The 57671-nt window shown below is 47.0% G+C and carries 54 protein-coding genes and 1 tRNA gene (2 of these 55 only partly in view); 14 read left to right on the forward strand and 41 right to left on the reverse strand.

All coding sequences use genetic code 11. The features are described from left to right. Positions 1–347, forward strand: the 3' portion of a protein-coding gene (locus MKY28_RS16245; protein WP_340936395.1) for a helix-turn-helix domain-containing protein. Its footprint begins 55 nt before the window's first position; only the last 347 of its 402 coding nucleotides appear in the window; its start codon lies beyond the left edge, outside the window; it ends in the stop codon at positions 345–347. Between the two features lie 214 nt (positions 348–561). Here MKY28_RS16245 and MKY28_RS31730 read toward each other — a convergent pair whose 3' ends face one another. Beyond that, positions 562–660, reverse strand: a complete 99-nt coding sequence (locus tag MKY28_RS31730; RefSeq protein ID WP_353883448.1) for a putative holin-like toxin — start codon at positions 658–660, stop codon at positions 562–564. Between the two features lie 497 nt (positions 661–1157). On the opposite strand from MKY28_RS31730, the gene MKY28_RS16250 reads away from it, so the two are divergent. Next, entirely contained in the window at positions 1158–1574 is a 417-nt protein-coding gene (locus MKY28_RS16250) for a hypothetical protein (protein ID WP_340936396.1), read from the forward strand. A gap of 91 nt (positions 1575–1665) precedes the next feature. Here MKY28_RS16250 and MKY28_RS16255 read toward each other — a convergent pair whose 3' ends face one another. The 4 genes from MKY28_RS16255 to nrdR form a co-directional block, all read right to left on the reverse strand. Then, on the reverse strand, positions 1666–2244 hold the full coding sequence (locus tag MKY28_RS16255; protein WP_340936397.1) for a tyrosine-type recombinase/integrase: 579 nt from the start codon (positions 2242–2244) through the stop codon (positions 1666–1668). Continuing rightward, positions 2241–2702 (reverse strand): phage integrase SAM-like domain-containing protein, encoded by a 462-nt coding sequence (locus MKY28_RS16260; RefSeq protein ID WP_340936398.1) that lies wholly within the window; start codon positions 2700–2702, stop codon positions 2241–2243. The genes MKY28_RS16255 and MKY28_RS16260 overlap by 4 nt, the downstream gene beginning before the upstream one ends. Positions 2703–2862: 160 nt before the next feature. Further along, positions 2863–2935, reverse strand: a tRNA-Ala gene (locus tag MKY28_RS16265). 184 nt (positions 2936–3119) lie between these two features. Then, entirely contained in the window at positions 3120–3587 is a 468-nt protein-coding gene (gene nrdR / locus MKY28_RS16270; protein ID WP_036609807.1) for a transcriptional regulator NrdR, read from the reverse strand. A 116-nt stretch (positions 3588–3703) separates the two neighbouring features. Between nrdR and MKY28_RS16275 the strand changes: the two genes are divergently transcribed. Beyond that, a complete protein-coding gene (locus MKY28_RS16275; protein ID WP_017689472.1) occupies positions 3704–3925 on the forward strand; it encodes an alpha/beta-type small acid-soluble spore protein in 222 nt (73 codons plus the stop codon). Positions 3926–4007: 82 nt separating this feature from the next. Here MKY28_RS16275 and MKY28_RS16280 read toward each other — a convergent pair whose 3' ends face one another. The 12 genes from MKY28_RS16280 to MKY28_RS16335 all read right to left on the reverse strand — a co-directional run bounded on the left by MKY28_RS16280 (position 4008) and on the right by MKY28_RS16335 (position 17186). After that, positions 4008–4571, reverse strand: coding sequence for a lytic transglycosylase domain-containing protein (locus MKY28_RS16280; protein ID WP_036609809.1), 564 nt, complete (start codon positions 4569–4571; stop codon positions 4008–4010). After that, a complete protein-coding gene (coaE, locus tag MKY28_RS16285; RefSeq protein WP_340936399.1) occupies positions 4568–5164 on the reverse strand; it encodes a dephospho-CoA kinase in 597 nt (198 codons plus the stop codon). Before coaE ends, MKY28_RS16280 begins: the two co-directional genes overlap by 4 nt. Before the next feature lie 9 nt (positions 5165–5173). Next, positions 5174–5947: a manganese efflux pump gene (locus MKY28_RS16290; protein WP_047842325.1), complete on the reverse strand. Its 774-nt coding sequence runs from the start codon at positions 5945–5947 to the stop codon at positions 5174–5176. A gap of 142 nt (positions 5948–6089) precedes the next feature. Further along, entirely contained in the window at positions 6090–6917 is an 828-nt protein-coding gene (gene mutM / locus MKY28_RS16295) for a DNA-formamidopyrimidine glycosylase (RefSeq protein ID WP_036669994.1), read from the reverse strand. A 118-nt stretch (positions 6918–7035) separates the two neighbouring features. Next, positions 7036–9690: a DNA polymerase I gene (gene polA / locus MKY28_RS16300; RefSeq protein ID WP_340936400.1), complete on the reverse strand. Its 2655-nt coding sequence runs from the start codon at positions 9688–9690 to the stop codon at positions 7036–7038. 234 nt (positions 9691–9924) lie between these two features. Further along, the gene (gene phoU, locus MKY28_RS16305) at positions 9925–10584 is read right to left on the reverse strand and encodes a phosphate signaling complex protein PhoU (protein ID WP_036609819.1); all 660 of its coding nucleotides are present in this window, start codon (positions 10582–10584) and stop codon (positions 9925–9927) included. Between the two features lie 63 nt (positions 10585–10647). Next, on the reverse strand, positions 10648–11403 hold the full coding sequence (gene pstB, locus MKY28_RS16310; RefSeq protein WP_036609821.1) for a phosphate ABC transporter ATP-binding protein PstB: 756 nt from the start codon (positions 11401–11403) through the stop codon (positions 10648–10650). 227 nt (positions 11404–11630) lie between these two features. Further along, complete coding sequence (locus MKY28_RS16315; RefSeq protein ID WP_340936401.1) at positions 11631–12812, reverse strand: methyl-accepting chemotaxis protein; 1182 nt, start codon at positions 12810–12812, stop codon at positions 11631–11633. Between the two features lie 152 nt (positions 12813–12964). Beyond that, complete coding sequence (locus tag MKY28_RS16320; protein WP_036609823.1) at positions 12965–13693, reverse strand: response regulator transcription factor; 729 nt, start codon at positions 13691–13693, stop codon at positions 12965–12967. 116 nt (positions 13694–13809) lie between these two features. Next, positions 13810–15630 (reverse strand): two-component system histidine kinase PnpS, encoded by a 1821-nt coding sequence (gene pnpS / locus MKY28_RS16325; protein WP_036669981.1) that lies wholly within the window; start codon positions 15628–15630, stop codon positions 13810–13812. Positions 15631–15673: 43 nt separating this feature from the next. Beyond that, the gene (locus MKY28_RS16330; protein ID WP_340936402.1) at positions 15674–16021 is read right to left on the reverse strand and encodes a cupin domain-containing protein; all 348 of its coding nucleotides are present in this window, start codon (positions 16019–16021) and stop codon (positions 15674–15676) included. Positions 16022–16313: 292 nt separating this feature from the next. After that, positions 16314–17186: an SDR family oxidoreductase gene (locus tag MKY28_RS16335; RefSeq protein WP_340936403.1), complete on the reverse strand. Its 873-nt coding sequence runs from the start codon at positions 17184–17186 to the stop codon at positions 16314–16316. A 390-nt stretch (positions 17187–17576) separates the two neighbouring features. Between MKY28_RS16335 and MKY28_RS16340 the strand changes: the two genes are divergently transcribed. Next, complete coding sequence (locus MKY28_RS16340; protein WP_340936404.1) at positions 17577–19136, forward strand: histidine kinase N-terminal 7TM domain-containing diguanylate cyclase; 1560 nt, start codon at positions 17577–17579, stop codon at positions 19134–19136. A 266-nt stretch (positions 19137–19402) separates the two neighbouring features. On the opposite strand, the gene MKY28_RS16345 is transcribed toward MKY28_RS16340, so the two are convergent. The 4 genes from MKY28_RS16345 to citZ form a co-directional block, all read right to left on the reverse strand. Then, positions 19403–19828 carry a hypothetical protein gene (locus MKY28_RS16345; RefSeq protein ID WP_017689485.1) on the reverse strand — a complete coding sequence of 142 codons (426 nt, stop codon included), beginning with the start codon at positions 19826–19828 and terminating at the stop codon, positions 19403–19405. A 135-nt stretch (positions 19829–19963) separates the two neighbouring features. Next, positions 19964–20905 (reverse strand): malate dehydrogenase, encoded by a 942-nt coding sequence (gene mdh, locus MKY28_RS16350; protein ID WP_036609827.1) that lies wholly within the window; start codon positions 20903–20905, stop codon positions 19964–19966. A 15-nt stretch (positions 20906–20920) separates the two neighbouring features. After that, positions 20921–22213, reverse strand: a complete 1293-nt coding sequence (gene icd / locus MKY28_RS16355; RefSeq protein WP_036609828.1) for an NADP-dependent isocitrate dehydrogenase — start codon at positions 22211–22213, stop codon at positions 20921–20923. 147 nt (positions 22214–22360) lie between these two features. After that, a complete protein-coding gene (gene citZ, locus MKY28_RS16360; protein WP_017689488.1) occupies positions 22361–23473 on the reverse strand; it encodes a citrate synthase in 1113 nt (370 codons plus the stop codon). A gap of 530 nt (positions 23474–24003) precedes the next feature. On the opposite strand from citZ, the gene ytvI reads away from it, so the two are divergent. After that, complete coding sequence (gene ytvI, locus MKY28_RS16365) at positions 24004–25122, forward strand: sporulation integral membrane protein YtvI (protein ID WP_036609832.1); 1119 nt, start codon at positions 24004–24006, stop codon at positions 25120–25122. 101 nt (positions 25123–25223) lie between these two features. Here the strand turns inward: ytvI and MKY28_RS16370 are convergent, their stop codons facing one another. From MKY28_RS16370 to MKY28_RS16410, 9 genes are all read right to left on the reverse strand, one after another. Next, positions 25224–25622: an FxsA family protein gene (locus tag MKY28_RS16370; protein WP_036609835.1), complete on the reverse strand. Its 399-nt coding sequence runs from the start codon at positions 25620–25622 to the stop codon at positions 25224–25226. Between the two features lie 7 nt (positions 25623–25629). Beyond that, positions 25630–26136 (reverse strand): acyl-CoA thioesterase, encoded by a 507-nt coding sequence (locus MKY28_RS16375; protein WP_340936405.1) that lies wholly within the window; start codon positions 26134–26136, stop codon positions 25630–25632. Positions 26137–26267: 131 nt separating this feature from the next. Then, a complete protein-coding gene (gene pyk, locus MKY28_RS16380; protein ID WP_017689492.1) occupies positions 26268–27695 on the reverse strand; it encodes a pyruvate kinase in 1428 nt (475 codons plus the stop codon). A gap of 105 nt (positions 27696–27800) precedes the next feature. Further along, complete coding sequence (locus MKY28_RS16385) at positions 27801–28832, reverse strand: acetyl-CoA carboxylase carboxyltransferase subunit alpha (RefSeq protein ID WP_340936406.1); 1032 nt, start codon at positions 28830–28832, stop codon at positions 27801–27803. Next, on the reverse strand, positions 28833–29726 hold the full coding sequence (accD, locus tag MKY28_RS16390; protein WP_036609844.1) for an acetyl-CoA carboxylase, carboxyltransferase subunit beta: 894 nt from the start codon (positions 29724–29726) through the stop codon (positions 28833–28835). A 63-nt stretch (positions 29727–29789) separates the two neighbouring features. Continuing rightward, entirely contained in the window at positions 29790–30044 is a 255-nt protein-coding gene (locus MKY28_RS16395; protein ID WP_036609848.1) for a hypothetical protein, read from the reverse strand. A gap of 87 nt (positions 30045–30131) precedes the next feature. Further along, complete coding sequence (locus MKY28_RS16400; protein ID WP_017689496.1) at positions 30132–30320, reverse strand: hypothetical protein; 189 nt, start codon at positions 30318–30320, stop codon at positions 30132–30134. Positions 30321–30604: 284 nt separating this feature from the next. Next, the gene (locus MKY28_RS16405) at positions 30605–31096 is read right to left on the reverse strand and encodes a phosphatidylglycerophosphatase A family protein (RefSeq protein WP_036609851.1); all 492 of its coding nucleotides are present in this window, start codon (positions 31094–31096) and stop codon (positions 30605–30607) included. A 308-nt stretch (positions 31097–31404) separates the two neighbouring features. After that, positions 31405–35550 (reverse strand): DNA polymerase III subunit alpha, encoded by a 4146-nt coding sequence (locus MKY28_RS16410; RefSeq protein WP_340936407.1) that lies wholly within the window; start codon positions 35548–35550, stop codon positions 31405–31407. 268 nt (positions 35551–35818) lie between these two features. Between MKY28_RS16410 and MKY28_RS16415 the strand changes: the two genes are divergently transcribed. The 3 genes from MKY28_RS16415 to MKY28_RS16425 all read left to right on the forward strand — a co-directional run bounded on the left by MKY28_RS16415 (position 35819) and on the right by MKY28_RS16425 (position 37082). Beyond that, the gene (locus tag MKY28_RS16415; RefSeq protein ID WP_026081169.1) at positions 35819–36148 is read left to right on the forward strand and encodes a YtrH family sporulation protein; all 330 of its coding nucleotides are present in this window, start codon (positions 35819–35821) and stop codon (positions 36146–36148) included. A gap of 21 nt (positions 36149–36169) precedes the next feature. Beyond that, entirely contained in the window at positions 36170–36658 is a 489-nt protein-coding gene (locus MKY28_RS16420; RefSeq protein WP_036609856.1) for a hypothetical protein, read from the forward strand. 82 nt (positions 36659–36740) lie between these two features. Further along, positions 36741–37082 carry a YtpI family protein gene (locus MKY28_RS16425; RefSeq protein WP_100529456.1) on the forward strand — a complete coding sequence of 114 codons (342 nt, stop codon included), beginning with the start codon at positions 36741–36743 and terminating at the stop codon, positions 37080–37082. Between the two features lie 145 nt (positions 37083–37227). Here MKY28_RS16425 and MKY28_RS16430 read toward each other — a convergent pair whose 3' ends face one another. The 3 genes from MKY28_RS16430 to MKY28_RS16440 all read right to left on the reverse strand — a co-directional run bounded on the left by MKY28_RS16430 (position 37228) and on the right by MKY28_RS16440 (position 39602). Further along, the gene (locus MKY28_RS16430; protein WP_036609860.1) at positions 37228–38562 is read right to left on the reverse strand and encodes a DRTGG domain-containing protein; all 1335 of its coding nucleotides are present in this window, start codon (positions 38560–38562) and stop codon (positions 37228–37230) included. A gap of 212 nt (positions 38563–38774) precedes the next feature. Then, positions 38775–39059, reverse strand: coding sequence for a hypothetical protein (locus tag MKY28_RS16435; RefSeq protein ID WP_085981456.1), 285 nt, complete (start codon positions 39057–39059; stop codon positions 38775–38777). Between the two features lie 195 nt (positions 39060–39254). Continuing rightward, the gene (locus MKY28_RS16440; RefSeq protein WP_036609862.1) at positions 39255–39602 is read right to left on the reverse strand and encodes a YlbF family regulator; all 348 of its coding nucleotides are present in this window, start codon (positions 39600–39602) and stop codon (positions 39255–39257) included. A gap of 237 nt (positions 39603–39839) precedes the next feature. Between MKY28_RS16440 and MKY28_RS16445 the strand changes: the two genes are divergently transcribed. From MKY28_RS16445 to MKY28_RS16465, 5 genes are read left to right on the forward strand one after another with little or no spacing between them, the layout of a single operon-like run. Further along, complete coding sequence (locus tag MKY28_RS16445) at positions 39840–41207, forward strand: YheC/YheD family endospore coat-associated protein (RefSeq protein WP_036609865.1); 1368 nt, start codon at positions 39840–39842, stop codon at positions 41205–41207. Between the two features lie 50 nt (positions 41208–41257). Continuing rightward, the gene (locus MKY28_RS16450; RefSeq protein ID WP_340936408.1) at positions 41258–42448 is read left to right on the forward strand and encodes a YheC/YheD family endospore coat-associated protein; all 1191 of its coding nucleotides are present in this window, start codon (positions 41258–41260) and stop codon (positions 42446–42448) included. 60 nt (positions 42449–42508) lie between these two features. After that, positions 42509–43882 (forward strand): YheC/YheD family endospore coat-associated protein, encoded by a 1374-nt coding sequence (locus tag MKY28_RS16455; RefSeq protein WP_036609869.1) that lies wholly within the window; start codon positions 42509–42511, stop codon positions 43880–43882. Beyond that, positions 43882–44988 (forward strand): YheC/YheD family endospore coat-associated protein, encoded by a 1107-nt coding sequence (locus tag MKY28_RS16460; RefSeq protein ID WP_036609870.1) that lies wholly within the window; start codon positions 43882–43884, stop codon positions 44986–44988. The genes MKY28_RS16455 and MKY28_RS16460 overlap by 1 nt, the downstream gene beginning before the upstream one ends. 35 nt (positions 44989–45023) lie before the next feature. Continuing rightward, entirely contained in the window at positions 45024–46202 is a 1179-nt protein-coding gene (locus tag MKY28_RS16465; RefSeq protein WP_143781026.1) for a YheC/YheD family endospore coat-associated protein, read from the forward strand. Between the two features lie 62 nt (positions 46203–46264). Here MKY28_RS16465 and MKY28_RS16470 read toward each other — a convergent pair whose 3' ends face one another. From MKY28_RS16470 to MKY28_RS16505, 8 genes are all read right to left on the reverse strand, one after another. Continuing rightward, positions 46265–48187, reverse strand: coding sequence for an alginate lyase family protein (locus MKY28_RS16470; protein WP_340936409.1), 1923 nt, complete (start codon positions 48185–48187; stop codon positions 46265–46267). Continuing rightward, positions 48184–48519 (reverse strand): cupin domain-containing protein, encoded by a 336-nt coding sequence (locus MKY28_RS16475; protein ID WP_036669940.1) that lies wholly within the window; start codon positions 48517–48519, stop codon positions 48184–48186. Before MKY28_RS16475 ends, MKY28_RS16470 begins: the two co-directional genes overlap by 4 nt. Before the next feature lie 67 nt (positions 48520–48586). After that, positions 48587–49984: an ABC transporter substrate-binding protein gene (locus tag MKY28_RS16480; protein ID WP_340936410.1), complete on the reverse strand. Its 1398-nt coding sequence runs from the start codon at positions 49982–49984 to the stop codon at positions 48587–48589. A 135-nt stretch (positions 49985–50119) separates the two neighbouring features. Beyond that, positions 50120–51724, reverse strand: coding sequence for a helix-turn-helix domain-containing protein (locus tag MKY28_RS16485; protein ID WP_340019892.1), 1605 nt, complete (start codon positions 51722–51724; stop codon positions 50120–50122). 11 nt (positions 51725–51735) lie between these two features. Next, positions 51736–53487 carry a sensor histidine kinase gene (locus MKY28_RS16490; RefSeq protein WP_340936411.1) on the reverse strand — a complete coding sequence of 584 codons (1752 nt, stop codon included), beginning with the start codon at positions 53485–53487 and terminating at the stop codon, positions 51736–51738. Between the two features lie 104 nt (positions 53488–53591). Then, positions 53592–54461, reverse strand: a complete 870-nt coding sequence (locus MKY28_RS16495) for a carbohydrate ABC transporter permease (protein ID WP_076327005.1) — start codon at positions 54459–54461, stop codon at positions 53592–53594. A gap of 202 nt (positions 54462–54663) precedes the next feature. Then, positions 54664–55554: a carbohydrate ABC transporter permease gene (locus MKY28_RS16500; protein ID WP_340936412.1), complete on the reverse strand. Its 891-nt coding sequence runs from the start codon at positions 55552–55554 to the stop codon at positions 54664–54666. Between the two features lie 205 nt (positions 55555–55759). Next, entirely contained in the window at positions 55760–56446 is a 687-nt protein-coding gene (locus MKY28_RS16505; RefSeq protein ID WP_036610980.1) for an HAD family hydrolase, read from the reverse strand. 294 nt (positions 56447–56740) lie between these two features. Between MKY28_RS16505 and MKY28_RS16510 the strand changes: the two genes are divergently transcribed. After that, positions 56741–57671, forward strand: the 5' portion of a protein-coding gene (locus MKY28_RS16510; protein ID WP_100529464.1) for a methyl-accepting chemotaxis protein. The gene runs 788 nt beyond the window's last position; the window shows 931 of its 1719 coding nt (coding positions 1–931); the start codon lies at positions 56741–56743; the stop codon falls past the right edge of the window.

Consider the following 57671-nt stretch of genomic DNA (forward strand, 5'->3'; position numbering starts at 1 on the left):
TAAGAAGAGTAACGCTGGTATTTACTCTCATGTTTTACCTGTCGTCCATCAACAGACCGCTTCTCATTATGAGAATATCAACATGTCAATATGTTGTGCATAATTATTTTGGAGGAATTTTAATGAACATCCGTTGTCGGCTTGGTGAGATCATGACTGAGCGTAAGTTAATGAATAAAGACTTAGTAGCACTAACAGGCGTAAGTCGCAATACAATAATGTCTCTTGCCGCGAATGCAACGAAACGAATTGACTACGATACTCTCGGCGCGCTTTGTAAAGGGCTTGGCGTATTGCCTAGCGACTTAATCGAATACATACCGAATACCGAGGAAAGTACCGAATGACGCAAAAACCGCTAACCCATACCTAGGGATAACGGTATTTTTATTATTATGAAATTCCCATCAAAAGCTAATAAAATAACTATATTCGTTATTTAATATTGTAATGCGGTACATTTGCGGGTAAAATTGAATTACCACTGTAAATCATAATTTACAGTGGACAAGAGCGGTACATCTTCGGAGAAATAACCGCCCTCTCTACCAAAGACTGCGGTTATTTCTGCTTAGTACGTATAATTAATACTATTAATGTAGCGAACGAAATCATAAGGATAAGTGTCTCATAGGTGGACATGCTACCACCTCCCCTCATATGAAGGTAGGTAAAGCCCGCTCTTGTCCACTTTCCAGTATACACGCGGATTCAAAATTATGGAATAATAAATATTGAGACACACCGGGCCGTTAAGCATACGGCTCTTTTTTGCGTAGAATTACCGTGGAATCAGCGTGTTAGGGCTTTGGTGAGGGAAACGTAACAGGACGGGCCAGGAGCGCTATATGTACGGGGATTTGACGGAGAGAACGCGTAAGAACCGCTAACCCTGCGTACGGGTTGCGGCCACTACAGATGAACAATTTAATACAATCTGGACCGTGTAACAGAAAATCTATTACACGAAGACTCTTTCGTATCGAGGTTTTAGCAACATTTAACTCCTCAATTCTCAAGGCATATAATACATAGATAATTCTACTTCTGACACACTTAAACAAAATTCTCCTTCCCTTAAAGATGCAAAAGGTATTGAAAAATATCTTAATGAAACTTATGGAGTAAAATCACCCCTTAAAACATCACTTACTGAATTGAAATTTAGTTTTAGCGTTACTGAAAATAAATCTAAGTTTGAAGCTTATGACCTCCTAATTAACTTTCATTATGATGTAAGAAGTATAGACCAACTTATTTTTGATAACCAAAATTCAATCGATCCCAATTCCGTTCTCAAGGCAAACAAGACAGAAAGCCAGATTCACCAATTCATCGAGGATTTTGCAAAGGATATCGCCTCCATATTACCGACTAAAAAGATAAAAGGAATAACTGATGGTAGCTATTATAAATACCCAACCCTGGAAGTTGATCCTATTGACTATGTTCAAAATGTGTGGGTTACTTATGAATTTAAAGATCCTAACTCTTACTTTGCTGATTACAACAGTCCATTGGCGGAGTACGGTGATACTGAGGTTTCCGCGTTCAAATGGGCTCCTATCAAATAAACGCAGAAAAGGCACAGCCCTCAACGGAATTTCTCCCGCGAGAACTGCGCCTGATTTCTATCCTTAAATAGCTTCTGATGGAAGACAGAAATTATCTTTTAATCTTTCGCGGCTTTTCCAATTTTCCGATAACCGCGTTCAGAGGTGAATACTCGTCGTGGTTCTTCTTCACTTTCTTGTCAGATAGGTGGGTATAGTGAGCAGTCATACGCCCATTAGCATGTCCAAGGATAACCTGTAGGTAACGCTGTGAACCACCCTCCTCTAAGAATAACGTGGCTCCCGAATGTCTCAGTAGATGCGGATACACGCGCTTCTCAATCCCCGCCCTATCCGCATATTTCTTTAATTGGTGACAGAAGTGATTCGGAACCAACCGTTCCCCGTAATTATTGAGGAATATATATTCACTTCCAAACTCCGTTGATTCACGGATTAACTCTTGCATCAGCTTAGTAGTTCGTTTTGTGATCGGTACAATTCGAGGCTTACGTGTCTTGGTTATTTCCCATCGTAAAGTTGCACAGCATGCAGTGAAGTCTACGTCAGTCTTACGTAATGTTAACGCCTCGTCTACGCGTAACATCCCGTCAATTAGGAGAATTATTACAACGAAATCTCGAAAGTCGCTGTACTTGCGTTGGTTTGGCGCTTTGAGGAGGTCGCTCATCTCCTGCGCGGTAAGTACCTCAATATCTTCCCAATATCCAGTACGTTCTTTAAATACGTAAACGGGTCTGCTTCAATTACTTCCTCTTCTTTAAGGAACTTGAACATCGTCTTCATGTTCTTAATCCGCGTGTTAATTGACTTCGGTAGCAGTCCAACGGTACGTACGGAATCCGGAACGTTACAGTTATCACTAAATCTCCGCATTTCATCGCGTAACCAAATTATGTAATCACGCCTAACCTCAACGTTGATATTCCGGATGTCACGAATGATCTTACGCTCGTCCAGAAATTCGCAGAAGTAATTGTAATTCTGTACGTATGTCTTTAGCGTATTCTCTGCACGGCCCTCCGACTTCTTCGCCTGATAGTAGTAATCAAACAAGTAGTCTAACGAATGTTGTAAGCCCGTTGATGTGCGCTCACTCTTAATTGTTCTTCCTTTACGTTTATCCATTTTATACTGTCTCCTTCGATAATAAGTACGGTAAGAAATCGAGGGATTAGGCGCGTATATCTGCGATGCGTGGAGCGCATATCTGCGAGGTGTCCACGTTAACAGTCAACGTCTAGACAAACGAAAAAACCCGCTATATTAGCGGATTTTCTACGAGTTATGGAGCCTAGGGGGATCGAACCCCTGACCTCATCGCTGCCAGCGATGCGCTCTCCCAGCTGAGCTAAGGCCCCAGGATATGAAATAGATAACTTGTCCAGCGCTGCTACGTTCCACAGGCGACTCCTATATCATATAAAATCCAGCTTTCGCTGTCAATCACTTTTTAAGATCCAAAGTGATTGGAGAAGAACAACCGATTTCTCTGGTACACACGGACTGGAACTCCAGACTGCTCTTCTCCCTTTACCAACTTCACTAATCCTCCAGATCGTCTTTGGACAACAGGGATTTCAGTTCTTTCATGAACATATTGATATCTTTGAACTGGCGATATACCGACGCAAAGCGTACATAAGCCACTTCATCTACGGGAAACAGCTGCTCCATCAATAACTCACCAATCTGGCGACTCTCGACCTCAGCATCGGCTGTATTACGCAGAGATTTCTCTACTTCAGATACCATCATCTCCAGGGTCTCTACGGAGACTGGACGTTTCTCACAGGCACGAATAAGCCCGCGGAGAATCTTGTCCCGGCTGAACTCTTCACGACTGCCATCTTTCTTAATAACAATCAGTGGAGTCTCCTCAATCATCTCAAACGTTGTAAATCTTCGGGCACACTGCTCACACTCACGGCGACGACGAATGGATTTTGCTTCGTTGGCCGGACGCGAATCAAGCACTTTGGTACCCATATAACCGCAATAAGGACACTTCAAAACAGATCACTTCCCACGTTTTACTTTTTACCACATATTCCCTGTACTTATTTTGTAATGAAAAACGCATTGCCGACACATAATACTTTTACCAACCCGCGAGGAGGTGAACAGCAATGGCACAAAGCAATGGTAACTCCAACAACTTGGTGGTAACTAAAGCTTCCGCAGCACTCGAGCAAATGAAATATGAAGTTGCTCAAGAACTCGGAATCAGCATCCCACAAGACGGATACCAAGGTAACATGACTTCTTACGAGAACGGTTCGATCGGTGGATACATCACGAAGCGTCTGGTAACAATTGCAGAACAGCAATTGGCAGGTCAATACCAATAATATCTGCATCGTAATACGCTACACAGAGGAGCATGGAGCGGCCGGTGAATAACCGGCCTGCTCTGTGCTTCTACTTATATACTTAGAACGTATTATAGATCTTTACATACTGATTATAATAGTAAATGACTCTTTGTACATAGTGACGCGTCTCACCAAACGGAATATCTTTCACTGTATCGAACGAGCCATCCCATACACCATCTCTAAGCCAACTGTTCACTTTGCCTGGTCCCGCATTATAGGCAGCGATCATAACTGCTTCATTGCCATCGAATTGATCAGACAGATTCCGCAGATACCATGTGCCTAATTGAATATTTCGTTCAGGCTCGTGCTTCAATTCCTCCAGCGAAGTGTCGGGAATTTTGGCTTGTTCCAGTATCCAATTCGCCGTGTCCGGCATCAGTTGCATGAGCCCAATGGCACCTCGTTTGGATTCCTTGCTTGTCTTAAAATTAGTCTCCACCTTGATAATGGAAGCAATCAGAAACGGATCAACCTCATAGCTCTGAGATTGGGCACGGATCTCTTCCTTATAATGTATGGGATAGAACCATGCCATCCAGTTTGTATTCAGAAATAACACCAGTACAAAGGACACAAACATCAACAGCAGTACACGTTTCTTACGCAATATTCTCATAACAAACCCTTACGCTGTAGATATGAGTCAATTTGCTGCTCCGTCGCAGACCATAAGCCGCTGTTATCGATGACAATGTCTGCCATCTGCTTTTTGCGCTCAATATCCATCTGTACATCCATCCGGGCCTCAGCCTGTGCTGCAGTCATTCCATCCCGACCCATCAAGCGATCTCGTTGCACCGATCTCGGGACATATACGACCATAACTTCCTCGAAACCGTCCTCCAGACCTGATTCGTAGAGCAAAGGAATATCAGACACCACAAGTTTATCCGGATGTTGCGATTCGTATGCAGCAGCCCGTTCGCGCATCTCTCTTCGGATTGCCGGGTGTGTGATGGCCTCCAATGCCTTCCGTTCCTCTGGTTGTTGAAAAACAATGCTTCCGAGCTTTTTCCGATCCAGTGTTCCATCTTCGTTCAGTATGGCTTGTCCAAACCGCTTAACAGCGGCGGCCAACACGGGATGCCCGGGCATCATAACTTCCCGGGCAATAACGTCTGCATCGATGAGCAACGCTCCCTTACTGGCGAGATAGGCGGAAACACTGCTTTTGCCTGTCGCGATCCCGCCGGTTAAGCCTATATTCATCGTTTCACCTCATAACAACTTCATTATTCCCATAATCATTAACATTAGCGCTGGCAATACAGACAGTCTTCGCATCCAGCGCAGAGCTGAGAATCGTAGGCCAACCTTCATGCCGAGTGACAGAAACGCCCCACTAAACAGTGCAATAATGAGTGCTGTCCATAGTGTAGGGAATCCCAGAAGTGCCGCTCCCAAACCTGCTCCAAACGCATCCAGAGACAGAGCAATACCCAGCCACATCGCTTCTTGAGCAGATATACTCCCCGAGTTATCCATATCCGCCTTGGAGGGACTCCGAAGAATTTGAATGACAACGCCCAGCTTGCGCAGCTCCAGTGTAAATACCATTCGTTCCAGTGATCCACTTGAAGCCGACTGTTCCAGATCCAGTGCAAGCACCTGATTTCTGCCCTTTGAAGCCGACAGTCTCTCTTGTGCTTCTCCCACTCCAGTTACCTTTGCTTCTGTTCCCTCACCCATTCCAGTGTCTGTTTCCAGCTGTTCTTTGCCTTGCTTCCGAATTAGTTGCAACAGTGACCATGCACCAATACCTATCAATATAACAGCTCCCACGATCGAAGCGATATCCGGTGACACCACATGAGACAACAACACACCTACTTGCATCGACAAGGCAATAACCAATCCTGAACAGATCGAAATAACAGCAATAGATAACAGGGGAATCTTAGTCCTCCGTAACCCATATGTAATCCCGACTCCAAAACCATCTAAACTAAGCGCCAAAGCAAGCGCCAGCAATGAAATAAAATGATGCAGCACCCCGGACTCCTCCTCTGTGCGGTACTCGTGCCAACTGAAGATGCCAGTATGGGTATACGCCCGCTTATTTCTGCCATATCAGTATATGGAGGGAGGAATCCAAGGGTGCTATGATTTCATCATTTCGTTCATTCAGTTCATTTTACAGCAGCTGACAGTTCGGACAAAAATGCGTTCCACGGCCACCAACCACCGTTTTTTCAATTAACGTACCACAAGTTGTACAAGGTTCTGATTTGCGTCCATAGATTTTCAATTGATGCTGGAACATCCCCATCTCACCCTGTCCATTCACATAGGACTTGATGGAAGATCCACCTGCATTCACTGCATCTTGCAACGTAGCCACAATCGCTTCATGAAGCACCGTTAACTGAGCTTCGGTCAGTGTCTTGGCGATGGTCTCGGGATGGATACCTGCGCGAAATAGAGCCTCGTCCACATAAATATTCCCGATACCAACCACATATGCCTGATTTAAAAGTACAGCCTTGATTTTGGTTGTACGCTTGCCAACCGCCTCGCGGAATGCAGTTACCGTAAAGGCTGGATCAAGCGGCTCCAGTCCCAGCTTCAGCAAAGGTTTGGACACCAGTTCCTCACCTGCATTGAACAGATGCATCGTACCAAATTGACGCACATCCTTATAACGCAATTCCGTACCATCATTAAAATGGAAGATCACATGTGTATGTTTCTCCACATCTTCATGTTGCTCGTACACACCGTATCTTCCTTCCATCCGCAGATGGGAGACAAGCACCAGCCCGTCCAGCAAAATTCGCAAAAACTTGCCTCGACGCTCCACCCCAATGACGGTATGTCCCGCGAGTTCCATTGCAAATGCATCTATGTCGTCCGGCCGCTGAATAATCCGCGGCAAGCTAACGGTAACATGATCAATCGTTTTGCCCACAATAAGTTGATTCAATGTTCTTCTGACTGTTTCGACTTCCGGTAATTCCGGCATGATGTTCTCACCTCCCCTATATTATAACGGAAGATGGCGCTCAGCGGGACCCTTTTCTTATATCTCAAACATGGAAGGGTCTATTGTAAAATACCGGAAAAACCGCGCAACACTTGATTTATTTCGCTTCGTACCAGTTATCACCAAAGCTGACTTCTGCTTTCAGCGGAACCGACAGTTCCAATGCTTTTTCCATGACAGAAGGCACTAATTCCTTCATCAATTCCAATTCATCGGCAGGCACTTCGAATACAAGCTCATCGTGCACCTGAAGCAACATACGGCTCTTCAACTTGCGTTCCCGCAGCGCTTCATCCATCTGTACCATGGCCAGCTTGATGATATCTGCCGCTGTTCCCTGAATCGGTGTATTCATCGCCGTACGCTCTGCGAAGGAACGCAGATTGAAGTTACTAGCATTAATCTCTGGCAGGTAACGACGTCGTTCCAACAACGTTTTGACGTAACCATCCTGGCGAGCTTCCTTCACAATGTCATCCATATATCGGCGGACACCCTGGAATACTTCAAAATACTGATCAATAAACTGCGCAGCCTCTTTACGTGTAATATGCAGGTTCTGTGATAAACCATAATCACTTATTCCATACACGATACCAAAGTTAACTGCCTTGGCGGAACGACGCATATCCCCATCCACATCCTCAGGCTTCACGCCGAATACATCCGAAGCGGTCTTTGTATGAATATCCATATCGTTGACAAACGCTTCCTTCAAGCGCTCATCGTCCGAAATGTGTGCCAGTACTCGCAGTTCAATCTGGGAATAGTCTGCTGCCAAAATGGACCATCCTGGCTCGGAAGGAACAAATACCTTCCGGATTTTGCGACCTTCCTCCATCCGAATCGGAATGTTCTGCAAGTTCGGGAATTGACTGCTAAGTCGTCCCGTTGCAGCAATGGTCTGACGATAATACGTATGCACCTTGCCATCCCGATCCGAAATCTCTTTGAGTAATCCTTCCACATAAGTGGATTGCAGCTTGGCAAGCTGACGATATTGCAGAATATGCTTGACCACATCATTATAAGGAGCCAATTTCTCCAATACTTCAGCATCTGTGGAATAACCCGTTTTTGTTTTCTTCACCACTGGCAAGCCCAATCTATCAAATAAAATCTCACCCAGTTGCTTCGGTGAATTCAGATTAAATTCCGTTCCTGACAACTTGTAGATCTCAGCCATCAACCTGCTGATCTGTTCTTCAAACTCACTGCCCAAAGCCTGAAGATCGGCTGTATTGGCCTTGATGCCCTGTTTCTCCATGTCTGCCAATATGCGTGACAACGGCATCTCCAGTTCATGGAACAGCGAATTCATCTCATCCGTTTCCAGCACCTGCTCCTGAAGTGGGATAATGGCTGCGACAGCAGCAGCTTTGCGGCATAGGAAATCCCCCAGTATCTCCACTTCCGGTACCTTGTACTTAGCCCCTTTGCCCATAACCGTGTCATCCTCCACAAGTGACGGCAGACCATACTTGGTCGTGAGTCCACTAATCGTCTGGTTGGATTCGGTTGGATCAAGCAAATACGCTGCCAGTTGTACATCAAATGACGCACCAGCAAATTCAATGCCATGCGCATGCAGGGCCAGGTCTACACGATGAAGATCATAACCCCGCTTTGGCTGGTCTGAATTACCAAGCCATGCCCGCACTGGAGCCGCAGCCTCGGAATGAAGCAATTCAGGAGATATGAACGTATACGTTCCAGCGGAACCTACAGCAAGTCCAATCAATTTCGCTTGGTGCGGGTTATCCCCATGTGTCTCCACGTGGAGTACATCAATGGAATCGAGGGAACTGAACAGCTCACTGATGTTGTCCTCTGTTGCAATGGAGGATTCAACTTCGGCAGCAGGGACCGCTTCCTGTTCAGAACCGATGCTACCACTGAACGACAGGCGTTCGAGCAAAGATTTGAATTCCAGCTTAGCTAGTGCAGGGCCAGCATGTTCTTCTTTTAATCCCGCGAATTGCATATCCTCCCACGTCTGCTCCAGCGGAACTTCCCGGTGAATCGTCGCGAGTTGTTTGCTCATCCGGGCATCTTCGGCATGGGCCTCGATCTTTTCTTTCATCTTGCCTTTCAGCTCACTAGTGCCGTTCAGCACATCTTCTACCGATCCGAACTGGTGCAGCAGCTTCAACGCTGTTTTCTCTCCAACCCCGGGAATCCCTGGAATGTTATCGGACGCATCGCCCATCAGACCCTTGAGATCAATAATTTGCAGCGGCGTCAGACCATAACGCTCCTTAATCTGAGCAGGATCATACAGCTCAATATCGGTTACCCCTTTACGCGTCAGCCCGATATGTACATGTTCGGAAGCAAGCTGCAGCATATCTTTGTCACCCGATACAACGAGCACCTGTCTACCCGCTTCATCTGCGCGTTTGGTTAACGTTCCGATGATGTCATCCGCTTCAAATCCAGCTAGCTCAAACTGAGCAATGCCAAGTCCTTTCAGCAGTTCTTTGAGCAAAGGGAATTGCTCTGACAACTCTGGTGGTGTTTTCTCCCGTCCACCCTTGTATTCCTGATACCCTTCGTGGCGGAACGTGATTTTGCCTGCATCAAATGCAACCATGACATGTGTAGGCTTATGCTCTTCAAGCAATCTCAGCAGCATCGTAGTGAAGCCATATACCGCATTGGTATGCAGACCTTTCGAGTTGGTCAGAGGCGGCATTGCAAAAAACGCCCTGTAAATAATGCTATTTCCATCTATGAGAATAAACTTGTCCATTCCAGCACCTCGCGTATTATATGGTCAACCTCTTCAAATTACATCTACTCTCATGATACCATACCCACCTGTCACATCAAAAAGAATAGCCTCTTTCACTTCACATTTAATCACAAAAAAGAACCTTCTCCACAGACAGCTGTACACAGCCTACCTGAGAGAAAGTCCTTTTCCATTCATATGATTGCATTACTTAATCAGTACTGATTCCCCAATTCCAAAGTAATGCTCTTCCTATTGATTCAGATCCGGGCGTTTACCTGTCACCAGGTATACCGTGCTCTCACCAATGTTGGTTGCATGATCGCCAATCCGTTCAATGTAACGTCCAACCATCATCAGCAGCATAGCCTGTGAAGCCTGATTAGGATGCTCTGACATTAACGTGTAGAGATCACTGATCATGTGGCTGTACAGTTGATCGACCTGATCGTCTGTCTGAGCCATTTTGTAGGCCAGGTCTGTGTTTTCTTTCAGGAAAGATTCGATGGATTCATCAATCATGGATTTCACGATTTCTGCCATTTGCGGGATATCCACCAAAGGTTTAATTAGCTTCTGTCCATCCATACGGAGTGTCACCTTCGCCACGTCGAGCGCAAGATCTCCCATACGCTCCAGATCACTGGAGATTTTGAATGCCACGATAATACGTCTGAGATCCTTTGCCACCGGCTGTTGTGTGATGATCAGTTTGGAGCCAAGTTCCATAATTTTGTCTTCAAGGGCATTCAGATTCGCATCATTCTTGATGATGACCTGAGCTTTCTCCGCGTTCATCGTTTGTAAACTCTCAATAGCACCATCCAATGCTGCTCCTACATGTTCACCCATTTGTTTGAGCAAGGTACGCAGCTCTTCAAGCTCCTGATCAAATTCTTTTCTGCGAATCATAGATTTCATGTCCTCCTTATCCATCATCTCCGGGTATGCCGGGATCATTCCAATTCAGCTCGCTTAACCGAACCTTCCAGATATATAATCCTCGGTCCGGGAATCTTGCGGTGTGGAGAATAACGTCTCCGTATCAGCTGCCTCCACCACTTCACCATTCAGGAAAAATACCGTGCGTCCAGATACCCGTGCCGCCTGGTGCATATTGTGGGTAACCATAACGATCGTGTACTTGTGATGCAATTCTTTCACCAGTTCCTCAATCTTCAATGTGGAGATCGGGTCGAGTGCAGACGTTGCTTCATCCATCAGCAGAACGTCAGGCTGTACAGCCAGCGCCCGTGCAATACAGAGACGCTGTTGTTGTCCGCCAGACAAACTAAGTGCCGACTTTTTCAATACATCCTTCACTTCATCCCACAATGCAGCATGGACAAGACTTTGTTCCACCAACTGATCCAGTTCAGCCTTTTGGGTTACCCCGTGCAGGCGCGGTCCATAAGCCACGTTATCGTATATGGATTTTGGAAAAGGATTCGGTTGTTGGAACACCATGCCAACTCGTTTGCGCAGTGTCTCCACTTCAATCTCATTACTGTAAATGTCAGAGCCATTCAGCATAACCTGTCCTTCCACACGAACACCCGGAATCATGTCATTCATCCGGTTTAACGTGCGAAGCAATGTCGATTTACCACAACCTGACGGCCCGATGAACGCAGTAACGGTTTTTTCCGGCAGATCCATCGATATATTTTTAAGCGCGTGATGCGTATCATAATATAAATTAAGATTTTCAATGTGAATGAGGTCCTTCATGGATGTTCACTTCTCCTTCGCTGCAGGGACACGGAGGCTCCCTTTACGTTGAGACCGATACTGGTAATCTTTCATCGCTGCTCGGCCATCTTTAATATCCTACCCTTTCATTGTAAAAACAGTATCACTTTCATGTTAACGGAATGTAAAAAAGACATCCTTAACCTTCATGATCTGCTTGATGGATCAATCTGATTGCTGATGCCTGCCTTATTGACTACTTTATATTACTCACTATTCGTAACCATCTCATCCAGCTTCGTACGAATGTGCTCTGCGACTTCTCCAGCTTTCCCGCCTTCCATGGCGATCTCCTCTGCTATACGAGACAAATCTCTCACCGCACTATTCAGTTGTCGGAACGTTGCTCCCCCTGCGGTGACATGCACCGAACTGTCGTCAATCTCCGCTCCGCTTGCCTTAACCAGTTCAACAGTCTGAAGGGTCAATCCACCAATATTCTCTAACAATGAAGACATGTTCCCCGCAACCTCACGGGTCTGTTTTGCGAGCGCTCGAATCTCGCCTGCAACAATCTGAAAACCTCGTCCATATTCACCGGCATGAGCTGCTTCGATGGAAGCATTCAGGGCGAGGAGACCACTCTGATCTGCCAGGGAGCGAATGGAATGTGCCATGCCTGAGCCTGTTTTGATCGAATTCAGCATGTGATCCGCATGTTGTCCTTGACTTTCCATATGCTGATGTACCCGGTTATAGGAAGCATCAACGTGCTTCAAACTCTCTTCGCCCTGTTTGGACAATGTCATGATCTCACGGGCCTCATGAACGGTCTGATTCGCTGCATTCACCAGCTTGGTGACCGCATTATTGATTCTGGATATCTCCTGCCTGCTCTCGGTTACTGTACGTATGCGCTCTTCCGTAACAGCCTGTTGCAATCTGCGAGATAGCGACATTACGTCACGCATCGTCAGCACACCAAGCAGTCTGCCTTGTTCCGTAACCAGCAGACAATCGTAGAAATGCTGTTCATCCCGTCCAAGTGCGATATCAATAATCGTTGCGGCTTCCATATGAATATCTGCTATAACCGGAGATGTATTCACTACTTGTATGACCGGCTTACGGTAGAATAGATCTGCGGCAAAACGGCCATTTAACATCCGATATAACGTCTCTCGCATTAACAATCCAGTGGGTTTCATCTGCTCATCACACAATACAATACATGGGTGCTCCTGATCTTGATTCATCATCGCAGCAGCTTCTCCACAGGTCGTATGGCCCCCCGCGACAGGTACCTGACGATAATAGTCATGTAAATGGATTACAGGTTCTTCAGCAACCACTGTTACTTCATGATGTTGCTGTTCGGGTGTCACTATTTCTTCATTATGTAAAACAACATGAGGCTGGTCAGGTTTCACTTCGAGCAACATGGGCATAAATGCGCAATCTCCTTTACGTAATACCTCCGTCTTGAGGTGGGTTGTGTAGGTACAAAGTATCACTCAGATAAGTCCATGCTACTCCCTCTACGTAAAGAAAAATCTTCCTTTATGTTAAATGAACGTAAAATAAAACTCCCCGATCATTGCTAACTTGAATGATGGGGAGTTTTTCTTTTGACAACCAATTTATAACCTACACCACGAATGGAATCAATGTGAACCGATTCCGGGTCCAGCTCCAGCTTTTTACGTAATGAACTGACGTGAACATCCACGGTTCGTTGACCTCCGATATAATCAAAGCCCCACACAGCGTTCATCAGATCATCCCTTGTCAGTACCACACCCGGCTTTTTGGCCAAATATAGCAGTACTTCGAACTCTTTTGGTCGCAGACTGATGGATTGTCCACCCAGTGTCACTTCATATTTCAGAGGATAAATCTCCAGCTCTCCCAGAATAATTCGTGAACCATCCTTGTCCTCAAGCTGTGGTAAATCTTCACCATTGGAATAACGTCTTAATACCGCATCCACTCGGGCTAATAACTCAGATACACCAAACGGTTTGGTAATATAATCATCGGCACCTGATTTCAGTCCCTGTACAACCTCGGCTTCACCGTTCTTGGCCGTCAGAATGATAACCGGTGTACTAACACCCTGTATTCTTAACTTACTCAGAATGTCCAGACCATTCATGCCCGGAAGCATCAAATCCAGCAAAATGAGATCAAATTCCTGGGACAAGGCCCGATCATATCCTGCAGATCCGTGATCCTCTGCCGTAACGTCATAACCTTCCTGTGTCAGGTTATACGTGAGTAATCTTGATAATGTAGGTTCATCTTCAATAACTAGTAAACGCTGTGCCATGATACCCCTTCTCTCTTCATAGGTTGTCTGTTGCCACAACACTTTTTCTATCATAGCACTAATTTGTTAACGCGGTGTAAAACAATACACACTTTTTACATTTTGATACTAGACGCCTACATCTCTTCGTCTTGAATGAATGGAAGGATCACACGGAACGTTGTCCCCATGCCCAGTTCACTCTCTACAGACAATTTGCCATGATGCAGTTCCACCAGATGTTTAACGATGGAAAGTCCAAGGCCTGTGCCCCCTGAATTACGGGATCTGCCTTTATCAACACGATAGAACCGTTCGAAGATTCGCGGCAAATCTTTTTTCGGTATGCCAATTCCTGTATCTGACACCGCAAAGACAACTTCATCATCATTATCCATCGTCACCTGTAACTTCACTCGTCCACCATCGGGGGTATAGTTGATGCCGTTGGATAACAGATTGATGAAAATCTGCTTCATCTTGTCCTCATCCGCTTCAATGTACAGTTCCTCCGGAACATGCATTTCCAGACGAATTTGCTTTTTCTCCGCCACCTTGGACAAGGTGCCCAGCACCATTTCGAAGAAAGAGTGTACATGCACAGGTGAGCATTGCAGCGGTGCGCGTTTCGATTCAATTTTGGATAACTCCAGAATATCCCCTATTAATCGGTTAAGTCGATCTCCTTCATCATAGATGATTTTCAGGAATGATCGCTCTGTCTCCTTATCCTGTACCCCGCCGCTGAGCAACGTTTCGGCAAACCCTTTGACCGCAGCGACTGGTGTCTTGAGCTCATGAGAGACATTTGCAACAAACTCACTGCGCATTGACTCCAATCGGCGGATTGCCGTCACGTCCTGCAACAGGAACAACATGCCTCGATATCCACCATCATCTTCGGACATCGGTACTCCATCAATACGGATCAGTTTTTCCTCCGGATTGAACACACTCACTTCTTCATGCATCCGTTCTTTTAGTGCAACACTCTCTTCGATGGTACGTGTTAATTCGTAGTGTCTTTTCAATTCAGTATAAGGTTTACCCGTAACCTTTCCTGCCTGAATACCAAGCATACGCTCCGCTTCCCGATTGACCAGTGCAATGGATTGCCCTGCGTCGATCATGACAATACCTCCGGTCATGTTCGCGAGGACACTCTGTAACAACGCTTCATTGTCACGGATCGTTTTCAGCTGGGACTGCAAGCTGTCTGCCATTCCGTTTATCGCAAGCCCCAGCTGTCCGATCTCATCTCTTCGCGTTACATCAACTCTGGCATCGTATTCCAGCTTGGTGATCCGATGGGCCACTTTTGTAATATGCTCAATCGGGGAGGTTAATCCGCGTGCAACCCGATAACTGACAAACGCGACAATTAAGAACAATAATCCAAGTGCAGCAAACATAATCATCCAACCACGCTGAAGTCCTTGATCCACAGCCTGTAGACTCATGGATAGACGAATGTAACCATCAAATTTGCCGCTAGGTATTTCAATCATGTCACTTTGATCCGAATTCACAGGTAGTGCTACATACAGCATGTCTTGTCCCAGTGTCTCACTGTAACGTATGGATTGCCCGTATCCATCTCCGACGGCACCCTTAATCTCCTCACGGTTCAAGTGATTATCCATGGATGCCGGATCACTCTCGGAATCTCCAATGACCATGCCGTCTTTATTGATGAAGGTTACCCGGGAATCCGTCAGACGGTCCAGTTCCAGCGCCCGATCTGAATAATACTTTCGTGTGGCTTCCGAGGTTGGATCACTTGCATCATGGAATGGAAAAGTTGCTTTGAGCAAATTAATCTCGCGCACCATGGTTTGCTCCAATGCGGCTATATGCGTAGTCTTAAACACTCTGCCCATCGTATATCCAGCCACAATGACGGATACGCCGATCAGCACCATCATAATGATGGCAAGGCGAATTCGGAACGGTCTCATCTATCTCTTCCTTTATGATCAGATTAATATCTAATGAATTGCTCTACATTGAATCCAGTTCAATTCGATCCCCACGGGTACCCGGATTGGAAATCACAAGAAACTCCACTTCTTCGTCGCTCCGATTCTTCATCTGATGCGGCATTCCGGGTGCAATCTCTATTCCTTCATGGGTTTCCAGCACAAACGTCTCTCCATTAAGTTCCATACATGCTTCACCGCTGAGGATGAAAAAAAACTGATGGCTTACCGAATGATAATGTCGTATTTCAGCCGTTCCTGCGGGCATTCGTTCATGAATAATGCTCAGTGTTTCATTTTGAACGAGATGCCAACCGTCGCACTGTGCACCCCATATATAATGTGCTGCATTCTGTTTGCTCATTTTCATATGACTTGTCCCTTCGAGTATAATTGCTCGATCTATCATATCACAGATTAGGGGACTCCCAATCTTTTCAGTCAGTACTTTGCAATACGCTATCAACTGCAGTGAGACAAGGCTAATAATAAAATATCATAGTTGTATCAACAGAGATGCCGACTTTTGTAAACAGGTGCTAACCGCATCTTTGACATACATATTCACCTGATATAAAAAAGACGCACCGCTCAGCCATGCTGAAAGCGATACGCCTCTCTATATAATCAATCTTATCCTGAATCTAAACGTCCTTAACGTATTATCCGTTCACCACTTCGCCGCCATTTACATGCATCACCTGTCCGCTCACATACGAAGAGTCATCCGAAGCAAGGTATACGTAAGCGGGAGCCAGTTCATCCGGTTGTCCTGGCCGCTTCATTGGCTGCGTTGCGCCGAACTCACTTACTTTTTTCTCATCAAATGTGGATGGAATGAGTGGTGTCCAGATCGGCCCTGGTGCAACGGCATTAACACGAATTCCCTTCTCAATCACATTCATCGATAGCGAACGAGTGAACGAAGTGATTGCTCCTTTGGTAGATGAATAGTCAAGCAGGGTTGGGCTTCCGCGATAGGCTGTGATAGAGGTTGTATTAATAATCGTACTGCCCTTCTTCAGATGTGGCAGGGCTGCCTGCGTCACATAGAACATGCCAAAGATATTGGTACGGAATGTACGCTCCAGCTGTTCTGGCGTAATATCCTCCAGATTTTGCTGTGGATGCTGTTCTGCTGCGTTATTCACGACAATGTCCAGTTTGCCCAGTTCATCTACTGTCTGCTTAACCGATTTCTTCGCAAAGGCATCATCACCAATGTCCCCTGCAATCAAGATACACTTGCGTCCTTCTTGTTCGACCTGACGTTTCGTTTCCTTGGCATCTTCATGCTCGCTCAGGTATACAATGGCGACATTCGCGCCTTCCTTGGCATACGTAACAGCAACAGCACGTCCAATTCCGCTGTCACCCCCTGTAATAAGGGCCACCTTACCCGTCAGTTTACCTGCTGCCTTGTATTCAGGCTTCTCAAATTCCGGTCTGGGATGCATCTCCGATTCAATACCGGGGCGTTGATCCTGATGCTGTGCTGGCATTGTTTTTTGATTTTGTTGTGTGTTGGTTGACATCTAACATTCTCCTCTCAAAATGTGAACATGTTTGGATTACAGAAGACATGGACCCTTAACTGTATACTTCCTTGTCTTTCGTTCTCTGAAAAAGTCTCATTCTGTAGGATGGCATGAACAGTTCAGATTATTCTTCTGCGATGAACAGCAACTTAAGCCTCAGCGTGCTGTCTCTAATCGTTATTTACCACTCTCTTTAGATATCAAACACCCGATTTGCTTTAATGCCTGTTTGGCCAAAATTCGAAATTTATTCGAAATTAGACTATTTCATGATACAAAGTGTATTCCTATGCTGCTTGGGCTGATGTACAATGTACAGTATACTGATGTGCTTTAACTCTCATCTTTATTGGTTTAATCATTCTAACCTAACATGGAGACCTGACAATGGAATCGCATATTAATTCATATATAACACTCGTCGCTACTTCAGCCGTGCTGAATGTCTTTTTGTGTTTATATACCTATTTCAGAAGATCCGAGATTCCCAGTTCCAAAATATTCATTCTCTACACAGCAGCACTCTCCATATATACTTTTGGTTATGCGATTGAGCTAGCCAGCAACACGCTGGAGCAGATGATGTTTTGGACCACCGTGGAGTATATAGGCATGCCCTTCTCCGCATCTCTTGGCCTCATGTTGATGATAAAGTACACAGGAAAAACCTTATCCAAAAAGGTAACTGCCGCGCTGTTTGTAATCCCTTCCATTACACTAGGTATGGTTGCAACCAATGACTTTCATCATCTATTTTATAAAAAAGTATGGCTAAGAGAAGATAGTCCCGTTCCTCTGATGGATATCGCAGTGGGTCAATGGTATGTTGTACATGGTGCATTCACCTTCTCCTGTCTGTTATGTGCCTGCCTTATTCTGATTGGACAATGGAGACACACCAAGAAGATGTATCGTCGTCAATTACTTACTCTCATTACTTCACAGATTATTCCTATGATCGCAGCTTTTCTGTATTTGCTTGGTTTGACCCCCGGTGGGATGGACCCCGTCCCCGTGCTCATGTGTATCACATCTGCCATGTATATCTGGGCGATTCTATCCTCACGTCTACTGACCATCGTACCCATCGCCAAAGACAGTATTTTCGAGAGTATGCGTGAAGGTGTTATTGTACTTGATAGTTTCAATCGACTGGTCGATTACAACAGATCTCTGCGTGACATGTTGCCAGAGCTTAATACAACCATGATTGGCCAACCCTTGGATGAAATCTGGCATAATCTTGCTGGAAAGACGTTTCCCGTTGAATACGGAAGAGAAGGATTGCAAACCGATCTGTACTGGCAGTTAAATGGAGAGACCGTCTGTTATCAGGTCAGGACATCTTACGTGTATAACAAGGATGCACAGACTGTGGGCAGTCTAATTATGTTAATTGATATAACGGAACAACGCTTCTTGCAAGAACAGCTGAAACAACTGGCTTATTTCGATGGTCTGACCAAAATCTATAATCGCACTCAATTTTTGCATAGAGGACGGGAGATTTTGAGTGAAGCTCAGCTTAACCCGCAACCTGTTTCATTTATTTTATTTGATATTGATTACTTTAAACGTATCAACGATACGTACGGGCATGATGTTGGCGATCAGGCCATCATTCATGTGGTCTCTGTTTGTAATCGATATTTAAGCCCTGAGATGTTGTTTGCCCGATATGGAGGCGAAGAGTTTGTCATCGCTCTTCCGAATACCTCGCTTCAAGAAGCCGAGAAACTTGCCGAACAACTGAGAGTTGCCTTATTGAATGACCCCCTGGATGTTAAGGGAGTGCCTATTACGCTCACCTCAAGCTTTGGTATTGCCCAGTACAATGGAGGGTCAGATTCGCTGGAGTCCTTGTTACGCGATGCTGATACTGCCTTGTACGAATCCAAGCGTAATGGTCGAAATGCAGTGCGGGCGTATACTGTGAGTACAACCTAACCAATGTAGATCGCGTCTGATGGAATATGCATGCTGTTATGTATGGTAGTGATTCCCTCTAGTTCCAGTTCAAAATAAACCGAGGACTACTGATTTTATCTTGATAATAACAAAAAATAGACAGCCAATGAGGCTGTCTATTTTTTGTTTGTTCCAACGAAACACCGTCTTACATCTCATCCGGCTTGTCCTAAGTACGTCTGCAAACGCTTAACCAACGACTAACAATACATCTTCATAAGGTGGATTAACCGTCCGCAACGCATTTAGATCACCTGATTATTCACCATCAGGTACACCATGATTAGCAAGAATACAGCCAGAAGTGTACTGAACATACGGATCTTGCTTTGCTCAGGACCCACATCACGTTTGTTTTTCACACCTTCTGCAGCGAGTCGCAACGGTTTACCCATGATTCCTCCAATAGCCGCAATAGCCAAGAGCAGAACAACAACGACAGCCATCCAGACATGAGAGTACTCACCTTTGGTCATCAGGTAACCACCAGTAAGAAGTTGGATTACAAGTCCATACTGCGCGACTTTGTTCAAAGAACGAAGTGATGCAAAGGCTCCCTCTTGTGCTGCAGCATTCAGGGTACGGATTTTACCGACCACAAATGGCAGAATCAAATAGAATCCCATCGCCAGTGCTCCAACAATATGGAGCAAATACATAATCATTGTCAAAATTTTCATCCTCCTCAACATTTTCGGTGTGCTATACATCACATCCCATTATACTGGGGAACTTATCCAAAGAAAAGAAAACCTCCGGGTTTACCGGAGGTTTTCTTTTAGCTTCTGTTCAAAAAGTTTTCAAACTTACAGGTTTACTACCGAAATGACGTTGCGAACCGAATCAGCAGATTTATCCAATCCTGCTTTTTCTTCCGCTGTCAGGTCAAGTTCGAATATTTTCTCAATGCCATTACCACCCAAAATGGTTGGTACACCGAGGAACAGATCATTATAGCCATATTCACCTTCAAGATAAGCGATCACTGGAATGATACGTTTCTTGTCCTTCAAAATGGCTTCGGTCATCTGAACAAGTGAAGCCGCCGGTGCGTAATATGCACTGCCGTTACCGAGCAGATTCACAATCTCACCACCGCCAACACGTGTACGCTGAACGATGGATTCGATCCGGTCAGCCGGAATCAGCGTATCGATCGGAATGCCTCCCACGCTCGAATAACGAACGAGGGGCACCATATCGTCTCCGTGACCACCAAGAACGAATCCACGAACATCTTCAACAGATACGTTCAACTCTTGCGCAATGAAGGTACAATAACGTGCTGTATCCAGAACACCTGACTGACCGATAACACGGTTTTTAGGAAAACCAAGGGTCTGATAAGCTGCATAAGTCATCGCATCCACCGGGTTGCTTAGAATAATGACGATGGAATCAGGGCAATATTTTTTCACATTTTCACAAACGGACTTCACGATACCCGCATTCGTATTGACCAGATCGTCGCGGCTCATACCCGGTTTACGGGCGATACCAGCGGTGATGATTACAATCTCAGAACCTGCAGTATCTTCGTAGTTGGAAGTACCGACGATATGACTGTCAAATCCTTGAACAGGACTTGCTTCCATCATATCGAGTGCTTTCCCCTTCGTCGGGTTCTCCAGTTGAGGAATATCAACCAGTACAACATCCCCGAGTTCTTTTTGGGCAAGCATTAATGCGGTCGTAGCACCGGTAAAACCGGCGCCGACTACTGTGATTTTTTTGCGCTGAATAGTCAAGATTCACATCTCCCCTTACAGGTTTTTAATGATTTGATCCGCGAATTCAGAACATTTCACTTCAGTAGCGCCGTCCATCAGACGTGCAAAGTCATACGTTACTGTTTTATTGTTAATGGATGTTTCCATACCTTTGTAGATCAGGTTAGCTGCTTCTTGCCATCCCAAGTGCTCAAGCAACATTACTCCGGACAGAATAACGGAACCAGGGTTCACGACATCTTTGTCCGCGTATTTAGGTGCAGTACCGTGAGTTGCTTCGAAGATAGCATGTCCTGTTACGTAGTTGATGTTCGCTCCAGGAGCGATACCAATTCCGCCAACTTGCGCTGCAAGTGCATCGGACAGATAGTCACCGTTCAGGTTCAATGTTGCGATAACATCAAATTCGCCTGGACGAGTCAATACTTGTTGCAGAGCGATATCGGCAATCGCATCTTTTACGATGATTTTACCAGCATCTTCAGCAGCTTTTTGTGCTGCATTCGCTGCATCTGTACCTTCGTTTTCTTTGATGATGTCGTATTGTGCCCATGTGAATACTTTGTCAGCGAACTCTTCTTCAGCCACTTCATATCCCCAGTTTTTGAAGGCACCTTCTGTGAATTTCATGATATTACCTTTGTGTACCAATGTAACCGTCTTACGGTTATGGTCAATTGCATACTGCACTGCTGCACGTACCAGACGTTTCGAACCTTCGGAAGAAACTGGTTTGATACCAATACCGGAAGTCTCAGGGAAACGGATTTTGTTAGCACCCATCTCCTGTTGAAGGAACTGGATCACTTTTTTCACTTCTTCAGAACCTTCAGCATACTCGATTCCTGCATAGATATCTTCCGTATTCTCACGGAAAATGACCATGTCTACCAACTCAGGACGTTTAACCGGAGAAGGTACACCGTCGAAATAACGAACAGGACGCAGGCATGTGTACAGGTCAAGCTCTTGACGCAGGGCTACGTTCAGGGAACGAATACCACCACCGATTGGCGTAGTCAATGGTCCTTTGATCGCTACGATATACTCACGAATGGCTTCCAGTGTATCATTCGGCAACCACTCACCGTATGTATCGAATGCTTTTTGTCCAGCAAACACTTCATACCATGCGATTTTTTTGTTGCCATCATAAGCTTTTTCAACAGCTGCATCCAATACACGTTTGGAAGCTTTCCAGATATCACGGCCTGTACCGTCACCTTCGATAAATGGAATGATTGGATTACTAGGTACTTGAAGTGTACCGTTATCAATTTGGATTTTTTCGCCTTCAGTTGGGTGAGCAAATTTTTCTAATTTCATAGTTAAAATTCCTCCTAAGTTTCGTATATGCAGTATTCATCATACCACTAGTCTTGTTGAGAGAAGGGTCCTGAGAGCTTAAGCCAGTAAAGCCTCTGCTTTCCAACCCTTCACCTCGTCCATATTATTATACTGTTTTTGCGGCTATTAGCGAAGTTCAATAGAAACGTATTTCTGTTCTGTAGGGCCAGTGTACTCCGCACGTGGACGAATGATGCGATTGTCCGCAAGCTGTTCCAGAATATGCGCTGTCCATCCAGACACCCGGCTGATGGCAAAGATCGGAGTGAACAATTCCTGTTCGATCTCCAGTTGGGTATATACAGAAGCAGAATAGAAGTCTACGTTAGGCTTCAGTCCTTTTTGTCCTGTTACCAGTTCCTCGATCTTCACAGACATATCATACAAACGCGTATCATTGTTCATCTCGCCAAGTTCCTTGGACATCTTCTGTAGATGTTTGGCGCGTGGATCACCGTTTTTGTACACACGATGTCCAAAACCCATGATCTTTTCACGATTATTCAGTTTTTCCTGAATTGCCGCTTCAAGACGATCAGGCGTACCGATCTCATTCAACATTTTCATAACGGCTTCATTAGCACCGCCATGCAGTGGTCCCTTCAGTGCGCCAATGGCGGAAGTTACACCGGAATAGATATCTGACAGCGTCGCAACCGTTACACGGGCTGCAAATGTCGAAGCGTTTAACTCGTGATCCGCATGCAGGACAAGGGCTTGATCCAATGCTTTCACTGCGGTCTCGGATGGTTCTTCACCAGTCATCATATATAAAAAGTTCTCTGCGATGGAAGCGCCTTCTTTTGGTGCCACAGGTTCTTTGCCCTGACGGATACGGGCGATGGCTGCCACAATCGTTGGCAACTGTGCTTGCAACTTAACCGCTTTGTTCTCATTCGCTTCCGTTGTCATCTCATCCGCTTGCTCGTCGTACAGTGCAAGTGCAGAGACAGCGGAACGAAGTGCTGCCATGGTACTGACGTTTTTCGGATACAATTGGATTTGTGCAATCAACTCGCTCGGAATCGGCGCGTAATCGCTCAGGCTTTTACGAAGGGATTTCAGTTCATCCGTTGTTGGCAATTTACCAAACCACAACAAATAGGCAACTTCTTCAAAGCTGGCATGTTCAGCCAAATCGTCGATATCGTAACCACGGTATGTGAGCACACCGTCTACAATAGAACTGATCGAAGAGGTTGTCGCAACGATGCCTTCCAGACCTTTGGTAGCTGTCATATTACATCTCTCCTTTAATAAGCGAAATCAGGAACCATTCCAGAGTGTCATATAAGTGCCAAAATGCACCTATTCTCTTTTTGTAAACATTTTCATTTTAAAATTAACAAATATTTCAAACTAAGGTTTTCCTATCTGTCAATCGGTATTTACTTATAACATCATACTGGATTTTGTCGTTTATGTGAACATGATGAGAGTTCATTCGCACATCAAACTTCTTTATCGGTCCGATAAAGCATTTTTGAAAGCCTTTACAAAAACAAGGTTGACATTTAATGTTTTTTAACCAATCCTGTCGTATGAGAACTTTCTATTGCTATATTCTGTAATACTAAGGCATACTCTAGGCAAAAGAAAGAATCCCCATACATCTTGTTCAAAAGTCCACTCTTGAACAAGATCTGGTAACATCCCGGCGTTTCAAAACCTTGTAAATGCTCTATATTAATTAAGATAGCCATCTATTTTTAATACTGCTTCATGGATCATACATAGGTCGGCTTAATTGAAATAAGGAGAGTTGATGCTTGGATAGAATAATAATGAAACGCCTGCTCCGTGGCTTATGGGTTATCATTGCGGCCGTTCTGATCGCCGTTGCCATATACTTGCTGTTCCCGCTTTTGTACCCTTTTGCGATTGCCTGGATTATCGCCTATGCCATGAATCCATTAGTGAAACTGCTTCAGCATCGAGCACGATTCCCGCGCTGGCTGGCTGTGACTCTTTCATTGATCCTTTATTTTGGAGCCATTGCGGTAGTGCTGTCTGCGGCGATTACCCGCATGGTAAAAGAAGTCATTTCACTTACGACAAGTTTTGATCTTCATGTTGATGAGATCAAGGACACGTTTGTGCGCTGGACCCAGAATGACACCATTCAAAGTTTGACTGCGCAGATCAATGAATTTTACAAGGAAAATCCCAACTACCAGGAAACCATCAACAGCAATATTAGTAAAACAACTGAAACGGTGGGTACAGCCGTCACAGATCTGGTCACCGGATTTTTCAACATGATTCTGAGTCTGCTGACTTCCCTGCCGAACATGGGCGCGGTATTAATCGTTGTTCTGTTGTCTACATTCTTCATTAGCAAAAGCTGGACCAGGCACAACATCACCGTATCCGGATGGGTACCCTCTTCCATTCGCAAGCCGATATCCGACATATGGACCGACCTTAAGAAGGCACTGTTCGGATACGCAAGAGCACAATTGATCATGATCTCGATTACAGCACTATTCGTCATGATTGGACTGCTTATACTGCAAGTCAATTCAGCCTTCACCATCGCTCTGATGATTGGTTTGGTCGATCTGCTTCCTTATCTGGGTGTTGGCCTTATCATGGTGCCTTGGGCAGCGTACCTCTTTATGAATGGGGATCTGTATCTGGGCATTGGGATTAGTATTATCTATTTGATCTTATTGATCGCCCGTCAGATTATTGAACCGAAGGTACTTGCAAGCAGTGTAGGGCTCGACCCACTCGCCACGCTGGTTGGCATGTTTGTGGGTTTGAAGTTGTTCGGTGTTCTGGGCTTGATTATTGGCCCTGTCAGTCTCGTGATTCTGGATGCGTTCAATCGGGCTAACGTATTACGCGACCTCAGAACGTATATCATCAACGGCCGTGTCCGATGAGGCATCATCTTATGAGCACCCAGGAAAATAGAAAAAGGCTTCGTTCAACAGAAATCATCTGCTGAGCGGAGCCTTTTCCATTATGCAAAACAACTGGTGTTTCATTTCGGACGACGATAAAACGTAATTTTGCCACTTTTCATTTTTTTCTCCAGCCACCCCAGGAAGAACAGACGGTACACCGGACGTGTTAATGGAAATACCAGTGTAAACCCGATCAGATCCGTTACAAAGCCTGGAATCAAAAGCAAGAAACCACCGACAAAAATAAAAAGACCATCGACCATTTTTCTTCCAGGTACCTTGCCACGCTCCATCTCGGATTTGGCGTCCACAAGTACTTTTCGCCCTTCAAACTGCAACATTGCTATACCAATCAAGGACGTGAGAATCATGAGAAGCAATGTCTTTCCGGCTCCGATCCAGTCACTCATCAGAATAAAACCAAATAATTCAATCACCGGAATGATTAAGAGTAAAGCCCACATCCATTTTCGCATTGACGTATTACCCCTTTCCCGAAAGCCACACCTTTTCAAGCGCGCTGTATAACTCAGAGGCTGCCTTATCCAGCCGAACTGGCTTCCAGTCCCCATTCACCCATACATGCTGGGTAGAACCTGTAACTAGCCGTTCACCGGGGAGTGATTCATCAGTTGACCATACCCGTTCTCCAATCGCCATATGCTCATCAGGTTCTTCAGACATGCGTCTTACGTCATAATCATAATTCAGTCGCAGACCACTAAATGCAGCAATACGGGTGAATATGATAATCTCATCATCATATCGGGCAGGCTTGTGATACTTCACATCCAGTCCGGTTACGGGAAGCAGTAACCCCTGTTCCTCCATTTTACGATATGTATACCCCATTTGGCGAATCATCTCAGTTCGACCGATTTCAAACCAATTCAAATAGTTCGCGTGGTAGACCACGCCCATCTGGTCACTTTCTTGATAGCGTACACGAAGACGTGCCGCATACCAGTTACCATTGCTCTGTTCTCGCACGTTATCGGCCTCCTTCACTCTATCATTCATACGTGGCACATCGCTGTAAAGTGTCAATAAGATGGAAAAAAAGCAACGGGACAATAAAGCCCCATTGCTTCTTTCCTGTTGCTTCTCCATCCAAGACGCTATTAAGCGTTGTTTGGAATTTGGCTTACTTTAATCAGGTTGGTAGAACCGGAACGACCCAAAGGCACACCTGCTGTGATCACAACCAGGTCTCCTTCTTTAACAAGTCCGGATTTTACGCCGCCTTCAATTGCATTTTCGAACAAAGCATCCGTGGAATCAACCAGTCTTCCTTTGACAGGAGTTACACCCCAAGCCAGAGCCAAACGACGGGAAGTTCTGTCTTCCGTTGTCACAGCGATGATTGGAGATTCTGGACGATACTTGGAAATCATGCGTGCAGTATGTCCTGATTCAGTCGAAGTAATGATCGCTTTTGCGTTCAAATCTTGAGCTTGGAGAGCAACCGATTGGCTGATTGCTTCCGTAACTGTTGTTTGTTGAGCAACACGTTGTTTCAGGTACAACTCTTGGTAAGGCAGAGCAGATTCTGCTTTTTCAGCAATACGGGACATGGTCAGAACAGATTCAACTGGGTATTTACCCGCAGCTGTCTCACCGGACAACATGATTGCGTCCGTACCGTCGAAGATCGCATTCGCCACGTCACTTGCTTCCGCACGTGTTGGACGCGGGTTACGCTGCATGGAATCCAGCATTTGTGTAGCTGTGATAACCGGTTTACCTGCAACGTTACATTTTTGGATCATGCGTTTTTGTACCAATGGTACTTCTTCCGCAGGAATCTCAACACCCAGGTCTCCACGAGCAACCATCAGGCCGTCAGACACTTCAAGGATTTCATCGAGGTTATCGACACCTTGTTGGTTTTCGATTTTGGAGATGATTTGTATATGTCCAGCATTGTGTTTTTCAAGCAATTCACGAATCTCAAGTACATCACTTGCTTTACGTACAAAAGAAGCCGCGATGAAATCGACACCTTGTTCGATACCAAATACGATATCGTTAGCGTCTTTTTCGGTGATACCCGGTAGAGAAATGGCAACGCCCGGAACGTTAACACCTTTTTTGCTTTTGATCGATCCGCCGTTAACGATACGGCATTTGATCTCGGTGCCTTGCACTTCCACCACAGTCAGTCCGATCAGACCGTCGTCGATCAGAATTGTAGATCCCGGTTCAACATCATTCGGAAGATCTGTATACGTAATGGAAAGACGTTCTTTGGTGCCCAGAATTTCTTCTGTTGTCAAAGTGATGTACTCGTCTTGAACCAATTCGATCGGTTCAACTTCGAGTTTACCTGTCCGAATTTCCGGTCCTTTGGTGTCCAGCAGGATCGCTACTGTTTTGTTCAACTCTTCGCATGCTTGGCGAATCGCAATGATCCGTCCGCCGTGCTCATCGAAATCACCGTGGGAGAAGTTCAGACGGGCCACATTCATACCGGCCATAATCAATTTTTTGGTGTTCTCCAGAGATTCACTGGATGGACCAATGGTACATACAATTTTCGTTTTACGCATTTTGGGTTTCCTCCGATTTTAAAGGTATTACTCTTTATCTATTTTTCTTTTTCCAACTATTAAATTTACTATACTTTTGCTCATTTGTATAGGAAATTCGTCACATTATTCAGCATTTCCCGACAAATTACTCGCAACATCGACTTTTACAAGCTCTTGAGGGGCTTCAATGGATGCTTGAGGTTCAAACGTGACCGATCCAATTTTACGGAATTTCTCATAACGATCCTGTTTCAGTTGATCCTCGCTCCAATCCTTCATATCGTCGAGATGACGGACCAAAGCTTCACTGATGAAAGCAGCAGACGCTTCATAATCCCGATGAGCACCGCCGCGTGGCTCAGGGACAATCTCTTCAATGACTTCCATCTCCAGCAGGTCTTTGGCTGTTATTTTCATTGCTTCAGCCGCCTGATCTGCCTTGGATGCATCCTTCCAGAGAATCGAAGCAGCGCCGTTCGGAGAGATTGCAGAATAGATCGCATGTTCCAGCATCAACACACGATTACCCACAGCCATAGCGAGGGCACCGCCGCTTCCACCTTCGCCGATGACCACAACAATAACAGGAACCGATAGCTTCGCCATTTCCATCAGGTTGCGAGCAATCGCTTCCGATTGACCTCTCTCTTCTGCAGTATTACCCGGATACGCCCCTTTAGTATCAATAAACGTAATAATAGGACGGCCAAATTTGTTCGCTTGTTTCATCAGACGAAGTCCTTTTCGGAAACCTTCTGGATGAGCGCTGCCGAAAAAGCGGGCGATATTATCCTTCGTGTCTTTCCCCCGCTGTTGTCCGATTACCGTTACTGTCTTTCCATTCAACTTGGCAAGTCCGCCAACAACCGCAAGATCGTCTCCGAACATGCGATCACCGTGCAGCTCAATGAAGTCCGTAAATATCAGTTGGATCAGGTCCAGCGCCGTTGGGCGTTGCTGATGACGGGCCAGATGCATCTTCTGAGCTGCTGTTATGCCAGTGTAGATCTCTTCTTCAAGTCTATGGTAACGTTCTTCCAGGCGGGCAATCTCGTCCGTGAAGTCGATCCCTTTTTCCTGTCCAAACTGTACGAGTTCATCAATCTTTTTGCGCATCTCAACCAGAGGCGCTTCATATGGCAACTCACCCGCCATTTAGACCCCTCCTTTTTCACTATGCATATCCAAAAGCTTGCCAAGAGTGGCCCGAAGCTCTTTCCGGTGCACAACCATGTCCAACTGACCATGTTGCATATTAAATTCAGCCGTCTGGAAATCATCAGGTAACTTCTGACGGATCGTCTGTTCGATAACGATTCTGCCGGCAAAACCAAATACAGCGCCAGGTTCGGCAATGTTAATATCGCCCAAGCTCGCAAAACTTGCCGAGACTCCACCTGTCGTTGGGTCCGTAATGACCGAAATGTACAGCCCGCCCTGTTCATCTAAACGGGATAAAGCTGCGCTTGTTTTGGCCATTTGCATGAGGCTGAGAATACTCTCTTGCATCCGGGCACCACCTGATGTTGAGAAAATAATCAATGGTAACCGTTTCTCTGTGGCATGCTCAATGGCACGGGTAATTTTCTCCCCTACAACAGAACCCATGCTGCCTGTGAAGAAATCAAAGCTCATGACAGCAACAACTACAGGCAGGCCATCAATGGTTCCTTCCCCTGTAATTACCGCTTCCTTCAGGCCCGATTTCAGACGCTGTTGTTCCAATTTGTTGCTATATCCGGGAAAGCCAAGTGGATCAACCGATATCATATCAGCATCAAACTCAACAAATCCTTGATCATCAAGTACCATAGCAATGCGCTCCATAGCGTTAAGACGCATATGATAACCGCAGGCAGGACATACTTTCAGATTTTTCTCCAATTCCTTGCTATATTGAATGGTGCCGCATTTGCTGCACTTGTTCATAAGCCCTTCAGGTATTTCACGTTTTGGGCGTTCTAGGACTTCCTGGCCTTCGCCGGGAAGTGCACGCTCGGAAGGTATGGTAGCGTACTTCCGTTTCTTCTGGAATATATCTTTGAACACAACTACACCTCTCCAGCCGTTGATTTGATGGCCGCAACCTGCAGAGCGCTGCTTGTGGCAGCTTCATCCGCGTGTTACGGTAAACCGCTTACGACCCACACGCTGCCATGGGCCTTGTCCAGCATTCACAACAAAAAAATCCGCCGGTACAGGGCAAGGATCACCGGCTTCTGTCAGCACGATTGATGTTACCTGCAAAAACCGAAAGATTGTTGCGCCGATGTTTGAATCTATCTTGGTAGGGTCTCCGGGAGCAACCAGGTCGGTCCTTGTCCTAACAAAAAAAGAAGGAAGGACAGCAGCATACAATACATGCAAGTCGATTCCTCTCTCCGCTTACGCGATTAGTCCCTTATGTACCGATGGTACTTCTTCATCTGCCAAGGCACGTTGATGTCGAACAAATCAGGAATGCAGAATGGAATTCAGCACTTCCTGGACCTCTTCCAATTCCCCAGAAGGGACGCGAATCTCAAATTGCTGCTTGGATAAACTGATGGGACGGGTCTGTACCAGAAAACCTTCTTCCGAAAGCTTGGTCTTGATCTTGTCCGCAACCTTTGCTGTCGGTGCAATGTAAATCACCGTCCACATGCCTTGTCCGCCCCCTAAGCTAATGTTCAGAGCCCGTATATTGGACTAATGATAACATACCTCACTTTTTTTCTGCAAGAAAGGGTTCGGGACCTTTGGGGAGAATTTGGGATCATGAGGGACATTAGTCCCCCACGAATAACTCATATGGTTGACGAAATCTTCTTGTTCATACCTCTTCCATAAGCAGCCGCAAGCTTATCAGGGCAGCGTCAGCCGCCCTTGAAGACCTTCATATGAGCCATTAGATTGACCATAACAGACAAGCATGGAAATACAGGGGGTTAAAGGTCTGAGGGGTATTTTTTGGCTTTAATATTTTTGTGTGCAATCCGGGCAGAAGCCGCAGCGGCCACCCCTGCGACCAGATCATCCAAAAAGACATGAATGGCTGTTGTGTGTTCGTTCAAATCATGAATTACACCTATTTTTTCTTTATCCAGGTAACCAAAGCTGGTTAAACCGATCATACCATACACATGAGTAATGCCGAGGGCCAGAGTCTCGTCCACTCCATACAGGGATTCATCCGCTTCCATAATAGCCTGTAACGGTTGGGGCAAGAGTTTTTTCTCCGCAAGTTCGTCGAGAGCAATACCCGTATAGAGCGTATATTGCACCTCTCGTTTCTGCAGAACGGATTTCACGCTGGTTACACAGTCGTCCAAGGTCAGTTCGGGGTGGTACCCTTTTTGCAGACGGTATACAATTGCTGCGATTGCATCAATCCGTACACCCCGCCGGGCCAGCATGGCTTCTACGATTTCATATGACATATCTCGACCTCCCGCATCAATCCCCCGAGGACCGCGAGGTCCTTCGGTGTTCTCAAGTGTATGCAGCAACCTGTTAAAATGTTCATAAAATGTGCGGATGGTTAAGACCAGTCGCACCCTGGACCTGTTGCAGGATTGTACATTCCGCTCTGGTCTGTAGCTGGCCTATTACAAGTCTGCAATTTGTTTGTTTAAACCCTGTCGTCAGGAAACCGCGCTCGCACTAAAATAATCAAAAAAACCTGTTCAGCATTGAGCCAAACAGGTTTCATACTATGGATAAGTGCTATCACTTACGGGACAGCCTCTTATTTAATTTTGACTGTGCCTTCACCCAGCATTTTCTCCATCTCGGAGAACAAGGTTGGTGATGGCTTAATCCGGTAGGCATCACTCAGCGCAAGCAGCTTCTGCTGCTGCTCATAGAAGAGCACCGTCGCCACAGGTCCGGGATGCTCCTGAAGCAGCTGCTTCAGACGTGCCAGAAGCTCAGGCTTCTCCGCATGAGGGGCAATCTTCACGAACACCCGCTGCTCCACGGCCCGCGGTTCGCGGCTCTGCGCCGGGCTGCTTGCCGCCTCAGCGGCACCGCCAGGCCGGGAAGCCGCCGCCGTGGCTGCGCCCATACCCGCCGCATCGCTGCGCGTCGCTGCTGAGCCTTGGCTCCCGCTGCTGCGCACAGCGGAAGCATCCCCGCCTGCGCTGCTGTGCTGCGCTTCGGCTCCTGCGCCCGCTGGCCGCCGCGGCGAAGCCGCCTGCGCCGGGCGCGAAGAGCTGCCGCTGCCGGGCTTGACGCGCCGGTCACGGCTGCGCAGCTGCTGCTCCAGTGCCGCCGGTGACAACGGCACCACTTCCTCAGCCAGCAGCTTAAACCCTTCGTCCTGCTGCTGCACTTTGGCACGCACGACGAGCAGTTCACCTTTCCCGACATGTTGCTGGCTACGCCGCCATACCTCGGGAAAGAGAACCACTTCACAGCGTTCAATCTGGTCTTCCAGCTCCATGAACGCCATAGCCTTGCCCTGTTTCGTCGTAATCGACTTCACAGACACAACCATACCCGCGGCGACGCTCATCGTGTCGTCGGCTGCCTCGGTCAGCTCCATGATCCGGTCAGCCCCACTCGATTCCAGCACATCTTCATAGTCATCCAGCGGATGACCGGAGAGATACAAACCTAACAACTCACGCTCTAGCTCCAGTTGTTGCCCTGAGGAATAAGGAGGAATTTCCGGATATTCAATCTCCCAGTTTGGCGTTTCAACAAAGTCGAACAATTGAATCTGCAGATCCTCACGTTCCTTGCGCCATTTCAACGCTGCTTCAACAGTCTCATCCAGCATCGCCAGCAATTGGGCCCGGTGCCCAGGTAATGTATCAAAAGCTCCGGCCTGGATCAGCGATTCAATCACACGTTTGTTGCATACACGCAGATCCACACGACGACAAAAATCGAGCAAACTGTCGAACGGTCTCTCCTGCCTTACGATCATAATACTTTCCATTGCCTGGGTACCGACATTTTTCACAGCGGCCAGACCAAATCGTATTGCACCCGTTAATTTTTCCTTATCTTCATCCGCATTTGCATTAGACACTGCATCGTTTTTCTTCACAGAGGACAGTTCCCCTTGCTCCGCGCGCGAAGAAGACGCCTCTTGTCCCTCGTCATTACCATTTTCCATTGAAGCAGCCGTCACCAATCCCGTTTCCTTCCGGTTGTCGGATGCCTCAGGCATGGTTGTCGCTGCCTGCCACTCATATCCACCACCGTCCTCTTCCGGTCCAGGACCGGGATCATCCGGCAGAGGTGCTTCACCATATTCGGCTTGTCCCGAATGCCCATCATGCTCATGAACGCGATCTTCCCTCAAGGAACTCCCGTTACCATTCGTGGCATGTTCTTCGGCAGGGCTTCCGGCGTCACTCTCTGGATCTGCTCCCGCAGTCTGCTGCGATGCATTGCTCTGATCCCCGGCTCCTGCGCTGCCGGACGGCACAAATACAGGTGTAAACAGAATACCGCTCTCATTCACATCCGGCGGAAGCACCTCCATGTCCATACGCCGACATTCCACTACGTACTCTGCCACTTTCCGATGACTGCCCATTACGGCTGTTAACATGGATGCCATAAAATGAACCGGATAATGCGCCTTCAGATAAGCCGTCTGGAACGCAAGCACACCATATGCCGCGGCATGAGCACGCGGGAAGCCATAGTTGGCAAACTTGACGATCATATCATAGACCAGGTCTGCCTCTTCTTCGCTATACCCTTGTTTCAGACTGCCTTGTACAAAGTGTCCACGCTCCAGATCCAGCACTTCCCGTTTCTTCTTGGAGACCGCTCTGCGGAGCAAATCTGCCTCACCCAGCGAGAAACCCGCCATCCGGGAGGCTATCTGCATGATCTGTTCCTGATACACGATGATCCCGTACGTATCTTTCAGGATAGGCTCCAGATCCACATGGGGGTAATCCACTTCAATCTGTCCATGCTTGCCCTGAATGTATTTGGAAATGAACTCCATCGGACCCGGACGGTACAAGGCAAGTACAGAGATTACATCTTCAAAACTACTTGGCTTCATCTCTTTCAGCACACGGCGTACCCCGGCAGATTCCAGTTGGAATATGCCCATCGTGTCCCCTCGCCCAAGCATCTCGTACGTTAACGGATCATCATCGGGGATAAGGCGGAAATCCGGAATTTCTCCATGTTCCCCAATCCAGCGTACACACCGTTCAATGATTGAGAGGGTACGCAAACCAAGAAAGTCCATCTTAAGCAGCCCAATAGACTCCAGGTTTTCCATGGAATACTGGGTTAACGCTGTCCCTTCACTGCCCTCCTGAAGTGGCACCGCATCGGTCAGCGGGTCACGGGAGATAACCACTCCCGCAGCATGGGTCGAAGCATGACGTGGCATGCCCTCGACCTTCATCGCCATATCCAACAGCTCACGTGTCTTAGGCTTGGTTTCATACAGCGCCTTCAGCTCAGGTGTAGCTTCCATGGCCCGCTCGATGTTAATACCAAGTTGCGCCGGAATCAGCTTTGCAGCCTTGTCCACTTCGCCATAAGGCACATTCAGGGCCCGCCCAACATCACGTACGGCTGCACGAGCAGCCATCGTTCCAAACGTAATGATCTGGGCGACATGGGCTTTGCCATATTTATGCGCGACATAATCAATGACCTCATCCCGCCGCTCATCGCTGAAGTCAATATCAATATCCGGCATAGAGATCCGCTCGGGATTCAGGAATCGTTCGAAGAGCAGGTTGTATTTCATCGGATCAACATCGGTAATATGCAAAGTGTACGCTACCAGACTACCTGCCGAGGAGCCCCGGCCCGGTCCAGTAACAATGCCTTGCTTATGCGCATAGGCGATAAAATCCCAAACAATCAGGAAATAATCCGAGAATCCCATGCTGTCGATTATACCCAGCTCATACGCCAATCGTTGTTCGAGTTCGGATCGAAGCTCTGCATCTGTCCAACGTGTGGACTGCGCATAACGCTCCTTCATTCCTTCTTCGCACAGCTGACGCAGATACACCGAAGGGCTGAGTCCATCAGGAAGCGGTCTGTATTCCGGCAAAATCGATTTGCCGAATTCCAACTTCAACTCACAGGAATCCGCAATACGGACGGTGTTTGCCAGAGCTTCGGGTACATGAGGAAACAAACGAGCCATCTCTTCTTCACTTTTCAGATAGAGCTGATTGGTTCCAATTCGGAGCCGATTCTCATCATCCACGGTCTTGCCTGTTCCGATACAGATCAGTACATCCTGAAGCTCCGCGTCCTCTTCGGACAGATAATGTGCATCATTGGTAGCTACAAGCGGAATCTCCAGCTCGGCAGCTAGTTTGATCAACTGTGGATTTACCCTTTTTTGCTCCGAAAGCCCATGATCCTGAAGCTCCAGATAGAAGTCGTCACCAAAAATATTTTTGTAGCGTAACGCCGCACGTCTCGCCTCTTCTTCTCGTCCATGCAGCAAATGTTGTGGTACTTCACCACCAAGACACGCACTTAGACAGATAATACCCTCGTGATGGGCAGCCAGACTTTCCATATCTACACGGGGTTTGTAATGAAAACCTTCGAGATGTCCAATCGAGCACAATTTCATCAGATTACGGTAACCCGTCATATTTTTGGCTAACAAAATCAAATGATGAATCGGTTGATCCTTGCGGCTTCCCCGCTCTTTGCGGGACCCTGCTGTCATGTATGCCTCGCACCCTATAATCGGCTTGATGCCTCGCTCAACGCAGGCTTTATAAAAAGGAATTGCACCATACATCACGCCATGGTCGGTCAGCGCAAGTGTCGTCATTCCGAGATCTGCAGCCTTATTCACGAGATCCGGAATACGCGCAGCGCCGTCCAGCAAACTGTATTCGCTGTGAACGTGCAAATGCACAAAAGAACTCATGTTTTTTTCTTCCTTTCGCCGCAGATAGTCGCAGCATCGATCTTCTGATCCGTCTGCTACCCTATCTATCTCATATATATATGAATTAAATAAATAAAAAAATGGAATCTCCTATTAAAATTCGTGACAACCTCTTAAAAGGAGACTTTATTATTCTATTTTATCATAACGTTCGGGGGCACGCCCATACAATAGAAGTACAAGCCGCTCCCCCTGTGACAGACCGAAGACAGGAGGTGTGCTGCTAGGTCTGAAAGGGGTGTTGCCAGTGAGCACATTTTTGTCCAAAGCCATTCTTGATTTCTTTATTGCGTTTGGAATCGTGCTGGGCGGCGCGATGATCGGAGGTATTGGAGCAGTGATCTCTCTTCAGCCTCCGACACAGACGATGCTCGATATTTCTGGAAAAATAAAGATATGGGCACTCGCAGCCGCTGTCGGCGGCACAATAGATCCCATGCGTGTCATCGAGAGCAATTTTCTGGATGGTAACCTGTCTCCGGCGGTCAAACAAATCCTGTATCTGATCTCTGCTTTTATGGGCGCGCATATGGGAACCGAGCTAGTGAAATGGGTGTGCGGCGGAGGCCGGAGCTAATATGAGACAGGAACAGCGTTCATGAGAGTTCCGCCATTTTCTCGTTACCGCCCGCTGATGCGAATGACCGCTGTGTTTGTTCTGGGAATGATCGCTGGATGTGTCGTCTACAACGGCGTATTTCACCTGAGTTACAATGCGTTGTGGCTGAACAATCAGGAGCTGCAGCTTCAGCTGCATCAGAATGAGGAGGATATCAAAACGCTGAAAAAATACAGTAAACGCCAAACCGTTATCAAGGAAATCAAGGTCCGTGCAGAAGAATCGGATAAGGGGCCAGACGAGGCTTCTCTGAAAGTGATGTTACAGAAGCTCGGAGACGAACTTGAGGTGCTTCGGGGCAGAGATGTATTCAACATCGATGAGTATAGCAAAATGACGCGAATCATGCTGAATCAGAAAGTGTACTCAGTCAGGGAAAAGGAATACACCGTTCAGGTCAAAACGATGCTGGTTATGGAAGGGGTACTGCAAGTTTGGGTACAGATTCGCATGCACGTTCCTGCGTAACAGCAAAAAACTGCCCTTGTCTGCATCTCTGCATGGTACAATAAGGGCAGTAAATGCTTTCCAGAAAAGGAGCTGCGTCTTTGTGTTCATTGATGTACTCAAATATGCACTAATCGCGATCTTTGCTGTTGCCGTGGTTTTTGCAGCGTTAAACAGTATTCGTTCACACAGAAGTTCGGATGCTACCAGCGCCGGTCTGTACCGTTCGTGGACAAATATCTGGATGGGCGGCATGCTTGTCGTGCTTGCACTGATTTTGATGTTTGTCTTCACAGGCTCCACTTTATCTGTGATTGTGGAAGCGCTATTTCTGATTATGGGTGCGTATAATGTATTTGCCGGAATACGTAACCGCAGTTATTATGCGCGGCTTCAACAACGGTCCAGTAATGGATCAGGTAAAACCTCCGGACAATCTGCATGATTCGTTGAAGCTATATCATTGTGTCTGCAAAAAGAGAGTACTTCCCCTTCGTTAAGCGAAGCCAGAACCGCGCGACAGCGCCACCCGGCAGAGCTTCTCGATCAGGGAGTACTCTCTTTGTATATGCCCGAGGCAACGTACCCTGCTAGGCATGGTCAATCGACTGCAATGTCATTACCGCTTTGCATACCACACTGCCTTCACGGGTAACCACAATGTCCATTTTGCACGTTCGACGACTGGTTTCCAGAATTAACGGGCGAACCAGGATCTGATCCTCAATCTGTACCGGTCGAACAAAATACGTCGTTACATTATCGACCACATGGTCGTTCCCTGTAACATCCCACGCTGCCCGCCGGCCAGCCTGTGTCATCACATTCAACAGAACACCTTCGGAGATCGTACCCAGATCCGTTGCCATCTGAGGAATGATGAATCCGTGAAATAACAATTCGTTCTGTTCACCGCGCTCCTCGGCAAACCCGTTCCAGATCAGATGATCAAACGTCTCTCCCAGTTGTGGCTGCTTCTGTGCATCCCGCATGGCCTGAAGTACTTCCTTGCGTGTGACGGACGCAATCAGTTTGCGATTCCGATCCACGATTGGCAGAAAATCGATACCTTCCCAGGTCATAATCTGGGCAGCAGAAGCAAGAGATGTCTGCAATGAGGCCGTAATCGGGCGGCGTATCACACATTTCTCAATACTTTGATCTTCTTTCAGCTCACTGACATCCTTCAGACTCACAATCCCGATGACCCGGTTCCATTCATCCACCACCGGGAAGCGATGTTCACCCGTCTCTGAAACCAACATATGAAAATCTGCGGCTGAACTGGTCACCTTCAATACCTGCAAGCGAGGTTTCTGACCAATGATATCCTCAACAAGCATAATTTTTTTCTTAATCAGCCGGTCGAAGATCGCACGGTTAATCATCGAAGCCACCGTGAATGTATCATGTCTGGATGAAATAATCGGTAGCCCAAGCTCGTCAGCCATAATTCTTACTTCACGACTTGTCCCAAAACCACCCGTAATCAACACGCCCGCTCCCTGTTCGAGGGCAAGCGAGTGAGCATCTTCACGGTTACCTACAATCAGCAGACTCCCAGCGTCAATATAACGGGCCATTGCCTGTTCTTTCATCGCTCCAATCACATACTTGTGCAGCGGTTTGGCGAGACCTTCGTTCCCCCCCAGCACATGGCCCTCCACAATGGTCACGACATCAGCAAAGGTCAACTGTTCCGACATGCCCCGAGGTCTCTTCTCGATCCGCACCGTTCCAATTCGTTCCTTGGTCACGACCAGCCCGAAGTTCTCCGCCTCTTTCACCGCACGATACGCTGTCCCTTCACTTACACCCAGCTCCCGCGCAAGTCCACGTACTGATATTTTGCTGCCAACCTTCAGTTGTTCAATATGTTGAAGTAACTGTTCATGCTTCGTGACGTTCTCTTCCTGTCCGTCCAACTGTACCACCCCCGAAGATGCATCTGTACTATACTGTATCTATTATAACACGGCTTTAGGAAAATAACCCCACCCCTACCCATTCTCACAGGCAAGTTCGCCATCTGAATTTAATCATCCCATTAACCTCTAATTCTGTATGTACCAAAAAAGACCGGGGCCCCTTTGTACCAAGGGATTCCGGTCTTCCATGTTGGATCTCATACTGTACCTTATACAGACTCGCTCCGCTCCTGCTTGTCCAACAGTTTCATCTCCCACTGCCGCAGCTTCGCCCGGCGAACGGCTTCCAGTGCACGCTTCTTCTCTTCATCCACACCGAGAATAAAATGCAGATGTGCACCAACGATTAATAAGGAGAACAGCACCCATACGATGCCAAAAATATTAACCCAGTCCATTCCTCCAGCAAAGGAAATCCGCGGCAGTGCAATGACCAGCATCGACAACGCAATAAGCAGATAGATCACATGTTTTGCTTTTTTCAACCTCTTCACCATTCACAGCTCCTTCGTTCTTGATCGACTCTATATGTCTAGTCTATGAACGATAAGGAGCTAATATGAAAGGTTCAGGTAAAAAACAAGACAACCTTTTAGTACGTGTTCAAATAGATCAGTTTTCAGTACCGAGAAGATGGAATGAAGCTAGGCATCCTTCGTAATCAAAAGTGGACTTTTTGAACTACCTTTTTACGCTTCAGCGCCTCCGTACAGATGACCCAGGCTGTCAGCAATAATTTTATTCACGTCTTCAATGATGACACTGAGGCGACGCTCCGCATCAAACAAACGACGGATGTTCAGATTCAAACTCAGTACTTCAAACAGTTTCTCCATTTTCTCCATCTCATCCGGAGCTGGCATATCCCCGCTCATCATACGTTGTTGCAATTCCATTTGTTGATCACGGAAGTTATCCAGCATTGCTTTTGCATCCGGATCAGCTTCAATCAGCTTCATCGCGGAAGTAATCTCTTCCACCTCGCTGCTTTCTCTCAGTGCTTTGGCCAAATCATTGGCTTTGTCATAAATGTTCACTATTATTCCTCCTCAGATTGGTTTGTTCATCCGTGTTAATACACGCTTTTCTCTCCTGTCAAACAAGGGCGCTCTGAAACAGGCCATCCATAACCTGCCTCGAAATCAAATGCATTTAATCCATATGGGTCAATCACCAAGGGTTATATGTCCTCATATGATGAAGCACATGCCATGTTCAGATGCCGTTCAACTTCGAGATCAGACATCAAGTTGCCGCCCGGAAGGAGATCCGTGATGTCCACTAAAAAAGTAACGATTCAGGTTACCGGCTCGGGCATCCTGCAGGACGACGTCATCATGCTGGGCGAAGGGGTGCTTAAGGCGCTTAAAATCCCTTCAGGAAGGCCGCTTCAGTTGCAATTTGGCTCTTTCCGCCGCGAAGTCACTGTTATTCCGGTACCAAGGTATGACGGGCTGCGCATCAATCAGACAGTTGCCAGCAAGACCGGTCTCGTTCCACGTTCGGTCCTGAGGGTATCCTATCGTTCAGCCAGCCGTACGCTTCGCCTTGGACCCTACATCAGTGTACTGGTTAGCCAGGACTATCCCGATCAGCCCGATCGGCCCTTTGGCTCCATCACGATGTTCTGTCAAGAACTGGTGAACGCCTGCCGTAAGCAAGGCGCCTATGTATCCTTTTTCACACCGGAGGATATTGGAGCGGTAACGGGTTATATGAAAGGCTGGGTGTATGATGACGGCTGGAAAAAGACTGTTCTGCCTGTAGCAGACGTCGTCAATAACCGGCTAACGTCCCGCAAGCTTGAGAACAAACCTAGCGTACAGCATTTTATGAAAGAAGTAAAATCGCTCTACGGCACGCAAACCTTCAATGAAAAGTTTCTGGACAAAAACGAAGTGTTTGACGCACTCAAGTCCATTTCAACGCTTAAACGAGTTCTTCCCGAGTCTCATTTGCTCAAGACGTCCGCCATGCTCAAGACGATGTGCAACCGACATCCGGTTGTATTTCTGAAGCCCGTCCGCGGTTCTTTGGGCAAAGGGATCATCCGGGTCTCACGTCAGATTGACGGAAGCTTCCTAACTCTGGCGACTGGCGTCGGGGGGACCCGGAAACAAACGTATACTTCTCTGGATAAACTGTATGCCAGTATGTCTGGGAAAATGAAAACAACGCGTTATCAGATCCAACAAGGGCTGACTCTCATTGACAACAGTGGCAGACCCGTGGATTTCCGTGCGCTCGTGCAAAAAAACCGTACAGGTAAATGGAGTGTAACCTCCATCGTCGCCCGGATTGCGGGCGGGAGTCACTACGTATCCAATCTGGCACGGGGTGGAAGTCTCAGCACCGTCAAGGATGCTGTTGCCAAAACACAGTTGTCTGGATCAGCCAAAGCTTCCGCGTATGCAGGATTGCATACCGCAGCACTGGATATCGCTAAAGGAATCGAAAGTGCCATCCCTGCTCATTTTGGTGAACTTGGTATTGATCTGGCCTTGGACACCACTGGGCGCGTATGGCTGCTCGAAGTCAACTCCAAACCATCCAAGAATGATAATACACCACTGAGTGAGAGCAAGATCCGCCCTTCCGTCAAAGCCATGCTCGAATATTCTACGTACCTGGCGGGTTTTTGAAAAGTTATTCCCTATTGGAAACAAATCTGATAGAGGAGAGGTGCAGCGTAATGTTTCCAACATCTCAGACCAAGACACTGGCCATTCTGGTACGTGCAACCGAAGGCTCACCTCCCTTTACGGATGAACTTTTCTGCCGTCGTCTCAGTTTGGGGAGCATGAAATACGCCCTTCAGATTATTGTGATCCCGATATCGAATGATGCAGTCCATCTCCCTCTTCAATGGGGATATGTTTATCATCAAGGGAAGTGGAATTCGGTACCTGTTCCTGCAGTCGATCTCATTATGGATCGTTGTCTTCGCCCTATCTCCAGGTACGCCAGACAACAGCTTAAGGAATGGATACCAACCAACGGCACAGATCAACACCGTTATTGGTCTGCTTCCCTTCCAGGAAAATGGGAGGTACATCGTGTGTTGTCCCGAAATCCTGAATTGAGGTCACAACTTGCTCCCACAACCCGGATCGGATCGCATATTCCTTGGGAAACATGGCTGGACCGTTGGCCCAAAGGACTGTTCTTCAAACCGGTATCCGGGACTCATGGCAAAAATACCTTTCGCCTGTCTCGGGGAACGACTCCATCAACATGGATCGTGGAGGGGCGTAACGAGGACAATGAACCCTTTTTTCTTACATTCAACCATACCCAGGCTTTATCTTCCTGGCTAGCGTTACATCAGGCTGAACGTAAGATGATCGTGCAGCCATATCTGGAGCTTAGCCATCATGGAAGAGCATTCGACATACGGGCTCTAATGCAAAAGAATGGGCAAGGTCGCTGGACGCTTACCGGATGTATGGTACGGGAAGGACCCGAAGGTTCACTCACGTCCAATCTTCACGGTGGGGGTAAAGCATATCCTGCCCACGCATATCTGCTCCAGCGATATGGAACGATCCGCACGGAAACTCTGCTGAAGAGCATCCGGCAGACTGCTACTCTTATCCCCACCCTGCTGGAAAGCCGTTTTGGCAGGTTAGCCGAATTGGGGCTTGATTTCGGAGCAGATGCAGAGGGCCAACTCTGGCTAATTGAAGTCAACTCCAAACCAGGCCGCACCTCATTTGCAGAAGCGGGCGACCGACGCATGCATACCCTGACTTATACCCGGCCGCTTGCCTATGCCCGTTATCTGTTGCAACAACATGTTCTCACGGACGTCGTTCGTCCAATGAAATTGCCGAATACATCCAGCAAAGCTGGCCTGAAACCCATCCCGATTCACGGCGGCTGAGGCCCGCAGCGCCCGCTTGCCATGGAGCCCAAGGATCTTTTCAGGATAGGAGGATAAATCATGAGTTTGACCTTTTGCAATCTGCATTTCACCAAGCAACCGGATAAAGTGGTTTATGTATCCAACGCTTTAATGAAGAGCCTCAACCTGTCCGGCAAAAAAACGGTGCACCTTCGCTTCGGGCGTGACCGGGTACCTGCAACGATCAAACCAATCAAAAAAGCAGGTAAACATCTGTATCTCGCTTCAGGTATCCGTAATATGATGAACGTTCCCAAACGGGGCAGTATTTATCTCCGGAATTTGCAAAATGATGAGGTCCAGTTAGGTCCACTGATCGGCGTACTCTCTGATGGGCCTGCGACGAGCACGAATCCATTCGGTTCCCGTACTGGTTTCATCAAACAGTTACTCCGTGAAGGCAGCCGTAAATCCTACATTTACGCTTTTACTCCTCGGGATATCAATTGGCAGAACGAGACGGTATCGGGTTTTTTCCTGAATGATAACGGAAGCTTTACCCGCAGAACGGTACCTCTGCCCGATGTTGTCTACAACCGGTTACCAAGCCGTCGTTCAGACTTTTCACCAGCCATCAACCAGCTGCGGGAACGATTTGTTCGCCGAAAAATTCCGTTCTTCAACTGGAGCTTCTTCAACAAATCGGATATCTATACGTTGCTGGAGAACGAGCCGGCAGCAGGACGGTATATCCCTGAATCGATTACCAATCCTTCTGTTGAACAGATGAAGGAAATGTTGGAACGCCATCAGTTCGTCTACTATAAGCCTACTGCAGGAAGTCTGGGGAACGGGATCTACCGTCTGACTTATTCGCCCAAACGTGGATATTTCGCACGTTATCGCAAAAAAGGCGGTAATGCACTCCTGCGTTTTGGGTCCTTCAACAGTCTGATGCGCATGCTTCAGGGAAGACATGGCAAACAGTTACGCGGATATGTAGTTCAGCAGGGAATACGTCTAATTGAGATTGATGAATGTCCAATTGATTTCCGTTTTCACATGCACAAAAATGGTAACAATCAATGGGTTGTTGTCGGGATTGGAGCCAAAAAGGCAGGACGTGGCAGCGTCACAACACACATCAAAAATGGCGGCTCCCTAATGACTCCTGAGCAGGCGCTCAGTCGCAACTTCGGCGATCGTGCGGGAGAAGTTCTTCAGCATGCCAAATCCGTCGCTATTACACTGGCCCAGGCGATTGAAACCCAGCACCAGCATCTGATTGGTGAGATTGGCTTTGATCTGGGCATTGATCAGGAGGAACATGTATGGATGTTCGAAGCGAACGCCAAACCCGGGCGCTCCATTTTCCGTCACCCTTCACTCCGGGTGGAGGGCAAATCGTCGGTGGAGCACATCTTGGAACACTGCCTGTATTTGAGCAAGTTCCGGAAGAAGGAAGAGATTTGATGACCCTTCATGATGATTTCAAACCTGTCATTGCTGTTTTGACCATGCATGATAAACAGCGTATGTTCAGGGGAAATCATCAAAATTTTCAAGATATCTTACAGACAGGCGAGAGCATGGGATACGTGGTGTACATTGTAACTGTACGAGATCTGAACGTGAGTGGTCCCACCGTGAAAGGATATACGTACAACAAGGGGAGTGGAAAGTGGGTTTCACAACCTTTCCCCCTTCCCCATGTTCTGTACAATCGTATTCCCAACCGGGAAGACGAAGGAAAACCTTCCGTGCAGCGTAAAATTGACGAATGCATGCAATCAGGAATCGAACTGTATAACCCATTCTTTTTCAACAAATGGGATCTGTTCGAATGGCTCAGGAAATCCAAATCGACTCAGCAACTGATCCCTTATACTCGGCGGATGAGAAGTGCTTCTTCTCTGGGTGCCGTTCTACGGACGTATCCCTATCTGTACCTTAAGCCCGAGAGCGGCAAAGCTGGTAAAGGAATCATGATGCTTAAATTTCAGGAAAAAGAACGGCTTCCCTATCGTCTCAAAATACAAACCACACGTAGAAGCACGACCTATAAAGCATCTACACTTGCCAAGTTATGGGCACGAATTCGCAAAGAAACCGGACATACGCCCTATATCATGCAACAAGGCATTGAACTCGCATCCTCTCGTAAACGCCCCTTCGATTTGCGTGTTCTTGTACAAAAGAACACCAAGGGCCAATGGAGCGTAACCGGTGTAGGAGCGAGACTTGCTGGCTCCCGTAGCATTACAACTCATGTGCCGCGCGGCGGGAGCGTAGAAGACCCTGAGAAGCTGCTGACCGAGCTTTTTGGCGAAGAAATGTCAACAACCCTGATGAAACGTGTGAAATCCACTTCATTAATGATCGCAAGACAGGTAGAACGGGGATCAGGTTACACGCTCGGAGAAATGTCCATGGATCTGGGCATTGATGACCTGGGGGAACTCTGGTTCTTCGAAGCCAATGCAAAGCCCATGAAGTTTGATGAACCACAGATCAGACGGCGGTCATTGGAACGTATATTTCACTACAGCGCTTATCTTGCCCGTCAGTCCAAACGATGATAGACAGGAATACTGCAAAAAGAAGGTGATTGTTTGTGTCCTCACCTGTTCTGGGCATTATGACGTTGTACTTAAATGAACATCGCGCTCTTGAAGAACGAAGCGTTTATCGCAGAATGATTCTTGAAGGGCGCAAGCGGGGACTCGATATCTATGTATTCACACCAGCCGACGTACACCCCGGCGGCAAACAAATTGAAGCCATGGTTTTTCATGAAGGAAAAGGCTGGTCCAGGGAGTGGCGATCATTCCCGGACCTGATCTTTGATCGTTGCCGGATTCAGCGTAACCGAAGGTTCCAGCAATTGCTTGCTTTTCGTGAGAAATATGGGCATCTGCTCTTTCTGAACAGGCCACTGCGCAATAAATGGACCATCCACCAGACCCTTTTGCAAAAAGCCAACTTTCGTGAACACCTGCCGGAAACCGCTCTATTTCAGGATATGTCCGATGTAAACCGGATGCTTAAAGTTTCTTCTCTGGTCTATCTCAAACCCATTAATGGAACAGGCGGACGTGGTATTCTGCGCATTGAACGCAGCAGTAGCGAGGCTAATACAGTGCTTGTTCAAGGGCGGGATCAGAAGCGTCGTATCATCACTCCACGTAAAGTTCATTTATCACGACTTGGCGCGTTGCTCCAGCACTGGAACATGAAAGACAAGTATCTTGTACAAAAGGGCATTCAACTTCAGCTTCCGAATGGACGTGTGCATGATTATCGCATGCTCGTTCAGAAGAACGGAGAAGGACAATGGGAGCTTACTGGATGTGCTGGACGCATGGGTGCAGAAAAAAGCGTGACCTCCAATCTGCATGGCGGCGGTCAGGCAATAGCGATGGACCGACTCATGAAGCAATGGATCGAAGATGACGACCTCCGGGCAGAAATTAACACAACTGCAGAGAAATTCGGCATTGATGTTGCTTCGTTTCTGGAAGATACGTATGGGGACCTATGTGAGTTGGCACTGGATTTGGCGATTGACAGAAGCGGGCGTATCTACCTGCTTGAAGTTAACCCCAAACCTGCACGTGAAGTATTCGCTCGCATCGGGGAGCGGGATATCTATTATAAAGCCATCACTCAGCCGCTGGAGTATGCCTTATGGGTATATCGCAACAGACCTCCCGGAACGGCCAGAAAGCCAGCCAGTCCCAAGCCCGTTTCGCAAAAATCACCCAGAGTAAAAAGAAAAAATAAAGCCAAGTGAGTGAAGAAAAAGCAGGAGTCTATGTTCGCCAAGTGCGAGCATCTGCTCCTGCTTCACTGTTTTTATTTCTGTTCTTTCGACCATTGCAGCGTGTCGTGGTCAATCACAATATACCCTTTTTCCTCACCTTGCACATAAGATAATGCCAATCTCATCAGGTCAGGTTCCAGTTGGCATGTGGTTACACGTGTAACCTGGTCTGTATGATCCGCGGGGAGGCACAACGTCAGAATACCCACTTTACCCGAGAAATCAGTCTTGCCCTGGATGACCGATGTTTCCGACTTGGAACCATACACCTCAGATACCCAGCCGGGCTGCTCCGTCAACGCGAAGGCTCCCTTCCCGATGCCTGCCGTAACCCATTGCATCGTCAGCGTTATGGAAGATGCCTCATAGCTCATATCCGCCGTCATTTCTCCAGCTTCATTCATTCTCAACGCAATATCCGCTTGCGGATGCAGGTGAAAACGTTGCTCCAGAGTATGCTCTGCTTCTGCCTCCAGCCAATCCACAATTAATAGTATAGGGATCTCCACCCCTGCCAGCATCCACCGACGATGTGTAACTGGATCTGGCAAATGTGTATATCCATCCTGTGAAGCATCAATGAAGTGATAGCTGTCATTGCTCTCCCAACGTAGCGTTGTGGCCTGAGCCTCCGGTTCACCCCATTGCTGTGTGGAGAGATAAGGTGTCTGATCCAGACCATCCACCGTGACGGTATTGTGCGCCCGCGTACTTTTGAAATACCGACGCCATTTCCCTTCTTCATACGTATAACGTCCGGTGTCCGTGAAGAAAAGCTGGTTCTTCCACATCCACTCCACATTCAGCGCATCCGCATGTCCGTGTGCTCCGCCCATGGCAGCCGCATCAAAAAAAAGATATTGATACTTGTCCCTCATGACATAATATCCTGTCTGCGGAAAGGCTCGGCTCGACAACACCGGAGAAGAAGAAGCCTGTAGTCTGAGGCATCGCTCATATTTCTCCACACCCAGCAACCAGAGACACTCCGAGCTATCCGTTCCGCGAGCCATCAAATCATCATCGTCCAGGATCGCTCCAAGCAGGGTCAGTCGTTGTCGTCCATCGCCAACCCAATCCGAATCACCAATACCGGTAGACTGATGATCTGGTCGGATCAGCGCCTCAGTAAATGCGGCCATTTGGCGTAGACAGCGGGCATACCATGCCGAGAAAGGATGTCCTGAAATCTCACCCAATCGATAAGGGGTGCCAAACATTTCGATGCTGGCATTGTGGTAATGTGTTGTCAGTTCAACCTGTATCCCTTCTTCACCCAACTGATGCAACAAACACAGCTCAAGACGTTCCATCGCCACTTGACGCCAGTATGGACTTCGCGGGTGCTGGTGGTAGAACGTAGCGATCATGAACAACCCTTGCATATGCATAATGGCATGATTTATTTCCGTGCTGCCGAGGTAACGGGTCAAAAACTCGGCGTGCTCGTCCAGACCTTGTCGAAACTCCGCCTGAAAGCCTTCGTCTATCAGTGAACTCGCTTCCATATATTTATATGCCGATATCCAGGACTGCACACGTAGTCCCGTCTCCAGCAGGCGCCACGGACCGGGTTTTTGAAAGAACACAGCCTCGTCGTAAACCAGATTTACAGATACCGGGTTTTGCTGTCTCCAGCTACGGAAGTGGTCAATAAATGCTGTTACATATAGCGGATTGCCCTTCATCAGATACGCCTTGCCCAGATCGAGCATATGCCAGTGTCGATTGATGCCCCATGTGAACTCCAGATCATTGGTCGGGTTGTGAAGCCAGTTCACGGGTGTCCCCATCGGAATCCAGCGATTCAGATCGTTGGTATAAGGAACGATAAATTCATTCAGGATGGCACGATTGGCAATCGTGAGCGAATTTCGGGCTTCTTCCGGAAAATGTTTTTCATAATATTGGGCAGCCCGTTGCAGGTCCGTTGCCGAAAGGTAAAAATCGCTCATTGGGACGCCTCAAGAAAATCCTGACGGAACGGGGTAAACACATCCAGAATGACGGAGTCCTCCAGTGCCTTAACCCCATGCGGGACGTTAAAACCGGCATAAAAGCTGTCCCCTGCTTTTAAGATGCGAGTTTCTTCACCGACCTGAACCTCAAAGCTGCCTTTGACGATATAACTGACCTGCTCGTGCGCATCATGGGAGTGAACTTCTCCAATACCACCTTTAGCAAAGGTAACCTCCACCATCATTAATGTACCGCCCATACCCAAGATCTTGCGGGAACTCGTTTCGTTCACGATATGTGCATCGATAGACGCATGATTAATAATCATTTTGCTTTCCCCTTTCCTTGTGAATAAGCGACCGAAGTAGTTAAACCACGGCCGCTATGAACGTTTATTAGTCTTCTGTGGACAATTTACCCTGAAGTTTGCAAGAATCAAACGATGGATCAGCAGTTATGTTGGTCAGCCCTGCTGCTTTGGTTTTCTCCAGAGCTGCATTGTACCTTGTATCCAGATCCTTGATCACAGCATCGAGATCGCCACCCGTGAATACAAAGATTGAAAAAGCCTCACTCCATTTGGTGCCTTCCAGTGAACTCTCGGTTACCACACTTGGATTTGCCGGGAAAATGGCATCATAACGTTTGGGCAGGAAACCTTCAATGCCCGGAATGCTTGGTTTTTTGTCAGAGCTTAGTACAGCAGGAATCAGTGAGATTCCGTATCCTTTTTCGTAATACTCACTCTGAAGATCTGTGCTGTACACATACTCCATAAACTTCCATGCCGCTTCCTTGTTGGCAGAATCTGCATTGATGCCGATGTAGGAGCCCCCGATGACTTGTGAAGCGCCCTTGATCGTTCCATCATTAGTTGGTACAGGAGCGGCTGCCCAATTTTCTTTTGTAGGAAACTGATCTTTATATACTCCTGGTTCACCGGAGTGGTTAATGTACATTCCGATTTTGCCTTGAGCAAACTGGGCTCTGAGTGGATCGATGTCCAGACTTTCAACCCCTGGCAGCATGCTGCCATCCTGATTCATCTGACGAAGCGCCATTGCGATATCCTTGTACATCCCAAAATCAAATTGACCAGTCTTGTAGTTGTAACCATCAATACCAACATTATTGCTTGCACCTGCAATCGTATTGGCTGCTCTCCAGAAGCCGCTGCTGCTCTTGAATGGGCTGGCAAAGCCATAGATGCCTTCACTTTTACCAACTTCGGTAATTTTTTTGGCATCCGCAACCATCTCAGCCAACGTTTTTGGCGGACTCTCGATCCCTGCCTTTTTGAAAATATCTTTGTTATAAACAAGCCGCCAGACCTGCCCTGTATTGGGGAGGGAATATATTTTTCCATCAATCGTGTTTTTATTTTCAATCAAGCTGTCTTTAAATACGGCCTTCATCTCATCACTCATGTATCCATCGATCGGGGCGAGATACCCCTTCTGATAATACGTCTGAAAATCATTAACTTGCAGCACATCGGGTGCCTGCTTGCTGGCAAAAGCAATATCGACCGCCTGTGGATAGTTGTCCCCCATCACGGTCATCTCCACTTCAATGTTGTCCTTGTTCGTCCGGTTGAACTCATCGATCTTGGATTTCATAAAATCAGCATCATGGCGGTCCGGTGTCCAATATATGATTTTGGTTTTCCCTCCGGCATTCTCCCCGCTGGTCCCCGATTCGCTATTTGCCGAAGTACCACTGTCAGCAGAACAACCTGCCAAACTTAGCGCCAGCAATGCACTTAGCGTAGTCACCATCCACTTTTTAACCATTGATATGCCCCCTTATGCTTGTCTGGACAACCTGTTTGAGTTATCCGTTAACGTAATGATAATCGCTACGCTTTCATGGAGGTGAGGGACATTCTAACTTTGCATGGTGGGAAAAATGACGATCCGTATCTGTTTTCAGTTCTCATACATTTGCCGGAAGCAGGTTGGCGTCATGCCGCAATATTTCTTGAACAAACCGCTGAAATAAGGCCTGTCCTCATAACCCAGCCTCTGGCAGATCTCTTGCACCTGTACACCTGCAACCAGCAATTCTTTGGCCTTTTCCATCCTCATCTTAGTAATATATTGAATCGGCGTTATGCCCGTTTCCTTTTTGAAGGCATTGGCAAAGTAACTCGGACTTAAATGTACGGATTGGGCACAGGCATGCAACGTCAGATTTTCTGCAAGATTCAGACTGATATATTCCTGCGCCTTGCTAATCGCCTGTTTGACATCGGTGAGTCGTTTTTTGTCCATAATCTCGCAACCCATACTGCTAAAATGTTTGATATATCCCCTCCAGCCCTCAAACGTCAAGGAACGCATCGCCTCAAGCACTGTCAGGTCGGCCTCCAGACGCAAGCGTTCCTCTGCTGTAATCTCATCACAAAAGGCACGGTAGATGGCAAAAGCAAGTCCAGACAGCAAACGAATCATCGTGAGTGGCTCGGGAAAACCTTCGGAAACCTGCCATTCTTCGAGAATTTCATCAATGATGCGGTGACAGGTGCTCTCATTACCACATTTGAGGGCGTAAAAAAGCTCTTTCTCCTTCTCCAGAGGATATATCGGAGCCACACAGGCCTGATTTTCCAGTTCAGCATACTGGAGGATGCAATTGCCTTCACTGTAAAAACGATAGGATATCGCCTGATCTGCATGTGCGTAGGACGTCCAGATTTCCTGTGGTCTGCGGGCAATCGTACCCACACCAATCGAGACTGTTTTTTTGCTGAATCGCTCCACATTTTGGCGGCATTGCTCCAGTAGCTCGGAGACGTCGATCTGGCTTGGTGTGTTCAATATGGCTGCAAGCCGGTATCGGTTTTCCCGTAAAACAACGCCTTTGGTATAACGATTTATGGTTTCCTCCACAATATTTTGGACCGCAAAAGGAACGATTTCGGCATCCAGATGCATCGTGTATCCATACCGCGTATAACCATCCACCTCAATGACCATGACGAGAAGATTGGAGGAATCGAGATCAATATGCAACTCGTTCCAGCGGCTTTCATTCAGGAATCCCCCGATTTCATGACGCAACAAGCCCAGTAGATAGCTGTGACGCTCATACTGGCTGCTACTCTCCACCTTCTGCTCCAGCTGTTCCAACTGCTTGCACTGTGCCTGTTCTTCCTTAATCACCTGTCTTACCTTCAACACCGCACCGAGTATTTCTTCAGGGGTAAACGGTTTGAGCAAATAATCGGATGCACCCAGCTTGATGGCCTCCTGTGCATATTGGAAATCCGAATAACCACTGATGAAAATAAATTTGGCTCGCAGTCCGGCATCCAATGCCCGCTTCATTAGCTCCAGCCCGCTCAACTTGGGCATCCTGATATCACTAATCACGATGTCGGGTTGCTGCTCCAGCAACAAGGACCAACCGCGCTCTCCATTGCTCGCCGTGCCTACAATCCGAACCTGATGATCTTCCCACGGAATAGTTGAAGATATGCCCTTTACAACTGCCTGGATATCATCCATAACACACATCGTCAATTGGCCCATACTGCCCCTCCTCAGGTGATCGGAATCGTGATAACAACCGTTGTTCCCACATCTGTACTGCTATGAAATACAATTGAGGCCACATCCCCATAGTGCAGGCTTAATCTGCCATGGAGATTGGATAGGGCATAACCTTTGCGTCCCCCGTCAGGAACATCCTCAGCATAGATGCTGGCTACATCCATACCACATCCATTGTCAGCCACCTCCAGCCGTAGTGTGTCACCCTGACGATCAATGCGGATCAGGATAACACCCAAATCTTCTTTGTCATTGAATCCATGCAGGATGGAATTCTCGACCAAGGGCTGGAGTAATATTTTTAAAATATCAACAGCGTAACAAGACGGGTCCCCCACTTCAATCCGATAAACGAACAGATCCTCGTAACATTTTTGCTGAAGCTGCATGTATTGTTCGACATGTTTGATCTCCTGCTCCACACTGGTGATGTCTTTCCCATCATTCAGTCCCAGACGGAATAACAAGGATAAGGAGACGATCATCTCACTTACATCCTTCTTCTCTCCGCTCTCACTTTTCCAGAACATCGTATTAAGCGTATTGTAGAGGAAATGAGGATCAACCTGCGCCTGAAGCGCCTTGACTTCAAACCGCCGTTTGTCTTGCTCCGTTGTCCGTACTTCTTCAAACAGAATCTGAATCTGGTCCAACATCCGATTGAAACGATGCCCTACAGCGCTGACTTCATCGTCATACTTGCTGCGAAACCGTACATCCAGATCATTGGACTCCACCTCAACCATCAAGCGTCGCAGTTTGTTCAGTGGCTTCAACAGAGCGGAGGCCAGCAGCTTGGACAACCCGAGTGCGAGCAAAATGCAAAACAACATGATCAGGATGATCAGCCAGCGTATCTTTTGTAGGGGGGACAACAAGTCAGCCTTGGACTGTACACTTACCATGACCCAATCCTCGTTCATCGACAATGCCGAATAGTTAACAAGCATGTCCTCCCCCTGATCGTTCCTGTAGGTAAAATCCCCAGCATCGCCACGGCTAAACTGTTGGGTAAAGTCAGGCTCCATAATAAAATCGTAATTTCGGGACCTGGGCCGAATGACTTCATTTCCGTTTTTGTGCAGCAAAAACAGTTGAATCTGGTTATTCATGAGATCCTGCGTCAGAATGTCTCGCATCGCCTCTTCCTTCATATTGACGACCATATATACATTCGAATAGGTATGATTATCGATCACAATAGGTTTGAGCAACAGAGATAACACATTTCCTTGGGATTGGAACAATTCACTCTGATGTGAACCAAACCACATCGTATTCCAGCCTTGCAGCTTCACGTAGCGTCCGTATTCCTTGTTGAATGAGTTATTGTGATTCGGAAAATCTTTGGTCGAGAAAAAATCACCGATGGGTGTTGTCAGATATGCGGTATCAATCAGTGGCTCTACGAGCTTCAATTGAGCAAACGATGTTTGCAGCAGCGAGAGATTCTGATAATAATGAGATGTGTTATTTTTTCCCACGTCCTTCATGACCTGGGTGAACGTTTCATTGAGCATAAAAGAAAAAGAGGATACAACAATGTGCCTCAGATGTTCATCCATAACCTGCACTGATTTGTTCAGAATGCTTTGTTTCAGTTCAAGTGCATTCTGCTCAATGCTTCGTGCAGCAAAGAGATAAGAGCATATCCCGGTCACACTGATGCACAAGACAACGAGAAAAATGTACAGCAGCTGTATTCTTTTTTTCAGGGACATTTTATAAAAGTTGAATATCATCGGCGCTCGCTCCTTGAACACGGCTTGGCCCGTCCGCTGTGAATTAAAATGAGTATAGCACAGTGGAATAACCCGTAAAACCGTTTCCATGATTGTGCTCACGCCTATCCTTTCACAGCTCCCAAGGTCACCTGCATGAATGATTTGTTGGCAAAAATATAAACGATGAGCAGTGGCAAAATGGACAGACAGGCTCCGGCCATCATCAGTTGGACCTCAGCCGCAGCTCCGATGCCATATCGCAGATTAGCCAGCCCAACCGGCAAAGTCTGCAAGTCCGGATTGCTCATGGTGAACACAAAAGGAAGAATATATTCATTCCATGAACTCTGGAATACACCCAGACCTGCAACGGCGAGTCCGGGCCGCAGGAGTGGAAGAATAATTCGCCAGTATGTGGTGAAAAAATTACAGCCATCAATCATCGCCGCTTCATCCAGTTCGCGCGGGATGCTCTTGAAGAAACCAATCAGAATAAAGTATGTGGCAGCGTGTGCGCTGATCAATATAATAATAACGCCCCACAACGTGGTATTCAGCCCCAGCTTGACCATGAGGTCAAATTGCGGACGCAGCACAACCGCGCCTATGGAAATAAACAGAGTGGATGCCATGAGCAGGGTGTACCCCTTTTTCCCTTTGAAATTCACTCGATCCACAGCGTAGGCTGACATCGAAGCTACCAGCAGTGTGCCAACTGTTGTACTGATGCTAACAAACACGCTGTTCATCGTAAAACCCGAAAAATTGGCGGTTTTCCAAGCCTGAGCATAGTTGGAGAACTGCCAAATCTTCGGCCAGATGGTAGCTCCTCCGGTCAATTCCTGGTTTGTTTTGAAGGAACCGAGCAATACAAGTATGATGGGGAACAGCGACAGCAGAGCGATTGCGATCAAAAACAACCAAAGTACCGTTCGTTTGGTCCAGCGAATGAGTTGGGGAGACCCTGAGGGCGCAAGCACGTTTTGAGTCATCATCGTTTCCTCCTGATAATTTTATACGTGTTCAAAAAGTCTGTTTTTCAGTACCGAGAAGATGGAATGAAGCTAGAAATGGAGTAGCAGAGCGTAGGGAAAACTACGTGAGCAACGGACATTTCGGCTGAATTTCATATTCGATGCTGATGATGCTGCTAAGCATGATTCGTAATCAAAACCGGACTTTTTGAACAACCTTTTAATAGACATCGTTGAGCTTTTTGGATATCTGGAAGTAAATGAGCGTCACAGCCCCTACGATGAGAGCCGTTGTGAAACCGACTGCACTGCCATAACCGAGCTGCTGGAGTGATTGTGTGTCAGCCGACACGGGAAACAACAGTTTGAACAAATACAGATACATCACCTCTGTTTTGCCATACGGCCCCCCTTCGGTCAGCACCATAATACTCTCGTAACCTTTCAGCGCCGTGGTAATCGCCAGCATGATAATCATCTGCAGAACAGGACCAAGCAAAGGAATCGTCACATTACGCAGCTTCTGAAACTCACTGGCTCCATCCAGTGATGCCGCCTCGTAGAGCTCTTCGGGAATGCTCTGGAGACCGGCAATGAACAACAACATATAGTTCCCCACAGCACCCCAGATGGCAATGATAATGGTCGTCAGCATAGCATGCTCAGCTCCCAGCCAGCCGATCGGTTCGGAGATCACATGATACTTAAGCAGTAATTGGTTCAATATTCCGTTATAGGAGTTGAAAATAATAAAAAATACAATCGCCATGACCGAAGCGCTAAAAATAGTGGGAAGATAATAGATCGCCCTAAAGAGGGATCGCCCTCTCCATTTGCGATTCAGAATAATCGCCAAAGTTAACGACAGTGGAATCGTAACGACGAGTTTGCCCAGGGCATACACACCCGTGTTGCCTACTGAATCCCAGAATTGGCCGTCACGCAAAATTCGTCCAAAATTATCAAGTCCGATGAAGACAGGCGTCCCGATGCCTTGATAATCATAGAACATGTAACGCAGCGCCCATAACAGCGGATAGATCCCGAATACAACAGTTAAAAAAAGACTTGGAAAGATGAACATATAGGCATGTATTTTGGATGGTTTCACCAGAATCGGACCCCCTATAGCTTTTGAATGAAGTATAGAGGGAATATGGAGGAAAGCGGGATAGGGAAATCAACTTTCTACAGGGGAGAATGTGACTGCATGATCATACAAAAAAACCTGTATTCAACGAATTTCCGTTGAGTCTACAGGTTCATATCATGTGGTTCGTAATCTTAAATCTCAGGATACGTATACGGCGTAGAGGCTACTCTGCTTCATCATACAGACGCAGCAGTTCTGTAAAATCAGAGATGAGCACATCTGAGCCTGCAAGCTCCTCATCACGACCAAACCCGGCATAGGCACAGCCGATGACCGCCTGACCGTTCATTTTACCCGCTTCCACATCAGAAGAGCGATCCCCCACCATCCATGCGTCCTGAATACGATGTTTCTCAAGCAGGATCTGCACCAGATTAATCTTGGAAGGAGTCTTGTACTGGCCTGCACTGTATACCCCTTCAAAGAAAGGCATAATCTCGTGTGCAAACGCCACACCCTTCACATAGTCCTCCAGCCCGTTACTTGCGACAAAAAGACGCACTCCTTGTTGTTTTAATGCTTGCAGCGTTTCTTTCACCCCAGGATACAATTGGGAACCTCCTTGATCAAGCCCCTCAATCTCCAGTTGAAGCAACAGTTCGTCTGCACGGCGATGTGCCGCTTCCGACGCCTCAGGCATAACCACTTTCCATATATCTTCGAGCAACATGCCCAAACTTCCCAGCATCCGTTCCTCGGGTGGAGTTTCTCCTTCAAAGTGCCCTTCGGCACGCAATGTATCAAATAGTTGCTGGTAAGCTGGCAACAACAGGGTCTCTGTCTGGAACAGCGTACCATCCATGTCAAAAATCATCGCTTCCGGTTTGAGCAATACCTTCTCTTTATTCATGTCCAATGTTCCTTTCGGATTGGGATATTGTATATGTAATTGGAATCGTTCCCTTCCCATGATAAACATAACGTTTGAACGTGTAAACCAACGATTGTAAAAGATCATCAACCCCAACCTTATACAACATCAACCAAACGTTATATTGTAGTTAAACAAACTATATACAAAAGAAGTTCCTTTACGTATAATACTAAAAAATAGTTCTTTAGACACCTAATCTAAAGACCTACAATTATCACATTTCCGTTTTTTTCGACAACTACATATACCCCATAGAGAGGAATAACAAACATGAAAAAGCGAAAGACCTTTAAGATTTTTTATAAGATCGGATTAGGATATTTACTCGTACTGGCTGTACTGGCTGGTTGCATCCTGCTGATTCAGAACAGCACAAGTCAGCTCCAACGGGAACTGGATTTTCTGGTCGATCACGATATGAGGGTACACGCCCTCACCTATGAACTCGAAAGAAACATGGTAGATATGGAAACAGGTCAACGCGGTTACATCATCACGGGTCAGGACAACTATCTCGATCCCTACACCCAAGGAAAAGAGCAACTTATTACACTCAGAGATGAACTTGCTGCTTTAATTTCGGATAATCCGGCTCAACTTGCACTTTTGGAAGACATACATACTAATATGGAGAACTGGGTCCAGGTCGCTGGTGAACCTATGGTCGCCCTTCGCCAAGCAAATAATACGCAAGCCATTCGAGATTTTTTCGCAGATGATCCAGGTAAAAGAGACATGGACCAGATTCGGACTGCTCTCGATACGTTTCGAACCAACGAGCATACGTTAACCGATAACCGTACAGAAGCACTGAAGCAAAAAAACACACTACTGAACTTGGAACTGTATGGGGCACTTATCGTTGTGGCCATTATCTCGTTCATCACTGCTTTGGTCCTGTCACGTGCCATTGTTAGAAACATTCGTACCGTAAAGCAGGCATTAAATGACATCGGTTCTTCCAATGGTGACCTGACACTGAGAATCGCTACGCCAATGAAAGATGAAACTCGTGAACTCGCGGAGGCAGCCAATACAATGCTCACTGGTTTGCAGCAAATGATGCTGGACGTTCAGAGCAATGCCATGATTCTGAGCACAGCTTCGGATCGATTGGATAAAGGGGTTGCTGATAGCCATCTTGCAGGAAAAGAAGTTGCCACTGCCATGGAACGTGTCGCTGAAGGCGCTGATGAACAGG

The sequence above is a fragment of the Paenibacillus sp. FSL R5-0473 genome, assembly GCF_038004565.1.
Classification (GTDB): domain Bacteria; phylum Bacillota; class Bacilli; order Paenibacillales; family Paenibacillaceae; genus Paenibacillus; species Paenibacillus amylolyticus.

Excerpts from the sequence above, each read along its gene's own strand:
- MKY28_RS16400 (WP_017689496.1), bottom strand. The coding sequence starts at position 30,320 with ATGTGGACGGTGATTTACATTGCACCGACAGCAAAGGTTGCGGACAAG.
- MKY28_RS16405 (WP_036609851.1), bottom strand. The coding sequence starts at position 31,096 with ATGTCATATGAAATCGTAGAAGCCATGCTGGCCCGGCGGGGTGTACGG.
- MKY28_RS16410 (WP_340936407.1), bottom strand. The coding sequence starts at position 35,550 with ATGAGTTCTTTTGTGCATTTGCACGTTCACAGCGAATACAGTTTGCTG.
- MKY28_RS16370 (WP_036609835.1), bottom strand. The coding sequence starts at position 25,622 with ATGCGAAAATGGATGTGGGCTTTACTCTTAATCATTCCGGTGATTGAA.
- MKY28_RS16275 (WP_017689472.1), top strand. The coding sequence starts at position 3,704 with ATGGCACAAAGCAATGGTAACTCCAACAACTTGGTGGTAACTAAAGCT.
- polA (WP_340936400.1), bottom strand. The coding sequence starts at position 9,690 with ATGGACAAGTTTATTCTCATAGATGGAAATAGCATTATTTACAGGGCG.
- MKY28_RS16455 (WP_036609869.1), top strand. The coding sequence starts at position 42,509 with ATGAGTTTGACCTTTTGCAATCTGCATTTCACCAAGCAACCGGATAAA.
- citZ (WP_017689488.1), bottom strand. The coding sequence starts at position 23,473 with ATGACAGCTACCAAAGGTCTGGAAGGCATCGTTGCGACAACCTCTTCG.
- icd (WP_036609828.1), bottom strand. The coding sequence starts at position 22,213 with ATGAAATTAGAAAAATTTGCTCACCCAACTGAAGGCGAAAAAATCCAA.
- MKY28_RS16490 (WP_340936411.1), bottom strand. The coding sequence starts at position 53,487 with ATGATATTCAACTTTTATAAAATGTCCCTGAAAAAAAGAATACAGCTG.
- MKY28_RS16385 (WP_340936406.1), bottom strand. The coding sequence starts at position 28,832 with ATGGCGGGTGAGTTGCCATATGAAGCGCCTCTGGTTGAGATGCGCAAA.
- pnpS (WP_036669981.1), bottom strand. The coding sequence starts at position 15,630 with ATGAGACCGTTCCGAATTCGCCTTGCCATCATTATGATGGTGCTGATC.
- MKY28_RS16420 (WP_036609856.1), top strand. The coding sequence starts at position 36,170 with ATGAGAGTTCCGCCATTTTCTCGTTACCGCCCGCTGATGCGAATGACC.
- MKY28_RS16445 (WP_036609865.1), top strand. The coding sequence starts at position 39,840 with ATGTCCACTAAAAAAGTAACGATTCAGGTTACCGGCTCGGGCATCCTG.
- MKY28_RS16505 (WP_036610980.1), bottom strand. The coding sequence starts at position 56,446 with ATGAATAAAGAGAAGGTATTGCTCAAACCGGAAGCGATGATTTTTGAC.
- MKY28_RS16340 (WP_340936404.1), top strand. The coding sequence starts at position 17,577 with ATGGAATCGCATATTAATTCATATATAACACTCGTCGCTACTTCAGCC.
- MKY28_RS16335 (WP_340936403.1), bottom strand. The coding sequence starts at position 17,186 with ATGTCAACCAACACACAACAAAATCAAAAAACAATGCCAGCACAGCAT.
- MKY28_RS16260 (WP_340936398.1), bottom strand. The coding sequence starts at position 2,702 with ATGGATAAACGTAAAGGAAGAACAATTAAGAGTGAGCGCACATCAACG.
- MKY28_RS16485 (WP_340019892.1), bottom strand. The coding sequence starts at position 51,724 with ATGGGCCAATTGACGATGTGTGTTATGGATGATATCCAGGCAGTTGTA.
- MKY28_RS16470 (WP_340936409.1), bottom strand. The coding sequence starts at position 48,187 with ATGAGCGATTTTTACCTTTCGGCAACGGACCTGCAACGGGCTGCCCAA.
- MKY28_RS16280 (WP_036609809.1), bottom strand. The coding sequence starts at position 4,571 with ATGAGAATATTGCGTAAGAAACGTGTACTGCTGTTGATGTTTGTGTCC.
- MKY28_RS16255 (WP_340936397.1), bottom strand. The coding sequence starts at position 2,244 with ATGAGCGACCTCCTCAAAGCGCCAAACCAACGCAAGTACAGCGACTTT.
- MKY28_RS16480 (WP_340936410.1), bottom strand. The coding sequence starts at position 49,984 with ATGGTTAAAAAGTGGATGGTGACTACGCTAAGTGCATTGCTGGCGCTA.
- mutM (WP_036669994.1), bottom strand. The coding sequence starts at position 6,917 with ATGCCGGAATTACCGGAAGTCGAAACAGTCAGAAGAACATTGAATCAA.
- coaE (WP_340936399.1), bottom strand. The coding sequence starts at position 5,164 with ATGAATATAGGCTTAACCGGCGGGATCGCGACAGGCAAAAGCAGTGTT.
- pyk (WP_017689492.1), bottom strand. The coding sequence starts at position 27,695 with ATGCGTAAAACGAAAATTGTATGTACCATTGGTCCATCCAGTGAATCT.
- MKY28_RS16460 (WP_036609870.1), top strand. The coding sequence starts at position 43,882 with ATGACCCTTCATGATGATTTCAAACCTGTCATTGCTGTTTTGACCATG.
- MKY28_RS16320 (WP_036609823.1), bottom strand. The coding sequence starts at position 13,693 with ATGGCACAGCGTTTACTAGTTATTGAAGATGAACCTACATTATCAAGA.
- pstB (WP_036609821.1), bottom strand. The coding sequence starts at position 11,403 with ATGAAGGACCTCATTCACATTGAAAATCTTAATTTATATTATGATACG.
- phoU (WP_036609819.1), bottom strand. The coding sequence starts at position 10,584 with ATGATTCGCAGAAAAGAATTTGATCAGGAGCTTGAAGAGCTGCGTACC.
- MKY28_RS16330 (WP_340936402.1), bottom strand. The coding sequence starts at position 16,021 with ATGAAAATGAGCAAACAGAATGCAGCACATTATATATGGGGTGCACAG.
- MKY28_RS16315 (WP_340936401.1), bottom strand. The coding sequence starts at position 12,812 with ATGCCCATGTTGCTCGAAGTGAAACCTGACCAGCCTCATGTTGTTTTA.
- MKY28_RS16475 (WP_036669940.1), bottom strand. The coding sequence starts at position 48,519 with ATGATTATTAATCATGCGTCTATCGATGCACATATCGTGAACGAAACG.
- MKY28_RS16495 (WP_076327005.1), bottom strand. The coding sequence starts at position 54,461 with ATGACTCAAAACGTGCTTGCGCCCTCAGGGTCTCCCCAACTCATTCGC.
- MKY28_RS16450 (WP_340936408.1), top strand. The coding sequence starts at position 41,258 with ATGTTTCCAACATCTCAGACCAAGACACTGGCCATTCTGGTACGTGCA.
- MKY28_RS31730 (WP_353883448.1), bottom strand. The coding sequence starts at position 660 with ATGAGGGGAGGTGGTAGCATGTCCACCTATGAGACACTTATCCTTATG.